The organism is Acidovorax sp. CF316 (assembly GCF_000276605.1).
In the GTDB taxonomy this organism is placed as follows: domain Bacteria; phylum Pseudomonadota; class Gammaproteobacteria; order Burkholderiales; family Burkholderiaceae_C; genus Acidovorax.
The window spans coordinates 1-54,464 of the sequence record NZ_AKJX01000097.1 but is presented as its reverse complement, the minus strand read 5'-3'; the positions used below and the strand labels follow the sequence as shown (position 1 = coordinate 54,464).

56 protein-coding genes are annotated in these 54,464 nt (G+C 68.2%); 37 read left to right on the top strand and 19 right to left on the bottom strand.

What is annotated here, in order from left to right; genetic code table 11:
* Window positions 1-173: 173 nt before the first annotated feature.
* From PMI14_RS09210 to PMI14_RS09200, 3 genes are all read left to right on the top strand, one after another.
* Complete coding sequence (locus PMI14_RS09210) at window positions 174-1,406, top strand: Yip1 family protein (protein ID WP_007853120.1); 1,233 nt, start codon at window positions 174-176, stop codon at window positions 1,404-1,406.
* A 105-nt stretch (window positions 1,407-1,511) separates the two neighbouring features.
* Window positions 1,512-2,081 (top strand): DUF4166 domain-containing protein, encoded by a 570-nt coding sequence (locus tag PMI14_RS09205; RefSeq protein WP_007853117.1) that lies wholly within the window; start codon window positions 1,512-1,514, stop codon window positions 2,079-2,081.
* A 25-nt stretch (window positions 2,082-2,106) separates the two neighbouring features.
* Window positions 2,107-2,508, top strand: a complete 402-nt coding sequence (locus PMI14_RS09200) for a thiol-disulfide oxidoreductase DCC family protein (protein WP_007853114.1) — start codon at window positions 2,107-2,109, stop codon at window positions 2,506-2,508.
* On the opposite strand, the gene PMI14_RS09195 is transcribed toward PMI14_RS09200, so the two are convergent.
* Window positions 2,505-3,119, bottom strand: a complete 615-nt coding sequence (locus PMI14_RS09195; RefSeq protein WP_007853113.1) for a SiaB family protein kinase — start codon at window positions 3,117-3,119, stop codon at window positions 2,505-2,507. The genes PMI14_RS09200 and PMI14_RS09195 overlap by 4 nt on opposite strands.
* A 163-nt stretch (window positions 3,120-3,282) precedes the next feature.
* On the bottom strand, window positions 3,283-4,365 hold the full coding sequence (locus tag PMI14_RS09190; protein ID WP_007853112.1) for an ABC transporter ATP-binding protein: 1,083 nt from the start codon (window positions 4,363-4,365) through the stop codon (window positions 3,283-3,285).
* A gap of 116 nt (window positions 4,366-4,481) precedes the next feature.
* On the opposite strand from PMI14_RS09190, the gene PMI14_RS09185 reads away from it, so the two are divergent.
* The 4 genes from PMI14_RS09185 (at window position 4,482) to PMI14_RS09170 (ending at window position 10,104) form a co-directional block, all read left to right on the top strand.
* Window positions 4,482-6,110 (top strand): iron ABC transporter permease, encoded by a 1,629-nt coding sequence (locus PMI14_RS09185; protein ID WP_007853111.1) that lies wholly within the window; start codon window positions 4,482-4,484, stop codon window positions 6,108-6,110.
* A 49-nt stretch (window positions 6,111-6,159) separates the two neighbouring features.
* Complete coding sequence (locus PMI14_RS09180) at window positions 6,160-7,068, top strand: LysR family transcriptional regulator (RefSeq protein WP_007853110.1); 909 nt, start codon at window positions 6,160-6,162, stop codon at window positions 7,066-7,068.
* 125 nt (window positions 7,069-7,193) lie between these two features.
* Window positions 7,194-8,603, top strand: coding sequence for an 8-oxoguanine deaminase (locus PMI14_RS09175; RefSeq protein WP_007853101.1), 1,410 nt, complete (start codon window positions 7,194-7,196; stop codon window positions 8,601-8,603).
* Window positions 8,604-8,793: 190 nt separating this feature from the next.
* Window positions 8,794-10,104 (top strand): uracil-xanthine permease family protein, encoded by a 1,311-nt coding sequence (locus PMI14_RS09170; RefSeq protein WP_007853098.1) that lies wholly within the window; start codon window positions 8,794-8,796, stop codon window positions 10,102-10,104.
* 67 nt (window positions 10,105-10,171) lie between these two features.
* Here the strand turns inward: PMI14_RS09170 and PMI14_RS09165 are convergent, their stop codons facing one another.
* The 7 genes from PMI14_RS09165 to PMI14_RS09135 form a co-directional block, all read right to left on the bottom strand.
* A complete protein-coding gene (locus PMI14_RS09165; RefSeq protein ID WP_007853096.1) occupies window positions 10,172-10,492 on the bottom strand; it encodes a hypothetical protein in 321 nt (106 codons plus the stop codon).
* Window positions 10,493-10,619: 127 nt separating this feature from the next.
* A complete protein-coding gene (locus tag PMI14_RS09160; RefSeq protein WP_007853093.1) occupies window positions 10,620-12,158 on the bottom strand; it encodes a PepSY-associated TM helix domain-containing protein in 1,539 nt (512 codons plus the stop codon).
* Between the two features lie 13 nt (window positions 12,159-12,171).
* Window positions 12,172-14,382: a TonB-dependent siderophore receptor gene (locus PMI14_RS09155; RefSeq protein ID WP_007853091.1), complete on the bottom strand. Its 2,211-nt coding sequence runs from the start codon at window positions 14,380-14,382 to the stop codon at window positions 12,172-12,174.
* 118 nt (window positions 14,383-14,500) lie between these two features.
* The gene (locus PMI14_RS09150; RefSeq protein WP_007853089.1) at window positions 14,501-14,860 is read right to left on the bottom strand and encodes a DUF2946 family protein; all 360 of its coding nucleotides are present in this window, start codon (window positions 14,858-14,860) and stop codon (window positions 14,501-14,503) included.
* Between the two features lie 81 nt (window positions 14,861-14,941).
* Window positions 14,942-16,381, bottom strand: coding sequence for an aldehyde dehydrogenase family protein (locus PMI14_RS09145; RefSeq protein ID WP_007853086.1), 1,440 nt, complete (start codon window positions 16,379-16,381; stop codon window positions 14,942-14,944).
* 157 nt (window positions 16,382-16,538) lie between these two features.
* Entirely contained in the window at window positions 16,539-17,639 is a 1,101-nt protein-coding gene (locus tag PMI14_RS09140) for a porin (RefSeq protein WP_007853082.1), read from the bottom strand.
* A gap of 497 nt (window positions 17,640-18,136) precedes the next feature.
* A complete protein-coding gene (locus tag PMI14_RS09135; protein WP_007853081.1) occupies window positions 18,137-18,862 on the bottom strand; it encodes a FadR/GntR family transcriptional regulator in 726 nt (241 codons plus the stop codon).
* Window positions 18,863-18,984: 122 nt separating this feature from the next.
* Between PMI14_RS09135 and PMI14_RS09130 the strand changes: the two genes are divergently transcribed.
* The 6 genes from PMI14_RS09130 to PMI14_RS09105 all read left to right on the top strand — a co-directional run bounded on the left by PMI14_RS09130 (window position 18,985) and on the right by PMI14_RS09105 (window position 24,704).
* Window positions 18,985-19,803, top strand: a complete 819-nt coding sequence (locus PMI14_RS09130; RefSeq protein ID WP_007853080.1) for an NAD(P)-dependent oxidoreductase — start codon at window positions 18,985-18,987, stop codon at window positions 19,801-19,803.
* An 11-nt stretch (window positions 19,804-19,814) separates the two neighbouring features.
* Window positions 19,815-20,696, top strand: coding sequence for an SMP-30/gluconolactonase/LRE family protein (locus PMI14_RS09125; RefSeq protein WP_007853078.1), 882 nt, complete (start codon window positions 19,815-19,817; stop codon window positions 20,694-20,696).
* Between the two features lie 46 nt (window positions 20,697-20,742).
* Window positions 20,743-21,720, top strand: a complete 978-nt coding sequence (locus PMI14_RS09120; protein WP_007853076.1) for a TRAP transporter substrate-binding protein — start codon at window positions 20,743-20,745, stop codon at window positions 21,718-21,720.
* Window positions 21,721-21,808: 88 nt separating this feature from the next.
* Window positions 21,809-22,297, top strand: coding sequence for a TRAP transporter small permease (locus PMI14_RS09115; protein WP_007853074.1), 489 nt, complete (start codon window positions 21,809-21,811; stop codon window positions 22,295-22,297).
* A 58-nt stretch (window positions 22,298-22,355) separates the two neighbouring features.
* Complete coding sequence (locus tag PMI14_RS09110) at window positions 22,356-23,648, top strand: TRAP transporter large permease (protein ID WP_007853071.1); 1,293 nt, start codon at window positions 22,356-22,358, stop codon at window positions 23,646-23,648.
* Between the two features lie 117 nt (window positions 23,649-23,765).
* The gene (locus tag PMI14_RS09105) at window positions 23,766-24,704 is read left to right on the top strand and encodes a DMT family transporter (RefSeq protein ID WP_007853069.1); all 939 of its coding nucleotides are present in this window, start codon (window positions 23,766-23,768) and stop codon (window positions 24,702-24,704) included.
* A gap of 76 nt (window positions 24,705-24,780) precedes the next feature.
* On the opposite strand, the gene PMI14_RS09100 is transcribed toward PMI14_RS09105, so the two are convergent.
* On the bottom strand, window positions 24,781-25,632 hold the full coding sequence (locus tag PMI14_RS09100) for a hypothetical protein (protein WP_199234324.1): 852 nt from the start codon (window positions 25,630-25,632) through the stop codon (window positions 24,781-24,783).
* Window positions 25,633-25,758: 126 nt separating this feature from the next.
* On the bottom strand, window positions 25,759-26,661 hold the full coding sequence (locus PMI14_RS09095) for a LysR family transcriptional regulator (RefSeq protein WP_007853065.1): 903 nt from the start codon (window positions 26,659-26,661) through the stop codon (window positions 25,759-25,761).
* 127 nt (window positions 26,662-26,788) lie between these two features.
* On the opposite strand from PMI14_RS09095, the gene PMI14_RS09090 reads away from it, so the two are divergent.
* Window positions 26,789-27,787 (top strand): tripartite tricarboxylate transporter substrate binding protein, encoded by a 999-nt coding sequence (locus tag PMI14_RS09090; RefSeq protein WP_007853063.1) that lies wholly within the window; start codon window positions 26,789-26,791, stop codon window positions 27,785-27,787.
* A 47-nt stretch (window positions 27,788-27,834) separates the two neighbouring features.
* Window positions 27,835-29,031 carry a serine hydrolase gene (locus tag PMI14_RS09085; protein ID WP_108016345.1) on the top strand — a complete coding sequence of 399 codons (1,197 nt, stop codon included), beginning with the start codon at window positions 27,835-27,837 and terminating at the stop codon, window positions 29,029-29,031.
* 48 nt (window positions 29,032-29,079) lie between these two features.
* On the opposite strand, the gene PMI14_RS09080 is transcribed toward PMI14_RS09085, so the two are convergent.
* On the bottom strand, window positions 29,080-29,784 hold the full coding sequence (locus tag PMI14_RS09080) for an HNH endonuclease (RefSeq protein ID WP_035202980.1): 705 nt from the start codon (window positions 29,782-29,784) through the stop codon (window positions 29,080-29,082).
* A 98-nt stretch (window positions 29,785-29,882) separates the two neighbouring features.
* Window positions 29,883-30,191: a hypothetical protein gene (locus PMI14_RS34810; protein WP_007853053.1), complete on the bottom strand. Its 309-nt coding sequence runs from the start codon at window positions 30,189-30,191 to the stop codon at window positions 29,883-29,885.
* 253 nt (window positions 30,192-30,444) lie between these two features.
* On the opposite strand from PMI14_RS34810, the gene PMI14_RS09070 reads away from it, so the two are divergent.
* The 7 genes from PMI14_RS09070 (at window position 30,445) to PMI14_RS09040 (ending at window position 37,602) form a co-directional block, all read left to right on the top strand.
* On the top strand, window positions 30,445-30,897 hold the full coding sequence (locus PMI14_RS09070; RefSeq protein ID WP_007853049.1) for a hypothetical protein: 453 nt from the start codon (window positions 30,445-30,447) through the stop codon (window positions 30,895-30,897).
* A gap of 12 nt (window positions 30,898-30,909) precedes the next feature.
* Window positions 30,910-32,043, top strand: a complete 1,134-nt coding sequence (locus PMI14_RS09065) for an aldose epimerase family protein (RefSeq protein ID WP_007853046.1) — start codon at window positions 30,910-30,912, stop codon at window positions 32,041-32,043.
* A 154-nt stretch (window positions 32,044-32,197) separates the two neighbouring features.
* Window positions 32,198-32,602 (top strand): SRPBCC family protein, encoded by a 405-nt coding sequence (locus PMI14_RS09060; RefSeq protein WP_007853045.1) that lies wholly within the window; start codon window positions 32,198-32,200, stop codon window positions 32,600-32,602.
* A 295-nt stretch (window positions 32,603-32,897) separates the two neighbouring features.
* Entirely contained in the window at window positions 32,898-34,430 is a 1,533-nt protein-coding gene (locus PMI14_RS09055) for a DegQ family serine endoprotease (protein ID WP_007853044.1), read from the top strand.
* A 75-nt stretch (window positions 34,431-34,505) separates the two neighbouring features.
* The gene (locus PMI14_RS09050; protein WP_007853042.1) at window positions 34,506-35,165 is read left to right on the top strand and encodes a response regulator transcription factor; all 660 of its coding nucleotides are present in this window, start codon (window positions 34,506-34,508) and stop codon (window positions 35,163-35,165) included.
* On the top strand, window positions 35,162-36,544 hold the full coding sequence (locus PMI14_RS09045; protein ID WP_007853040.1) for an ATP-binding protein: 1,383 nt from the start codon (window positions 35,162-35,164) through the stop codon (window positions 36,542-36,544). The genes PMI14_RS09050 and PMI14_RS09045 overlap by 4 nt, the downstream gene beginning before the upstream one ends.
* Window positions 36,545-36,606: 62 nt before the next feature.
* A complete protein-coding gene (locus PMI14_RS09040; RefSeq protein WP_007853038.1) occupies window positions 36,607-37,602 on the top strand; it encodes a 2-dehydropantoate 2-reductase in 996 nt (331 codons plus the stop codon).
* 21 nt (window positions 37,603-37,623) lie between these two features.
* Here PMI14_RS09040 and PMI14_RS09035 read toward each other — a convergent pair whose 3' ends face one another.
* The gene (locus PMI14_RS09035) at window positions 37,624-37,989 is read right to left on the bottom strand and encodes a hypothetical protein (RefSeq protein WP_007853036.1); all 366 of its coding nucleotides are present in this window, start codon (window positions 37,987-37,989) and stop codon (window positions 37,624-37,626) included.
* Window positions 37,990-38,249: 260 nt separating this feature from the next.
* Between PMI14_RS09035 and PMI14_RS33455 the strand changes: the two genes are divergently transcribed.
* The gene (locus tag PMI14_RS33455) at window positions 38,250-39,047 is read left to right on the top strand and encodes a hypothetical protein (RefSeq protein ID WP_007853034.1); all 798 of its coding nucleotides are present in this window, start codon (window positions 38,250-38,252) and stop codon (window positions 39,045-39,047) included.
* A 12-nt stretch (window positions 39,048-39,059) separates the two neighbouring features.
* Here PMI14_RS33455 and PMI14_RS09025 read toward each other — a convergent pair whose 3' ends face one another.
* Complete coding sequence (locus PMI14_RS09025) at window positions 39,060-40,169, bottom strand: hypothetical protein (RefSeq protein ID WP_007853032.1); 1,110 nt, start codon at window positions 40,167-40,169, stop codon at window positions 39,060-39,062.
* Between the two features lie 404 nt (window positions 40,170-40,573).
* Here PMI14_RS09025 and PMI14_RS09020 point away from each other — a divergent pair, with 404 nt between their 5' ends.
* The 6 genes from PMI14_RS09020 to PMI14_RS08995 all read left to right on the top strand — a co-directional run bounded on the left by PMI14_RS09020 (window position 40,574) and on the right by PMI14_RS08995 (window position 44,693).
* Window positions 40,574-40,807 carry a DUF4287 domain-containing protein gene (locus PMI14_RS09020; RefSeq protein ID WP_007853031.1) on the top strand — a complete coding sequence of 78 codons (234 nt, stop codon included), beginning with the start codon at window positions 40,574-40,576 and terminating at the stop codon, window positions 40,805-40,807.
* Between the two features lie 385 nt (window positions 40,808-41,192).
* Window positions 41,193-41,627: a DUF1810 domain-containing protein gene (locus PMI14_RS09015; RefSeq protein WP_007853028.1), complete on the top strand. Its 435-nt coding sequence runs from the start codon at window positions 41,193-41,195 to the stop codon at window positions 41,625-41,627.
* 141 nt (window positions 41,628-41,768) lie between these two features.
* Window positions 41,769-42,824 (top strand): hypothetical protein, encoded by a 1,056-nt coding sequence (locus PMI14_RS09010; protein WP_007853026.1) that lies wholly within the window; start codon window positions 41,769-41,771, stop codon window positions 42,822-42,824.
* 430 nt (window positions 42,825-43,254) lie between these two features.
* Entirely contained in the window at window positions 43,255-43,716 is a 462-nt protein-coding gene (locus tag PMI14_RS09005) for a DUF4262 domain-containing protein (RefSeq protein ID WP_007853024.1), read from the top strand.
* 364 nt (window positions 43,717-44,080) lie between these two features.
* Complete coding sequence (locus PMI14_RS35270; RefSeq protein WP_162137118.1) at window positions 44,081-44,284, top strand: hypothetical protein; 204 nt, start codon at window positions 44,081-44,083, stop codon at window positions 44,282-44,284.
* A gap of 34 nt (window positions 44,285-44,318) precedes the next feature.
* Entirely contained in the window at window positions 44,319-44,693 is a 375-nt protein-coding gene (locus PMI14_RS08995) for a DUF4440 domain-containing protein (protein WP_238541821.1), read from the top strand.
* Window positions 44,694-44,750: 57 nt separating this feature from the next.
* On the opposite strand, the gene PMI14_RS08990 is transcribed toward PMI14_RS08995, so the two are convergent.
* Window positions 44,751-45,239 (bottom strand): Lrp/AsnC family transcriptional regulator, encoded by a 489-nt coding sequence (locus PMI14_RS08990; protein WP_007853014.1) that lies wholly within the window; start codon window positions 45,237-45,239, stop codon window positions 44,751-44,753.
* Between the two features lie 119 nt (window positions 45,240-45,358).
* Here PMI14_RS08990 and PMI14_RS08985 point away from each other — a divergent pair, with 119 nt between their 5' ends.
* The gene (locus PMI14_RS08985) at window positions 45,359-46,264 is read left to right on the top strand and encodes a DMT family transporter (RefSeq protein WP_007852997.1); all 906 of its coding nucleotides are present in this window, start codon (window positions 45,359-45,361) and stop codon (window positions 46,262-46,264) included.
* Between the two features lie 171 nt (window positions 46,265-46,435).
* Window positions 46,436-47,395, top strand: coding sequence for a pilus assembly protein PilP (locus PMI14_RS34155; RefSeq protein WP_007852994.1), 960 nt, complete (start codon window positions 46,436-46,438; stop codon window positions 47,393-47,395).
* A 68-nt stretch (window positions 47,396-47,463) separates the two neighbouring features.
* On the opposite strand, the gene PMI14_RS08975 is transcribed toward PMI14_RS34155, so the two are convergent.
* Complete coding sequence (locus PMI14_RS08975) at window positions 47,464-48,453, bottom strand: quinone oxidoreductase (RefSeq protein ID WP_007852990.1); 990 nt, start codon at window positions 48,451-48,453, stop codon at window positions 47,464-47,466.
* 242 nt (window positions 48,454-48,695) lie between these two features.
* On the opposite strand from PMI14_RS08975, the gene PMI14_RS08970 reads away from it, so the two are divergent.
* The 3 genes from PMI14_RS08970 (at window position 48,696) to PMI14_RS08960 (ending at window position 50,061) form a co-directional block, all read left to right on the top strand.
* Window positions 48,696-49,061, top strand: a complete 366-nt coding sequence (locus PMI14_RS08970) for a helix-turn-helix transcriptional regulator (RefSeq protein WP_007852988.1) — start codon at window positions 48,696-48,698, stop codon at window positions 49,059-49,061.
* Window positions 49,039-49,554, top strand: coding sequence for an SRPBCC domain-containing protein (locus PMI14_RS08965; RefSeq protein WP_007852982.1), 516 nt, complete (start codon window positions 49,039-49,041; stop codon window positions 49,552-49,554). Before PMI14_RS08970 ends, PMI14_RS08965 begins: the two co-directional genes overlap by 23 nt.
* 249 nt (window positions 49,555-49,803) lie before the next feature.
* Window positions 49,804-50,061, top strand: a complete 258-nt coding sequence (locus tag PMI14_RS08960) for a hypothetical protein (protein ID WP_007852980.1) — start codon at window positions 49,804-49,806, stop codon at window positions 50,059-50,061.
* A 211-nt stretch (window positions 50,062-50,272) separates the two neighbouring features.
* Here PMI14_RS08960 and PMI14_RS08955 read toward each other — a convergent pair whose 3' ends face one another.
* Window positions 50,273-51,259 (bottom strand): tripartite tricarboxylate transporter substrate binding protein, encoded by a 987-nt coding sequence (locus PMI14_RS08955; RefSeq protein WP_007852979.1) that lies wholly within the window; start codon window positions 51,257-51,259, stop codon window positions 50,273-50,275.
* 39 nt (window positions 51,260-51,298) lie between these two features.
* Window positions 51,299-52,372 (bottom strand): adenosine deaminase, encoded by a 1,074-nt coding sequence (locus PMI14_RS08950; RefSeq protein ID WP_007852976.1) that lies wholly within the window; start codon window positions 52,370-52,372, stop codon window positions 51,299-51,301.
* Window positions 52,373-52,466: 94 nt separating this feature from the next.
* Here PMI14_RS08950 and PMI14_RS08945 point away from each other — a divergent pair, with 94 nt between their 5' ends.
* From PMI14_RS08945 to PMI14_RS08935, 3 genes are all read left to right on the top strand, one after another.
* Complete coding sequence (locus PMI14_RS08945; protein ID WP_007852973.1) at window positions 52,467-53,450, top strand: LysR family transcriptional regulator; 984 nt, start codon at window positions 52,467-52,469, stop codon at window positions 53,448-53,450.
* A gap of 209 nt (window positions 53,451-53,659) precedes the next feature.
* Window positions 53,660-54,028, top strand: a complete 369-nt coding sequence (locus PMI14_RS08940) for a DUF1428 domain-containing protein (protein ID WP_007852970.1) — start codon at window positions 53,660-53,662, stop codon at window positions 54,026-54,028.
* 65 nt (window positions 54,029-54,093) lie between these two features.
* Window positions 54,094-54,464: LysR family transcriptional regulator (locus tag PMI14_RS08935; protein ID WP_007852968.1), on the top strand; the 371-nt coding region annotated here is incomplete at its 3' end.

Sequence of the window (54,464 nt, the reverse complement as noted above, 5' to 3'; positions counted from 1 at the left end):
CGGAGTAGCCTGCCCGCCCGAAACCGTGCATATTCCACATTTGCGGCGCCACGGGTTTGTGCACCTGCGTGCAAGTGCTCCCAATTGCCTTATCGTCCGCACCAGTTGAAAGCCTGCCTGCATCCTATACCGGGGGCGCAAGGCTCCACTCACACTGCCGGGAGGGCACGACCATGAACCTGATCGAACGCGTCAAGAGCATTCTTCTCAAACCCCAGGAGGCCTGGGCCACCATCGATGCCGAGCCGGCCGATGTGGCGGGGCTGTACACCCAGTACCTGATGATCCTGGCGATCATCCCGGCCGTCTGCGGTTTCATCGGCATGTCGCTGGTGGGTTTTGGTGGCTTCGGCTTCACCGTGCGCGTGCCCATCCTGTCGGGTCTGGCCAACATGGTGATCTCGTACGTGCTGAGCCTGGTGGGCGTGTTCGTGCTGGGCCTCATCATCGATGCCCTGGCCCCCACCTTCGGCGGCCAGAAGAACTCCATCCAGGCGCTCAAGGTCGCGGTCTACGGCAGCACGGCGGCCTTGCTGGGCGGCATCTTCAGCCTGCTGCCGGCCCTGGCCATGCTGGGCTTTGTCGCGGCCCTGTACTCCATCTACCTGGTCTACCTGGGCCTGCCGGTGCTGATGCGCAGCAACCCTGACAAGTCGATCGCCTACACCGCCGTGGTGATCGTCGCGGGCATCGTAGTCGGCATCGTCATCGCGGCCGTCAGCTCGCTGTTCATGCCCCGCGGTGGCGCCATGTTCAGCGGTGCCGATGCGCCTGCGATCTCGGTGAACACGCCTGGCGGCAAGGTCACCATCGACACTGCCGGCCTCGAAGCCGCGAGCAAGAAGATGGAAGAGGCCGCACGCCAGATGGAAAAGGCCCAGAAGAGCCAGGACCCTGCCGCCATTGCAGCGGCCAACAGCGGTGCCGTGGCGGCTGCCGCCGGCATGATGGGTGGCGGCCAGGCCGTGGCGGCCCAGTCGCTCAAGGCCGCGCTGCCCGAGCAACTGCCTGGCTTGCCACGTACGGGTTTTGACGTGCAGGACGGCGCGGCCCTGGGCCTGCCCACCAGCCAGGCCAGTGCCTCCTATGGCAGCGGCGACAAGCGCGTGCGCATCGAGATCATCGACATCGGCGGCCTGGGCCAGATGGCGGCCCTGGCCATGGGCATGGGCCAAGGCGAGAAGGAAGACCAGAGCAGCGCCGAGAAGACCTGGCAGGAAAACGGCCGCACCCTGCACCAGAGCTACCAGAAGGACGGCAGCCGCGCCGAGTTCAAGACCGTGCTCAAGAACGGCCTGGTGGTCGGCATCGAGGGCGACCGCGTGGGCGTGCAGGACCTGCGCGGCATGCTCTCTCAGGTGGACCTCAATGCCCTGGAAGCCTTGCAGCGCAAGCCCAAGGGCTAAGGCCATCACTGGGGCATGCGCGGGCTACGGCCCGCATTTTTTTGCCTGTGCACCGGGGCGGGTAGACTGGACCAACCCAGGCCTTTGTCCTGGATGCAAGGTCCCATGAACGACACCATTGCCCCTGCCGCACCCGCCACGCTGTACCAGCGCGTGATGGGCGGCGACTTCGACCGGCTGTCCTCGCCGGTGGCGCGCTTTCACCGCCTGGCCGGCCCGCAGGTGCTGCATGGCCAGGTGCAGGTACAGGCCCCGGCATCGCTGCTGGGCCGTGTGCTGGCCTGGGGACTCGGGGCGCCGCTGCAGGCGGGGCGGGGCGCGATCCGCTTCGAGCTCGACGCCACGCCTGGCGCCGAGGTCTGGACGCGCATCTTCCCCACGCGCACCATGCGCTCCACCCTGCGCGAGGCGCCGGGCTTCGTCGAGGAGCACATGGGCGCGGCGCGGTTGCTGTTCGGCCTGTCGGCCGTGGAGGGCGGCCGGCTGGAGATGCGCCTGGTGCGCATGCGCTTTCTGGGCATACCCTGCCCGCGCTGGCTGCAGCCGGCCATCGTGGCGCGCGAGACGGGGCAGGGCGATGACGAACTGCACTTCGACGTGCAGGCCAACGTGCCCTGGATCGGCCGTGTCGTGGCCTACCAGGGGCATCTGCAGGTACCGGTTTCGCCACCATGATTGTCGTCTTCGACGCCCCAATGCCGTGATCGTCGTCTTCGACGCCAAGTGCCTGCTGTGCAATGGCTGGGTGCAGTTCCTGCTGCGCCACGACCGCGCGGGCCGCATCCGCTTTGCGTCCATCCAGGGGCAAGAGGGCCTGCGCCTGCTGCAGGCGGCCGGCTTGCAGGTCGATGGCCTGCAGACCCTGCTGGTGGTCGAGGAAAAGGAAGAAGGCGCTCGCACCTGGCAGCACACCGCAGCCATCCTGCGCATCCTGCACCGCCTGGGCTGGCCCTGGCGGCTGGCGTGGGTGGGCTGGCTGGTGCCTGCGCCGCTGCGCGATGCGCTGTACCGCTGGGTGGCGCGCAACCGCTACCGCATCTGGGGACGGTCTGAGGTGTGCATGGTGCCCGCCCCGGAGCATGCCGGGCGGTTTCTGGATTAGATTCGGGCCTTGACGTGGAACAGCGCGGTGCGGCCCTCGGTATCAGGGCTGGGCGCAAAGCTGTACTCCAGCGGCGCGCTCGCATCGCGGGCAATGGTCAGAAGGCCCAGGCCGGCGCCCTTGCTCAGGGTGTCATTCGCGTTGTGGTCGGGGTTGCGCAGCTGCTCGCGGTAGCTTTGCTTGATCTCTTCCAGGCTCATGGCGCGCAGGGCGTCGAGCTTGTCGGTCAACCGGGGCACATGCGCCACATCGACGGCATTGCTGCAGACGATCCAGTACTGGGGAGCGGCCTCGGCCTCCTGGCCGCCTTCGGGCAGGTCTTTGCCCACACCGATGGCACCCTTGGGTCCGGTGGCCGCATCAGCGGCCAGCGGCGCAACGCCGCCCTCTTCGGGCGGCACCGCGTAGTGCAGGATGTTGTGTGCCATCTCCACGAAGGTGGAGAACAGCTTGCGCTTGGCCGGGCCCGAAGCGTCCTCGGTGGCCAGGCGCTGCTTGAGCGAGTCGGCCGCCGCGGCCACCACGGCCGGGGTGAACTCACCGGCGTAGTAGAACAGCACGCCGCAGTCCTGCGCGTTGGCCTGGAAGCGTTCGAAATCGGGGCCGTTCATACGGCGGCTCCGCGCGTGGAAAAGGGGGCGGGGGCGGCGCAGACCCCTGTGGCCGGGCACCTGTCGAGGAAAGGCATGCGGGAAGAATCGGTGGTATTGCTACGAATTGCAACCGATTCTTGCCGCCTTGCATGACGGCGCCGTGACGCTTGCGTGAAGCGTTTCAGGCCACCCGGGCTTCGGCCTCGCGCGGGAAGGTCACCACATGGTTGGCCTCGGCGCGGATGCCGATCCATTCGCCCACCGCGTGGTCGTGGTGGCTGGGCACATGGGCCACAACGGTCTGTCCGCTCGCCAGGCGCAGGGTGTACAAAAACTCCGAGCCGCGGAACGACTTGCGCACGATCTGCGCCTGCACCGCCGAGGCGTCGTCGTGCACGATGTCGTCGGCGCGCAGCAGTACGTCGCACTCGCCGCCGGGGTAGCTCGCGGGCAGGGGGCACTCGGCCAGGTCGGTGAGCTCGCCCACGGGCGTCTGCGCCACCACGTTGCTGCCGCGCTGCACCAGCGTAGCGGGCGCGAACACGCCATGGCCGATGAAGTCCGCCACGAAGCGTGTGGCCGGGCGGTGGTACAGGGTATAGGCGTCGTCCCACTGGTGCAGCTGGCCCTCGTGCATCACGCCGATCACATCGCCGATGGCAAAGGCCTCGAGCTGGTCGTGCGTGACGAACAGGGCCGTGGCACCGGCCGCCTTGAGGATGCCGCGCACCTCGTGCGCCAGGCGCTCGCGCAAGTCCACGTCGAGGTTGGAAAACGGCTCGTCCAGCAGCATCAGTTGCGGACGCGGTGCCAGCGCGCGTGCCAGCGCCACGCGCTGCTGCTGCCCGCCCGAGAGTTCGTGCGGAAAGCGCTGCTCGCTGCCCGAAAGGCCCACCAGCGTGAGCACCTCGGCCACGCGCGCGGCCTGCTCGGCGCGCGGCAGGTGGTGGATGCCAAAGGCCACGTTGCGCCCCACCGAGAGGTGCGGAAACAGCGCATAGTCCTGGAACACCATGCCGATGCGCCGCTCTTCGGGCGGCACGCTCACGCTGGCGCTGCTGACCACCTGCTGGGTCAGGCTGATCTGCCCTCCCGACACGGGCTCGAGCCCGGCCACGGCGCGCAGCAGGGTCGTCTTGCCGCAGCCCGAGGGGCCGATCAGCACGCCGATATCGCCCGCGCGCAGGCCCAGGGACACGTTCTGCACGGCGGCGCGGGGGCGACCTGCATAACGCACTTCAAGTTGGGAGACCTCTAGGAACATGGCCCCATTTTAGGTGGGCGGAGGCAAATGCTTAAAATTCGCATTTGCATCTCCGATCTTCCCTGGTGTCTTGCCCGGGCCGGCGTGCGTTCTTTCTTCTGCCGAGCCCCCCTGCCTTGCGCCGCACACCCTTTCGCCTCCACACCCTTCCCCTGGTCCTGCTCGCCGGCATCCTGGTCCTGCCCGTTCTGGCGGTGCTGGCCTCGTGGCTGCCGATCGGGCAGGCCGATGCGCTGGCCGGGCCCATCCTGCGCGAGATGGCCTCCACCGTGCTGCCCGGCTATGTGGCCACCACGCTGTGGCTGAGCGTCCTGGTGGCGCTGGGCGCGGCCACCGTGGGCACGGCCGCGGCCGCGGCGGTGACGCTGTTCGACTTCCCGGGCCGGCGCACCTTCGAGTGGTTGCTGCTGCTGCCGCTGGCCATGCCGGCCTACGTCACGGCCTATGCGTACACCGACTTCCTGCAGTTCAGCGGCCCGCTGCAGGTGGGGCTGCGCGCCACCTTCGGTCTCGAAGGCCGGCTGCTGCCCGAGGTGCGCAGCCTGGGCGGCGCGGTCTGGGTGTTCATCTTCTCGCTCTACCCCTATGTCTACCTGCTGGCGCGCACCGCGCTGGGCGAGCGCGCCGCGCACCTGATGGAGGCCGCGCGCCTGCTCGGTGCGCCGCTGCCGCGCCGCATCCGCGCCGTGGCGCTGCCGCTGGCGCGCCCGGCCGTGGCCGCCGGCGTGGCCCTGGTGCTCATGGAGACGCTGGCCGACTTCGGCGTGGCCAGCTACTTCGGCATCCAGACCTTCACCACCGGCATCTACAAGGCCTGGCTGTCCATGGACAACCGGCTCGCCGCCGCGCAGCTGGCCACCATGCTGCTGGTGGTGGTGATGGCCCTGTTGCACCTGGAGCAGCGGGCGCAAAAGCGCATGCGCTTTGCGGGCGGCCTGGGCCGCGCCGGTTCGGCCGAGGCGCAGCCCCTGGCGCTGCGCGGCGGGCGCCGGCTGCTGGCCTGGGCCGTGTGTGGCCTGCCGGTGCTCATGGGCTTCGTGGCGCCCGTGGTTTTCATGCTGCGGCCGCTGGCGGCCGACTGGTCGGTGCTGCCCTGGGGGCGCTTCATCGAGTGGGCCGGCAACAGCGTGCGCCTGGGCGCCATCACCGCCGTACTGGCCGTCATCGTCGCGCTGGCCCTGGCCTTCGCGGTGCGCCGCAGCGCCGACCGCGTGACGCGCGGCGTGGTGCAGCTGGTGAGCCTGGGCTACGCCGTGCCCGGCGCCGTCATCGTGGTCGGGCTGCTGTTGCCCGTGGGCTGGCTGCAGGCGGCCATGCCGCAATGGGGCGTGGGCGCCCTGGTCACGGCCACGGCCGTGGGCATCGTCTGGGCCTATTTGGTGCGCTTTTGCGCCGTGGCGCTGCAGTCCATGCAAAGCGGCTATGCGCGCATCCCGCAAAGCCTGGACGACTCGGCGCGCATGCTGGGCACCGGCAGCGTCGGCCTGCTGGCGCGCGTGCACTGGCCCTTGCTCAAGCGCTCCACCGCCGCCGCCGCGCTGCTGGTCTTCGTGGACGTGATGAAGGAGCTGCCCGCCACCATGGTGCTGCGCCCCTTCAACAGCGACACCCTGGCCGTGGTGGCCTACCAGCTGGCGCGCGACGAGCGCCTGGGCGAGGCCGCGCTGCCCTCGCTGGCGCTGGTGGCCGTGGGGCTGGTGCCAGTGATCTTGCTCAGCCGCACGCTGAGGTCGAGCAAGCGCTAGTAGTCCGCTGGTCGCAGCACCTTGCGGCAAACCGGGTAACCTGCGCGCCATGCACGCCCGAGTTCTCCGCTACCTCGACGAAGTGGTCCGCCGCGGTTCCATCCGCAAGGCGGCCGAGCACCTGCACGTGGCGCCCACGGCGGTCAACCGGCAGATCCTGGACCTGGAGGCGGAGCTGGGCGCGCCGCTGTTCGACCGCATCCACAACCGGCTGCGCCTGACGCCACTGGGCGAGATGGTGCTGGCCCATGTGCGCAGCACCCTGCGCGAGCATGCCGCGCTGCGCGAGCGCATTGCCGAGTTCAAGGACGAGCGCCGCGGCGAGATCACCGTGGCCACCACGGCGGGTCTGGCGGGCTCGCTGCTGCCCTCGCTGGTGCATGCCTTCCGCCAGCGCTACCCGGGCATCGCGGTGCGCATCATCGACCTGCCGATTGCCGAGATACCGGCCGCCGTGGAGCGCGGCGATGCCGAGCTGGGCCTGGGTTACGACCTGTCGCTCAAACCCGCCGTGCGCACGCTGTCGGCCAGCGAATGGCCCATCGGCGCCGTGGTGCCGCCCAAGCACGCGCTGGCGCGCCATTCCTCCGTGTTGCTCAGCGACTGCGTCGGCCATGCGCTGATCCTGCCGGCGCCGCAACTGACCATCCGCACGCTGCTCGACGCGGCCTTCGAACGCAATGCCATCAAGGTCACGCCCGTGGCCGAGTCGACCTCGATGGCGCTGATCCTGCGTCTGGTGGTGCTGGGCGAGGGCATCGCCCTGCTCAACCCACTCGATGTGATGGAGGAGCGCGCGCGCAACGCCCTGGTCTTCGTGCCGCTGCGCGACCCCCACCTGGCGCGCCAGACCCTGGTGCTGGCGGCGCGCGCGAAGGGCCAGCTCAGCCCCGCGGCCGAGCTCATGGCGGCCAACATCGGCGACGCCCTGGCGCGGCTCTTCGCCACGGCACGGTAAGGCAGGGCAGGGCCTTGCGGGTGTCCACATTTTGTGGACACCATTGGCGCAAATCGGCGCTATCGCGGATGCAGCGGCGTTCCTAGACTGGCGCCATCGAATTGCGACCCAGAGAAGCCGCCCCCATGACCACACAGACCGCCACGACCCCCCTGATCGCCCTGAACGCCGATGTCCTCGTCACCATGGACGCGCAGCGCCGCGAGATCCGTGATGGCGCCCTGGTGGCCGATGGCCCCGCCTTGCAGTGGGTGGGCCCCACGGCCGAGCTGCCGCTGGAGTACCGCCGCATGGCCGACGAGGGCCGGGCCCGGGTGCTCGACATGCGCGGCCGGGTGCTGCTGCCCGGCCTGGTCAACACCCACCACCACATGTACCAGAGCCTCACGCGCGCCGTGCCCGCGGCGCAGGATGCCGAGCTGTTCTCCTGGCTCAACAACCTCTACATGCTGTGGTCGCACCTCACGCCCGAGATGGTGCATGTATCCACCCAGACGGCGATGGCCGAGCTCATGCTCTCGGGCTGCACCACCACCAGCGACCACCTGTACCTGTACCCCAACGGCGCGCGCCTGGACGATGCCATTGCCGCCGCTCAGCAGATGGGCATGCGCTTTCACGCCGCGCGCGGCTCCATGAGCCTGGGCCGCAGCAAGGGCGGCCTGCCGCCCGACGTGGTGGTGGAGGAGGAAGAGGCCATCCTGCGCGACAGCCTGCGGTTGATCGAGCAGTACCACGACGCCTCGCGCCACGCCATGCTGCGCGTGGTGCTGGCGCCGTGCTCGCCGTTCTCGGTGACGCGCGACCTGATGCGCGAGTCGGCCCTGCTGGCGCGTGCGCACGGCGTGTCGCTGCACACCCACCTGGCCGAGAACGACAACGACGTGGCCTTCTCGCGCGAGAAGTTCGACATGACCCCCGCGCAGTACGCCGAGAGCCTGGGCTGGGTGGGCCGCGACGTCTGGCATGCGCACTGCGTCAAGCTCGACCCCGAGGGCATCGCCCTGTTCGCGCGCACCGGCACGGGCGTGGCCCACTGCCCCTGCTCCAACATGCGCCTGGCCTCGGGCATTGCGCCCGTGCGCAGCATGCGCGATGCCGGCGTGCCCGTGGGCCTGGGGGTGGATGGCAGTGCATCCAACGACGGCGCCCACATGCTGGGCGAGGCGCGCCAGGCCCTGCTGCTGCAGCGCGTGGGCCACGGCCCCGCCGCCATGGGCGCGCGCGAGGCGCTGGAGATCGCCACCCTGGGCGGCGCGCGCGTGCTCAACCGCGACGACATCGGCGCGCTGGCGCCCGGCATGTCGGCCGATTTCGTAGCCTTCGACATGTCTTCGGTGGGCTTTGCCGGCGCGGGTCATGACCCGGTGGCGGCCCTGGTGTTCTGCACGCCGGCCAACGTGGACACCAGCGTCATCAACGGCCGCGTGGTGGTCGAACGCGGCCGCCTGCTCACGGCCGACCTGCCCGTGGTGCTGGGGCGCCACAACGCCCTGGCGCAAACACTGTTCGAGCGGGCCGCCGCCGGCCACTGATTCCCTTTCTTCACCCCACCACTCACCACCGGGCTGCCCCTTCGCGGGCGGGCCCGGTTCGACCTGGGCGCCTGCCGCCCACCACCGCACGCAAGGAGCCACGGCAACGCGCCCCACCAGAGACTGCATTCCTCACATGACGACAAGTGCCTTTGCATAAAAAAGGCCAACGGACAAGGAGACAAAGACAATGGATCAACAACTGCTTTACCAGGTGGAAGACCGGCCCCCGATGCTGGCCACCGCGGTGCTGCTGTCGCTGCAGCACCTGCTGGCGGCGCTCGGCGGCATCATCGCCGTGCCGCTGGTGGTGGGCGGCGCGCTCAAGCTGCCGGCCGACCAGATCGTGGCCCTGGTGAATGCCGCACTGCTGGGCTCGGGCATCGTCACCATCATCCAGTGCAAGGGCGTGGGTCCCGTGGGCATTCGCCTGCCCTGTGTCATGGGCACCAGCTTCGCCTTTGTCGGTGCGGGCATCAGCGTGGGCCTGGAGCATGGCGTGGCCGGCATCCTGGGCTCGTCGCTCGTGGGCTCGCTGGTGATGATCGTGGGCAGCTTCTTCATGCCGGTGATACGGCGCTTCTTTCCGCACACCGTGACCAGTGTGGTCGTGACCCTGATCGGCCTGTCGCTCACGCCCGTGGCGGTGGACTGGGCGGCCGGCGGCGTGGGCGCCAGCGACTACGGCGCCGTGGGCCACCTGGCGATTGCCGGATTCGTGCTGGCGCTGGTCATCGGCTTCGTGCAATGGGGCAAGGGCATCGTCTCGGCCAGCGCTGTGGTGCTGGGCATCGCCAGCGGCTATGTGCTGTGCCTCGGGCTGGGGCTCATCGACTTCACCCAGGTGCGCGAGGCGCCGGTGTTCGCCATCCCGCAGCCGCTGCACTTCGGCATGGCGTTCCCGGTCTCGGGCATCCTTGCCATGTCCATCGCCTTTTTGGTCACCATCGTCGAGACCACGGGCACCTTCATGGCCCTGGGCGCGGCCACGCGCACGCCCATCCCGGGCAAGCGCCTGGCCAGCGGCATCCTGTGCGACGGTGTGGGCTCGGCCTTCGCGGCGGTGATGTCCAGCCCGCCGCTGTCCACCTTTGCGCAGAACGTGGGCGTGGTCTCGCTCACCGGGGTGGCCAGCCGCCACGTGGTCACGCTCACGGGCGTCATGCTGCTGCTGGCCGGGCTGTTTCCGGTACTGGGTGCGCTGGTGGTGACCATTCCGCAGCCGGTGCTCGGCGGCGCGGGGCTCATGATGTTCGCGATGATCGTCTCGGCCGGCATCCGCATGCTGGCCAGCACTGCGCCCTCGCGCCGCAACACGCTGATCATCGCTGTCTCGCTGGGCTGCGGCCTGGCCGTCACGGTGCGGCCCGACCTGCTGGCGCGCATGCCGGCCTTCGTGCGCGAGGTCTTCGGCTCGGGCATCACCGTGGGCGCGCTGGTGGCCGTGGGCCTGAACCTGCTGCTGCCCGGGCGTGAGCGCGAGGAAGACGAGCCCGCCTGAGCCCGCCCATGAAAAAGCCGCCCGAAGGCGGCTTGCTGTGTGCTTGCCCAGTGGAGGGCGAAGCGGCTCACTCGTGCCAGTCGGCGTGCTTTTCGCAGAGCTTGTTGGTCTCCTTGCCCTTGCGCGTTTCGGCAAAGGTCACGAGGTTGCCCTTGAAGTCGTCGGGCGTCTCGTTCCACATGCAGGTGCACCAGGCCTGGGCCTTGGTCTGGCCGCGGACGGGGCTCTTTTCGTCACCGCCCTCGTAGAGCTTGGCGGCATGGCTCAGGCACTGGCGGTACTGGCCATCGCCTGCGGGTGGGCTGTTGTAGTCGGTTGCGGCCAGGGCGGACGTGCCTGCGGCCAGGACGAGGAGGGCGCCGGTGAGCGCGGTGCGGATCGATTGCATGAAAGACCTCTGCCAGGTGGTTTTTGGCGTTGAAGATGGCGGGGCCTGGGTGCGTGCGGCAAGGCTGCCCGCTGCGTGCCACCCAGGTGTTACGCAGTGTATCCTCATGAAACAAAAGGTTTCAATCTTATTTTGCATGTGATCTGGCTATCTGCACCGAGCCACGCCACGGCCGCACCAGCCGCCGCCAGCCCACCACCACGCCCGTGGCGCTCAGCACCAGACCGCCCAGGCTCAGCACGATGAGCAGCGCATCCCACAGCGGCCGGTGCGCCAGCAGCGGGCCCCAGTCCCAGCTGTGCAACAGCGCAAACAGCCAGCGGCTGGCGCGGCGGTGGTTGTCGCTCTTGTCGAGCACGGCGCCGGTGTGCGGGTCGATGTGCACCCAGGTGGCAGGGGCGTCGGCAAACACCACGCGCAGCACGGGCAGGGGCTTGTTGTCGCCGCCGCCGGTCATGGTGTGGGCGGCGCGGCTGTAGTAGTGCAGGTCGTAGCCGTGCAGCAGTTCGGTGTGCGCCACCGGGTCGGGCAGCAGGCGTGCGGCGGCGGCCTGCAGTTCGGCCGGATCTGGAGTGTGGGGCTGCGCCGTGGCGGCGTCGCGCACGGCCGGCGCGCCCGTGGGGCTGGCCGCCAGCACCAGTGTGTGGCCGGCGTGGCGCACCCAGCGCAGTTCGCGCGTGTTGGGCGATGCCGCCGCCAGCAGGGCCTGCACGCTGGCGGCCTGCGCGGGCAGCCGCAGCGGGCCGCCGTGCATGGCATGGCTGCGCAGGGCGGGGGCGCCGCTGTCGAAGACCTTCCAGGGGTTCATGGACATCAGGCCGCTGAAGATCCAGGTCAGCGTCGCGGCGGCGAACAGCAGGCCGAAGACATGGTGCCAGCGCATCATGAAGCCCCGGTAGGGTGAGCGTGAGCCGCTCTTGTAGCGCCGCGTGAAGCGCCAACGCAGCACGCCCACCACCGTGCCCGTGAGTGTGAGCACGATGCCCGCGATGGACAGCCAATTCACGATGTCGGCCCACCAGCCGTCGAAAACGTTGCCGCGAAACGGGTAAAGCCAGTGGATCCAGGCGCCCACGTAGTTCCAGCCGCGCTCGCTGCGCGTGGCGTCGCGCACCACTTCGCCCGTGGTGCCCGAGATATACACCTCGGTGCCCGCCGCGTCGCCCAGGGCCACGTGGTGCAGGGGGCGGTGTGCATCGAGTGCACGTGAGTGGGTGAAGGCGTCTTCGTCCAGCGTGCCCAGGTGGCGCAGGGCGTTCTCCGATGCGCCCGCGAAGGCCTGCGCCGTGGCCATGGCCCAGGCCGCATCCACACCGCGCAGCACCTCGCCGGTGGTTGCATCGACCACGGTGGCCGGCCGGCGCTTGGGCGCGCCCTCGGGCTGCACCAGGTACACGGCGCGCCCGCCGCTGGCTGCGGCCAGGCGCAGGTCGGCCAGGGGTTGGCCCTCCATTTCCGCGGCGCGCAGCGCGTCGGCGGGTTCCAGCGCGATGGATGCGCCGCGCAACGGCGCCAGGTGCTCCAGGCGCTCGGTGGCCGTGAGCTTGGGGTAGCCCACGTACATCATCACCACACCCGAAAAGAACCACATGGCGAAGAAGGCGCACAGCACCACGCCCGCCCAGCGGTGCACGAGGTAGAGCCAGCGCTTGGCGTGCTGCTGCATGCTGCGGCCCCCGTCAGAACGCAGTGTGCAGCGTGAGGTCCGCCGTGCGCGGCGCACCCAGGTAGACCTGGTCGCGCACTTCGGCCGCGTAGGTGCGGTCGGTGGCGTTGCGGATGCGCGCGGTGAGCGTGGTGGCGGGGCTGAGCTTCCAGCCCAGGCCCAGGTCGAGCAGGGTGTACGACGGCCAGTATTTCGTGTTGGCCGCGTTGCCATACACCTTGCCCACATGGCGCAGCCCCGCGCTGGCCGTGACGGTGGGCGTGATGGCGTACGACACCCAGAGGTTGGCCACGGCCTGCGGCACCAGGGCCGGCACCTTGCCCGCCATGGACACGCCGCCCTGCACAAAGTTCTCGTAGCGCGCACGCGTAAGCGCCAGGTTGCCCTGAAGCTGCCACTGCGCGCTGGGGCGCAGGCCGGCCGACAGTTCGATGCCGCGCGAGGACTGCTCGCCCACCAGCAGCGTGAGGTTGGGGTTGGCCGGGTCCTGCGAGGCGATGTTCTGACGCCGGATCTCGTACACCGCCACGGTGGCACTGCCCTTGCCGTTCCAGAAGTCGAACTTGCTGCCCAGCTCGACCTGGCGACCGGTGGTCAGCTCGCTGTTGTTGCGCACGTCGGCAAACGAGGCCGAGGCCAGCGAGCCCGAGGGCGGGTCGGCCGCGTTCGAGGCCTGGGCGTACAGATTGGCGCCGGGCGCGATGTCCCACACCACGCCCAGGCGGCCCGTGGTGGGGTGGTAGTCGCGGCTGAAGGTGGCGGGCGCGGTGGCCGTCACGGCGCGGCGGTTCACCAGGTCCAGGCCGATGCGCTCGTGGCGCAGCGCGGTGACCAGGTTCAGCCCGGGCACCAGCGCCGTGCGGTTCTCCAGGTACAGGGCGGTGGTCGTGGCCTTGTTGTCCTTGTCGGCGCTGTAGACCGGCGAGGTGCCCGGGATGTCGAAGAAGTTCTCGGTCGTGAACTGGGTGGGGTTCACTGTGCTGACGGTGGTGGAGAGGCTTTGCGGAAAGCGCGTCTGCCTGTTCACGCTCACGTCCAGGCCGAAGGCCCAGTCGCTTTTGCGGCCCGCCAGCTGGCCCTGGTACGTGCCTTCGATGCGGTTGCCTAGCAGCGTCTGGTCGTGGCGCTGCAGGAAGGGCGAGGTGCGCACCACGGCGGTGTTGGCGGCGTTGAAGGTGTAGATCTCCACGTTGCGGTAGTCGCGCAGCGCATCGTAGGCATAGAAGGTGTTGCGCAGCTGCAGCGCATCGGACACGCGCCACTGCGCCACCGAGCGCAGCCACTGCGCGCGGTGCTCGTACAGGCCGTCGGCGCTGTTGTAGTTGGCAAAGCGCGTGGCCGGGTCGATGCGCAGCGCGCCTACGGCCGGGTTGAGCACCGGCGTGCCCCAGTAGGGCCGGTCCACATGGTCCTTCTGGTATTCATAGGCCAGGGTGTGTGTGAAGCCACCGCCCAGGTCCGACAGCAGCGAGGTGGCCAACTGCGTGGCCTGCGTCTGGGTGCCCGTGGTCCAGCTGCCCACGTCGCGGTGGTTCAGGTCGATGCGTGCGAAGTGCGCGGGGCCGGCCCCTTCGCTGCTGCCGGCGCTACCTGCGATCTGCCGGTTCAGCCCCACCGAAGCCTCCTTGAGCCCGTAGGAGCCCAGCCGCAGCTGGCCTTCGGCGAAGTTGCCGCGCTCGGCCGTCTTGGTGAGGTAGTTGATCGAGCCGCCCACGCCGCCCGAGCCGTAGAGAAAGCTCGACGCCCCGCCGATGGCCTCCACGCGGTCGTAGATCCAGCTGTCCACCGCGCGCGTGGCGCTGCCGTACTGCGGGTTGATGCCGTTGTACAGCTGCGCCACCGAGTTGGCTGTGAAGCCGCGGTAGCTGGCGGCCATGGAGCCGGGCGCGTTGTGCGCGCTGACGCCGGGCACGGCGCGCAGGATCTCCTGCGTGTCCTGCGCGCCGCGCGCGTCGATGGTGGCGCGGTCCACCAGGGTCACCGAGGCCGGCGTCTCGCGCACCGTCAGGCCCAGGCGGCTGCCGGTGGCCACCGGCGCATCGAGCTGCAGCCGGCCGTTGGGCTGGGCCGCGGCGTCGATTACGTCGACCGCCTGCAGGGTCGGGGCGGCCTGCTGAGCGGCCGCGCACAGCGGCACCAGGGCGATGAGGAGGGCCGCATGCAGCGGCGACAAGGTGAACAGGGCGGCGGGTGCGGCAACACCAGTCGAAAGGGAACGGGACATGGCACAACTCTCTGGCGGACGGCGGCACCTGGCGACAGGTGCGTGCCGTCCGCAACACGGACAGGAACGAAGGCCGCGCAGCCCTGGCGTCCAGGGGCCTGCGCGAGCGGCGGTCGGGTCAGAGGGCGGTGGGGGGCCCGCGTGCGGGCAGGGGGGCCGCGGTGATGGCGGCGATGCGCGCCGCCTCCACGGGCTGCACGGCGTGCGCCAGCGGCTGCGGCATGGGGACAAAGGCCGTGGGCACCGAAGGCGGTGCGCCCACGGTGCTGGCGCACAGCGGGCAGTCCATGCCCATGCTGCCCATCTCCACGGTGCCATCGTCGGTCTGCACCAGCAGCTTGATGGTGCCCGCGCCCGAGCAGATCACCTCGATGGGCTGCGGGTTCACCAGCGGCGCGGCAATGGCTACGCCCATGGACGCCATGAACCAGGCCAGCACCAGGAGGCGCAGGGCGGCAAAGGTTCGAAGGGCGTGCATGGGGCGCAATTATGCAGGCAAGCCGCCAAAAGCAATCGGGCGCCCAAGGCGCCCGATTGCTGTGCGCCAAGCCAGGACGGATCAGGCCTGCGTGTACGCCGTCTTCACCGTGGTGTAGAACTCGGCGGCATAGCGGCCCTGCTCGCGCGGGCCGTAGCTGCTGCTCTTGCGGCCGCCGAACGGGACGTGGTAGTCCACGCCGGCCGTGGGCAGGTTCACCATCACCATGCCGGCCTGGGCGTGGCGCTTGAAGTGCGTGGCGTGCTTGAGGCTGGTGGTGGCGATGCCGCTGGCCAGGCCAAACGGGGTGTCGTTGGCCAGGGCCAGCGCTTCCTCGTAGTTCTTCACGCGCTGCACGCTCACCACGGGGCCGAAGATCTCTTCGCGGTTGATGCGCATGCCGGGCGTGGTCTCGGTGAACAGGGCCGGGCGCAGGTAGAAGCCGGGTGCGCCGTCGGCGTTCTTCTCCAGGGCTTCGCCGCCAAAGGCAAGCTTGGCGCCTTCCTGCTGGCCGATGCCGATGTACTCCAGGTCCTGCGCCAGCTGGCGGTCGTCCACCACGGGGCCGATGTCGGTGCCGGCCTTGCGTGCGTCGTCCACCTTCAGGGTCTTCATCTTCTCGATCACGGCGGCCACGAAGCGGTCGTGGATGCCTTCGGTCACGATCACGCGGCTGCTGGCCGTGCAGCGCTGGCCGGTGGAGAAGAAGCCGCTGTTGACGGCAGCGCCCACAGCCACGGCCAGGTCGGCGTCGTCGAGCACCACGAAGGGGTTCTTGCCGCCCATTTCGAGCTGCACCTTGGCGCCGCGCGGCACGCAGGCCGCCGCCACGCGCTGGCCCGTGCCCACCGAACCGGTGAAGCTCACGCCGGCGATGCGCTCGTCTTCCAGCAGCACCTGGCCCACGTCCGAGCCGCGGCCCATCACCAGGTTGAACACGCCGGCCGGCAGGCCCGCGCGGTGCAGGATGTCGGCCAGCGCCCAGGCGGAGCCTGGCACCACCTCGGCGGGCTTGAACACCACGCAGTTGCCGTAGGCCAGGGCCGGGGCGATCTTCCAGGCCGGGATGGCGATGGGGAAGTTCCACGGCGTGATGATGCCGATCACGCCCAGGGGCTCGCGCGTGATCTCGATGCCCACGCCGGGGCGCACCGAGGGCAGCACCTCGCCGCCGGGGCGCAGCGCCTCGCCGGCGAAGAACTTGAAGATGGCGGCCGCACGGCCCACTTCGCCAATCGCCTCGGGCAGGGTCTTGCCCTCTTCGCGGGCCAGCAGGTCACCGAGCTCGGCCTTGCGCGCGATGATCTCGTTGCCCACGGCATCGAGCACGTCGAAGCGCTGCTGCGGGGTTGACAGGCTCCACGCCGGGAAGGCCGCGTGCGCTGCCGACACGGCCTCCAGCGCCTGCTCGCGGCTGGCCACGGCGTAGTCGCCGATCACGTCGCGGGTGTCCGAGGGGTTGGTGTTGCGGTAGCCGCGGACGCCTTCGGTCCAGGTTCCGCCAATCAGGTTTGCATGCATGGTGTGGTGCAGGTAGTGGGAAAGTGGTGGCAACGGTGCCGAACAGGCCGCCGGCCCGCCGCACGGGCCTGGCCGCAGCAACAAGGCGCCTGCGCGGAGCAGTGCATTGTGCAGCGGTTGCCGGTGTGCGGTGGCAGGGGACCCATTCTGGCGTGCCTTAGAAAGCCGTGCGCACGCCGACCTGCGTGACGCTCTTCTGGCTGATGAAATCCTTGAGTCCGCCGGTCGATTGCGAGGCCGACGCATACAGGAAGGTGTTCTTGGACAGCGCGTAGCGCGCACCCACGGCGACCTTGCCCAGGGTGTCGTTCTGGCCGGCCGCGTTGGCGTACTTCACACGCGTGTAGTTGGCGCCCAGCAGCACGAAGGAGCCCACGGGCACCTCCACGCCGATGGTGGTGCCGTCGCTGCGGTCCATGGCGAAGGTGTTGGTGCCGGTCACGGTCAGGTTGTTGCCCGTGAAGGCGCCGTTCACCGAGGTGGTGGCCAGGTCGCGGTTGCGCTGCACGCCGCCCAGCACCTTGACCACGCCGAAGTTGTAGTTGGCCGCCACCGTGAGCGACTTGTTCACGTTGTCGCCCGTGGTGCGCGAGCGGTTCCACTCGTACGACAGCGCGCTGTTGAACGGGCCCTGGGCGTAGCTGAGCTTGACGCCGTAGAAGCGGTCGGCCGTGCCCTCGCCGGGCGCCACCTGGGCCGCTGCCTGGAAGCCGCTGTAGTTGACGGTCTGCACCTGCAGCACATTGTCGGCGCGCGGCGCGTTGAGCCACAGCGGCAAGGCCTTGCCGGCGTTGGTCACGCCGGTGCCGGGATTCAGCGTCAGGGCGTTGGTGAAGGGGTTGCTCAGGCCCATGACCGAATCTTCCAGGATGTACTGGCGGCCCAGGCGCAACTCGCCCACCGTGGACGAGGACAGCCACACGAAGCCCTGGCGACCGAAGGCGCGGCCGCCCTGGCCGAAGGTGCCGTTGTCGGCATTGAAGCCGTTTTCCAGCAGCACGCCGGCCTTCAGGCCGCCGCCCAGGTCCTCCACGGTGCGGATGCCCCAGCGCGAACCGTTCAGGCCGTTGGTCGTGCCGTCGTTCATGGCCGTCACGCTGCCGCCGCCCGAGCGCGAGCCCGCGCTGTAGTGGCTGACGTTGAGGTCGACCAGGGTGAACAGCGTCACGCTCGACTGGGCCTGGGCGGCCGGCGCAGCGGCCAGCAGCGCAGCGCAGGCGGCCAGGGACAGGTGGGAAATTTGCGTCTTCTTCGTCATGGTTTTGTCTCTCTCTCGTTCTCGTCTCTTGTTTTCTTCAGGGTTGATGAAAGCGGGGATGGAATGGATGGGGCGGGCGGGCTCCTCGGGTGAATGGGCAGGGCACTGCGCCGGTACGGCGCAGCGCGGTATCGGGTGTTGGCGGTGGTGCGGGGTCGACCCGCGGGCGGTGGGGCTCCGCGGCGCTCAGCCGGCCGCGGCTACCGGGGCCGCCGGGGAGTCCGGCAGATGTCTGACCTCACAAGGTCCCATGCCGGTCGGCGGCGCGCATTTCGGTGGGGTCATTGGACAAAAACTCCCAGGCAATAAGGCGTGCGCTGGGGCGCGCCAGGGCTTCGGGGCCGGGGCAGCGGACACAACGCGGTGATTTGTTGTATGTCATCGTACAACAAAATGCGAAGTCATGGCTTCGGGTTAGTACGGACACGGCCCGAGGGGCCGCGCTCCGGGGAAGCAGTGGAGCAGGGTGAGGGGGGCGGGGGCCAGGCCCCCGGGGGTCAGCCGGCCTCGGCCTGGGCGCGGCGACGCCGCTCGCGGCTGTTGGCCAGGTGGGTGCGCATGGCCGCGCGCGCGCCATCGGGGTCCTGGCCGACGATGGCGTCGTAGATGCTCTCGTGCTCGCCGTTCACGCGGCGCAGGTACTGGCGCAGGTCGCTCTGGCTGTCGCCGGCCTCGAGCCGCGCGCGCGGGATGATCATGCTGCCCAGCGTGCCCATCAGCTCGGCGAAATGGCTGTTCTGCGTGGCGCGCGCGATCTCCAGGTGGAACTGGAAGTCCGACGCCACGGCGTCGCGCCCTTCGTCCACGGCCTTGGTCACGGCATCCAGCGCCACGCGCATGGCGGCGATGTTGGCGTCGGTGCGGCGCTGCGCGGCCAGCGCGGCGGCCTCGGTCTCGACGCCTATGCGCAGCTCCAGCACGGCGATCACGTCGCGCAGCGTGCTGAACTGGTCGGGGGTGATCTTGAAGCCCGGCGCCTGCCCCAGGCCCAGCACGAAGGTGCCGATGCCGTGGCGCGTTTCCACCAGACCCGAGGCCTGCAGCTTGGAGATCGCCTCGCGCACCACGGTGCGGCTGACCTCGAACTCGGCCATGATCGCCGCCTCCGTGGGCAGCTTGTCGCCCAGCGCCAGGCGCCCGTCGCGGATGCGGTCGCCCAGGGATTCAACCAGCTCCAGGGCCAGGGTGCGGGGCTTGCGGCGAAGGGCGATGGCGGTGTTCATTTCTCGGTGTTATCCCTATGTGATCGGGGGGCGCTTGGGAGTACATTGCATTCGCGTTGTACGACAACTGATGACGTGCAACGAAGCATACCGCCACTGTACCAAGAACATTCCGAATTTCCATGCCTTGTCACCCGACACCGATCCGATTCAACCGCCTGCTGCTCACCGGTGCCGCCGGCGGTCTGGGCCGTGAACTGCGCACCCGTCTGAAGGCCTACTGCACCACTTTGCGCCTGTCCGACATCGCCGAACTGGGTGCCGAGGCCGCTGGCGAGGAAGTGCACCCCGCCAAGCTGGAAGACGCCGCCGCCATCCACGAACTGCTGGCCGGCGTGGACGCCGTGGTGCACCTGGGTGGCGTGTCCACCGAACAACCCTGGGACGCCATCCTGCCGGCCAACATCGTCGGCGCGTACAACCTGTACGAAGCCGCGCGCAAGCAGGGCGTCAAGCGCGTGATTTTTGCCAGCAGCAACCACGTCACCGGCTTCTACCGCCAGGACGAGGTCGTGGGCCTCAAGGACCCGGCCCGGCCGGACGGCCTGTACGGCCTGTCCAAGGCCTTCGGCGAAGACCTGTCGCGCTTTTACTTCGACCGCTACGGCATCGAGACCGTGTGCCTGCGCATCGGCTCCTCCTTCCCCGAGCCGCGCAACCGCCGCATGCTCGCCACCTGGATGAGCTACGACGACCTGGAACGCCTGGTCGTCGCCAGCCTCACCGCGCCCGTGGTGGGCCACAGCACCATCTACGGCATGGGCGACAACACCACCACCTGGTGGGACAACACCCTGGCGCGCCACATCGGCTACCGGCCACAGGACAGCTCCGAGCCCTTCCGCGCCAAGGTGGAGGCGGCCGACCCGTCGCCCGACCTCTCCGACCCGGCCGTCATCTACCAGGGTGGCCCCTTCGTGCGCACCGGTCCCTTCGAGTGAGTACCCCCGCCATGGAACTGCTGCTGCCCGACCACCGCGACCAGGTGGGCGAGAGCCCGCTGTGGTCTGTCACCGAACAGGCGCTGTACTGGGTGGACATCGAAGGCCGCGCGCTGCGCCGCCTGCGCTGGGCCGACCGCCAGCTGACCAGCTGGGCCACGCCCGAGCGCCTGGCCTGCATCGCCCTGCATGCCGACGGCGGCCTCATCGCCGGCATGGACACCGGCCTCTTTCACCTGCGCCCGGCCGATGACGGCACGCTGGCCTGCACCCTCATCTCGGCCGTGCAGCACCCGCAGGACGGCATGCGCTTCAACGATGGCCGCTGCGACCGCCAGGGGCGCTTCTGGGCCGGCACCATGGTGCGCGACATGGCGCTCGCCCAGCCCGCCGGCGGCCTGTACCGCCAGGATGTGCGCGGCCTGTCTGTGCCCCAGGTCGAAGGCCTGGTCACGCAGAACGGCCTGGCCTTCAGCCCCGACGGCGCCACCATGTACCTGAGCGACAGCCACCCCAGTGTGCAGAAGGTCTGGACGCTGGACCTGCACGACGATGGCAGCCTGGGCCCCCGGCGCCTGTTCGTGGACATGCGCGAGCTGCCCGGCCGGCCCGATGGCGGCGCCATCGACGCCGATGGCTGCTACTGGATCTGCGGCAACGATGCCGGCGTGGTGCACCGCTTCACGCCCGAGGGCGTGCTTGACCGCTCGCTCAGCGTGCCGGTCAGCAAGCCCTCGATGTGCAGCTTCGGCGGGCCCGACCTGGACCTGCTGTTCATCACCTCCATCCGCCCCGGCCAGCCGCAGGGCAACGACATTGCCCACGGCGGCGCGGTCTTCGTGGCCCGCCCCGGCGTGCGCGGGCTCGCAGAAGCCCCGTACCGCGCTGCCTGAGCAGCGCAGCACCGCACACCCCTTTTCAACCCAGGAGACAACCACCATGAACGTTCCCCACCTCTTTGGCCGCGTGGCGCTGGCCGCCGGCATGCTGCTGGGCAGCCTGGCCGCGCAGGCCACCGAATTCCGCTCGTCGGACATCCACCCCGAGGACTACCCCACCGTGCTGGCCGTGCGCCACATGGGCGAGACGCTGTCCAAGGCCACGGGCGGCAAGCACAGCATCAAGGTCTACGCCAAGGGGTCCCTGGGCATCGAGAAGGACACCATCGAGCAGACCAAGCTGGGCGCCATCGCCATGACGCGCGTGAACGTCGCGCCCATGAACAACATCTGCCCCGCCACCATGGTGCCCACCATGCCCTTCCTGTTCCGCGACAAGGAACACATGCGCAAGGTGCTCGACGGCGCCATCGGCGACGAGATCCTGAAGGACTGCGAATCGCAGGGCTTCGTGGGCCTGGCTTTCTACGACAGCGGCGCACGCTCGATCTACACCGTCAAGAAGCCCGTCAAGACCCTGGCCGACGTCAAGGGCCTGAAGGTGCGCGTGCAGCAGAGCGACCTGTGGGTCTCGCTGCTCGAGGCCATGGGCGCCAATGCCACCCCCATGCCCTTCGGCGAGGTCTACACCGCGCTCAAGACCGGCCTGGTGGATGCTGCCGAGAACAACTACCCCAGCTACGAGAGCTCGCGCCACTTCGAAGTCGCCAAGTACTTCAACAAGACCGAGCACTCGATGGCGCCCGAGATCCTGCTGTTTTCCAAGCGCGTCTGGGACACCCTGAGCGCCGATGACCAGAAGGCCATCCGCGCCGCCGCCAAGGAGTCGGTGGGCTTCATGCGCAAGATCTGGGACGAACGCGAAGAGAAATCCCTGGCCACCGTGAAGGCCGGCGGCGCGCAGATCGTGGAAATCGACAAGGTCGCCTTCAAGACCGCCATGAAGCCGGTGTACGACAAGTTCCTCAAGGACCCCAAGCTGCAGGACATGGTCAAGCGCATCGACGCCGTGCAGTAAGAAAAAGCAGAGCCCTGAGGGCAGGCGGTACCGGGACGCAAGCGCCCGCCGCCTGCCCCTTTCCAGTTGTTGTTATTGAATGTCCACTATGTACACGCGACTCTGCGCTTTCATCGCGCGCACCTGCCTTCAACTCGGGGTGGGAGGGCTCGTCCTGCTGGTTTGCGCCGTGCTCTACCAGGTCATCGGCCGCTATGTGTTCAACGACACGCCCACCTGGGCCGAGAGCGGCGCCGTGCTGCTCGTGCTCTACGTGACCATGCTCGGCATGGCCGTGGGGGTGCGCGATGCGGGCCACATCGGCCTCGAATCCTTTCTGGTGCTGGCGCCCGACTGGCTGCGCACCAAGCTCGAATTGCTGATCCACGCGCTGGTGCTGCTGTTCGGCGTCGTCATGGCCTGGAACTGCGGCGTACTGGCCGAGTCGGTCGCGCCCTACAAGATCCCCACGCTCGGTATCTCCGAAGCCTTCAAGTACGTGCCGCCCGCCATGGCCGGCGTGCTGGTGGCCATGTTCTCGCTGGAGCACATCATCGCCATCCTGCGCGGCGTGGAAGTCGAGCCGGCCTGGCATTGATTCCCCGCCCCCGAGCCGTTCTTTCGCACCCTCACGTCCCTACAAAGATTCCACCACCATGGCGTTGACCATCCTCTGCGTGACCTTCACGCTTCTGCTGCTGCTGGGCGTGCCCGTGGCCTTCTCGATCGGCCTGTCCTCGCTGGCCACCATCCTCTACGAAGGCCTGCCGCTGGCCGTGGGCTTCCAGCAGATGATTTCGGGCATGAACCCGTTCTCGTTCCTGGCCATCCCGTTCTTCATCTTTGCCGGTGAGATCATGATGTACGGCGGCATCGCCGACCGCATCGTCAACTTCGCCAAGAGCGTGGCCGGCCACGTGCGCGGCGGCCTGGGCATGAGCAACGTGCTCGCCTGCACGCTGTTCGGCGGCGTCTCGGGCTCGCCCGTGGCCGACGTCTCGGCCATGGGGGCCGTGCTCATCCCGCAGATGAAGAAAGAGGGCTACCACACCGACTACGCGGTGAACGTGACCACGCACGCTTCGCTGGTGGGCGCGCTCATGCCCACCTCGCACAACCTCATCATCTTCACGCTGGCCGCCGGCGGCAAGGTGAGCATCGCTGCGCTGATCCTCGCCGGCATCGTGCCCGCGCTGCTGCTGACCATCTGCAACCTGGCAGCCGCCTACCTCGTGGCCGTCAAGCGCGGTTACCCCGCCGGCACCTTCCCCGGCTGGGAGATCGTGTGGATCTCGTTCCGCGCCTCCGTCCCCGGCCTGGCCGTGGTGGTGATCATCATCGCGGGCATCCTGTCGGGGGCCTTCACGGCCACCGAGTCGGCGTCGGTGGCGGTGCTGTGGGCGCTGGTGCTCTCGGTCTTCGTCTACAAGAAGCTCACGCGCGAGCAGTTCCTCAAGGCCGCGTCCAAGGCCGTCAAGACCACGGGCACCGTGCTGCTGCTGATCGGCATCTCGTCCATGTTCGGCTACCTCATCGGCCTGTACGGCGTGGCCGAGCTCACGGGCGATGCGCTCAAGTCCATGAGCACCTCGCCCTGGGTCATCTTCCTGTGCGTGAACATCATCCTGTTCATCCTGGGCACCTTCCTCGACATGGCGGCCACCATCCTGATCTGCACGCCGATCTTCCTGCCCATCTGCCAGCAGTTCGGCATGAGCACCGAGCAGTTCGGCATCGTGATCCTGATCAACTGCGCGCTGGGCCTGAACACGCCGCCCGTGGGCACCACGCAGTTCATCGGCTGCACCATCGGCGGCATCTCCGTGGGTGAGGTGATGAAGACCATCTGGCCGTTCTACAGCGCGCTCATCGTGGCGCTGATGCTCGTGACCTACGTGCCGCAGTTCTCCATGTGGCTGCCGGACCTGGTCCTCAAGGGTGGTGGGTGAAGCGCAGGGGGCCTGGCGGCGAGGCCGGCCCCCTGCGTCTTTTTTTCTGCACTGAGCGATAGCATTCATGAGGCGCCCTCGGGCGCCTCGTTTTACTTTTGACTGAAAGATTTCCGCATGGGGGCTGTTTCCCGTTTCGCCGACCGCAAGGTCCTCGTCGCCGTGGCACTGCTGTGCTGCCTGCTCTGGGGCAGCTCCTACCCCGCCATCAAGACCGGCTACGCCTGGTTCGGCATCGCCAAGGGCGACATCCCCACCCAGCTCGTCTTCGCCGGTTGGCGCTTCGTGGGCGCCGGCTTGATCCTGCTCGCGTGGGCCGTCGCCAGCGGCCGCAGCATCGTGGCCCTGGGCACTGGCGCACCGCGCCAGCTGGTGGTGCTGGGCCTGGCGCAGACCGCGCTGCAGTACGTGTTCTTCTATGTGGGCGTGGCGCATACCACGGGGGTCAAGGCCTCCATCATGAACGCCACCGGCACCTTCTTCAGCGTGCTGCTGGCGCACTGGGTCTACCACAACGATCGGCTCAGCCACGCCAAGCTGTGGGGCTGCGTGGTGGGTTTTGCGGGCGTCATGGTGGTCAACCTGGGCCGGGGCAGCCTGGACCTCGATTTCACCCTGCTCGGCGAAGGCTTCGTGGTGCTGGCCGCCCTGGTGCTGGCCGCCGCCAGCATTTACGGCAAGCAGGTCTCGCAGCGCATGGATTCGGTCGTCATGACCGGCTGGCAACTGGCCATCGGCGGCGTGGCCCTGCTGGCCATGGGCTGGGGCGCGGGCGGCTCGCTCACCGGCTTCACCCCCGCATCCACCGCCTTGCTGGTGTACCTGGCCCTGCTGTCCTCGGCCGCCTTCTCGCTGTGGAGCCTGCTGCTCAAGCACAACCGCGTGAGCCAGGTCACGGTGTTCAACTTCACCGTGCCGGTGTTCGGCGCCGGCCTGTCGGCCATCTTCCTGGGCGAGGCCCTGCTGGAGTGGAAGAACCTGGTCGCGCTGGTGCTGGTGTGCGCAGGCATCTGGCTGGTGACGCGCGATGCGGGGCCGGGTGGGGCAGGGAAGTGAGGGCGGCCAAGGGCGTGGCCTTGGGTCCGCGAGCGCTCCCATGCGCAGTGCTGCGCCTCGCCGCCCCCGGTGGGCGCTATCGGGGCAGGCGGACTATCCCATAGGGGTTGAACTTGAAATCGTCCTCCTCATACGTGGAGGCGAGCGTGTGGGCAGCACGACGCTGCTGGAGCACCTGCGCCAGCCCGTGCTGTGCCATCTCATCCGCTACGGCATCCATCAGCGCCACCACCTGCAGCTCCGATCCAAGCGATTGCGGCGCATACACCTCCGGCAAGCCGACCAGGTGAAAGCCCACGCTTTGCAGGTAGCCCTTGTCCGATATCGGGCGCCGGGCGAAGGCCAGGCGGCCCACCCGTTGCTGCGCCAGCAGGTCGCCCGACTGCTGGGCCTGGGCACCCTGGCGCACCAGTTCCCGCCACCGGTCGATCCCGTGCGCGACGCCTGCGCTTTCGCCCTTGGCGGCCACCGCCCCGGCATCGAGCACGCGGCCCACCAGCTGCAGTGCGGCCATCGAGACCTTGACCGTGTCTTTGCGGTCCATGGGCGGTCCCAGCACGTAGAGGACGGAGCGGTGGCTGGCGACCGCCTTTTCGTCCGCCGCGGTCCACGCATTGGGTACCACCCGGTCGCGGTTCACCTCGAAAGACCGCTGCATGCGCCCGTCGGGCTCGGAGAGGGAGTAGTCCTCGTCCGCACTGAACCCGGTCGCGAAATCACGCACCGCGCCCGCCACTGCGGCCTTCAATGGCGCCAGGTTGCTGCTTTTTCCGAGGAAGCACAGCACGTGGCGGGGCTGTACTGACGATGGTGGTTCAGGCGTCGGGGCCGTGGCCTTGCCGCTGGGCGGGCGCTCTTCGGGCTTCTGGCCCCAAGCCCCTTTCCAGCCCACGGTGGCTGCAATGCCTGCTGCAATAAGGCGGCGCATGGTGTTCATTTGTCTGTACCTGCAGGTTGATGATGGCGGCGCTGTACGCGTTGCGCCCGGTTTCGCAGCGCATCTTACGGCCGCCACGCCGTGAACAACGTTGCGGCAAAAGGCGCACTAAGCGCCTCACCCGCCCCCCATCCGCTGCGCACAGAAATCCCGCACCACTTTCAGCGCTGGCGCCTGCGATATGCCCTCCAGCGTGACAAAGGCGAACTGCGAGGTCAGCCGCAGCGGGCGGGTCAGCCGCAGCTCGGCCAGTTCGCCCTGGTCGATGAGCGCGCGGGCGGCTTCGATGGTGCCCAGGAACACGGCGTCGGTGGTGCGCACCACGTCGAGCAGGCAGGCCACCTCGTCCGACTGGATCTGCAAGGCTTCGCTGAAGTGCGCGGTGCGCCCGAAGTGGGCGTTCAGGCTGTGCACGGCCTCGTCGCTCAGGCCCGTGCCGGCCAGCGGGTACTGGCGCAACTGGGCAAACGCCACCTGGGCCGCGCCGTGCAAGGGGTGGCCGCTGCGGCAGACAAAGCCCAGGCGCATGTCGGGGAACAGCTCCACGTCCAGGTCGTCGGCCGGGGGCAGGGTGCGTCGGTGGATTACCAGCGCATCCAGCGTGCGCGCGCGCAGGCTCTGCAGCTGCAGCTCGGCCGGCCCGCTGGAGAGCTGGATGTGGATGCGCGGGTGCTGCGCCAGCATGTGCTGCAGCAGCGGCACGGCCAGCATCGCCGTGGGCGCGGGGCCCAGGCCGAGCTTGGCGCTGCCGATCTCCAGCCCCGCCAGCAGGCTGGCGCTGCGCTTGAGCTCCGACACCTCCAGCCCGATGCGCCGGGCCCGCGCCGCCACCAGCACGCCCAGCGGCGTGAGCGCCTTGCGCTTGCCCGCGCGCTCGATGAGCGGGGCGCCCAGCTCGTCTTCCATGGCCAGGATGCTGCGGCTCAGCGCAGGCTGCGTCAGGTACAGCTGCTCGGCCGCGCGGCTGAAGGAGCCGGTTTCGGCCACGGCGAGCAAATGCTCGAACTGCTGCAGGTTCATGGCGGGGCTCCGATGGGAATTGTCATGAGTAGCGGTAATGCGTTTTCAAATAATTATGCATTGGACGTACTGCCGTCCGGTGCCTAGCATGGCCTGGCATCCACTCATTGCGAAGGCAGCACGCACCATGGCTTCATCGACACATCCTCGCTTCTTTTCTGGGCTGGCTCTGGCGCTGGCCGGCCTTGCGGCACTGGTGGCCACGCCCTTGCAGGCGCAGCAGGCCTACCCCACGCGCGCCATCACCGTGGTGGTGCCGGTGGCCGCCGGCGGAGCCGCCGATGGGCTGGCGCGCGCCTGGGCCGACCACATGGGCCGCTCGCTCGGGCAGCCCGTGGTGGTGGACAACAAGCCCGGCGCCAACGGCGGCATTGCGGCCAGCTACGTGGCCAAGCAGCCGGCCAACGGCTACACGCTGCTGTTCGGCAGCACGTCGAACATGTCGCTCAACCGCTTTTCGTACAAGACGCTGGCCTACGACCCGGTGAAGGATTTCGACCCCGTGCTCATGCTCGCAGGCACCTCGCAGGTGCTGGTGGCCAGCCCGGCCTCGGGGATCAAGTCGCTGGACGACCTGGTCAAGCTGGCCCGCGCCAAGCCCGACACGCTCAACTACGGCTCGGCCGGCAAGGGCAACTCCACGCACCTGAACGTCGAGTTCCTGCTGCAGCACTTCGGCCTGCAGATGACCCACGTGCCCTACAAGGGCGCGGCCCCGGCCATGGTGGGCCTGATCGGGGGCGAAACCCAGCTCACGGCCGATGCCATCACCAGCGTGGTGCCCCAGGCCAAGGGCGGCAAGGTGGTGCCGCTGCTGGTGTTCGGCAGCCAGCGCTCGCCCGCGCTGCCCAATGTGCCCACCGTCTACGAAGCCGGGCTCAGGGACTTCCCCGCCGGCGGCTGGTACGGCGTGATGGTGCCCAAGGGCACGCCCCGGGAAGTGGTGGACCGGCTCAATGCCGAGACGAAGAAGTTCTGGGCCGACCCCGTCGTCAAGGCCCGCATGGACACCCTGTTCATGGACCCGCCCACCGCCCTGGGCCCGCAGGCCGTGGCCAAGACCATGCAGGACGAGGCCGCCGTGTGGGGCCCCATCATCGCCCGCCTGGGCATCCAGAACGAATGAGTGAATGGGCGAACGGCCAGCAAGCACCATCCATGCAGCGCGACACCATGACCTCCAACCCACCCCCTGACTCACTGCCCATCGCACCCACCCGCACCGCCGAGCCCCGCGTGCATCTGCCGCGCAGCGAAGACTTCCTGCTGTGGTCACCCCCCTTGCAAGCCTACGGCTACCGCATCGTCGACCAGCTCTTTGCCACGCGCACCATCCGCCGTGGCAGCGCGCCCCGGCCCGTGGTGCGCGGGCCCGAGCTGCAACTGCCGCACTACACCCATGGCGGCGAGCCGCGCACGGTCGAAGACTTCATGGACCGCAACGCCGTGGCCGGCCTGCTCGTGGTGCGCGATGGCCAAGTGGTGCTGGAGCGCTACGGCCTGGGCCTGCAACCCGGCGAGCGCTGGAGCACCATGTCCACCGTGAAATCCATGACCGCACTGCTGGTGGGCGCGGCCGTGCGCGACGGCGCCATCGCCAGCGTGGACGACCCCGTGGTGCGCTACCTGCCGCAACTGCAGGGCAGCGGCTACGCCGGCGTCACCGTGCGGCAGCTCATGACCATGTGCTCCGGCGTCGCCTGGTCCGAGGTTTACACCGACAAGCAATCCGACGTGAACCGCTACAGCAAGTCGCTGGCCGACAAGGTGCCCGGCGGCGTGCTCGCCATGCTGCAGGCACTGCCCTCCGAGCACCGCCCCGGCAGCCACTGGCACTACAACACCGGCGACACCTATTTGCTGGGCTGCGTGCTGTGCGCCGCCACGGGGCAGACGCTGGCCGACTACATGGCCGCCAAGGTGTGGCAGCCCTGCGGCATGGAAGACGACGCCTACTACACCCTCGAATCCGACGGCGGCCAGGAGATCGCCGGCAGCCGCGCCGGCATGTCGCTTCGCGACATGGGCCGCCTGGCCGCCCTGGTGGCCGCCGATGGCGTGGTGGACGGTCAGGCCATCCTGCCCCCTGGCTGGGTCAATGCCATGGCCACGCGCGCTTTCGACATCCCCGAAGACTTTCACCCCGCGCGCCGCTCGCTGGGCATCACCGGCTACGGCTACGGCTGGTGGCTCACCGACGACGGCGCCATGCTGGCCATGGGCCACTCGGGCCAGCGCATTTACATCCACCGCGCAGAGCAGCTGGTGGTGGTGAATTTGGCGGTGTATCCCGAGCCGCGCTATGTGGGGGCGCATGAGCATGATCGGGATGGGGAGTTGAACAGCTTCATCCAGGCGTGCAGGGGTTAGGGGGCGGTGCGATCGGCTTCGTTGATGGCCGCATCTCCCACCCGAGAATCATTTCGACAAGTAGACGACGTCTCGGTGGTGTTCCATGTACGGCTGGTGTTTCGGCTGAAGTGCAACACGCATACCTGGCACGATGCCGATTTTTTGGGGCTCGCTTAGGAGTGGCGAGACTTCCATGGCTCCGTCCTTATCGAAAGTGATGAAACCTCTGTCGAACGCTCGGTCCAGGTTTGGACTCAGGAGCAGTCCATTGAACGGGTCCAGCCTTTCAGCGTTGGACGATGCACTCCAGGCCTTGACGTGCGAGGCCACCAGCATCGTCAGTTCCTTGTACCCGGTGACTGCACATCCGTCCCAGTGCAAGAGAAGCTTTTGTCGGAATGCGCCCTGGCCGATACGGGCCTTCACCAATTCGACTTTCTCTGTCGCCCCGACGGCCGGATCGTTCATGATGATCTCGATATCTTGTCCAACGTCACCATGAATGCCTTCATCGAGATAGCTTGCAAATCTCGCGAGGGCATTGCTGTACATGTTGTGGCCGCGTGCATTGCGTTCGATGAAGATGGGCAGCTCTGCCAACTGAGAGCGGACTACTGCATAGCTTGCAGGGGAGTCCATGGCTACAAGTGGGCCCGAAAGAACGCCTGCAGCGCTGCCCCATTGCGTGAGAGGTCCGTTAATGGCCCCCGCATATTTTTCTGCACTGGACTTCGACAGCCCACGGTGCAACATACAGTCTTTGAAGTTCATGTCAAAAGTCGAGTGGGCATGGCACAGCTGTGCCACCTAGCAACCTGCCTTGCGTTCCCGCCTCCCTGGGCACCCAGGGTCCGAAGCGAGCATCTGCGCTACGCCTGCGAATAGCGCAGTTCACCACAAACAAATACTTTGGCTTCGTGGTACGGAAGCACGTGGTGCTCACAATGCTCGGTGAAGATGGCGATGGCGCGCTTCGCCTCGCTCACCACGAACAAAGCGTTCCTGAACTCGACTACCGACTGATCCATCAGTTCGACGCGAACGGTGTCATGCGGGAAGGGGATCGACTCTGTATTCCGATGGAGGTCGTCGGCGCTTTTGCCAATCTGGGCTGCAAGTTCGGGCGCCCATTCGATAACAGTTGCTTGTGCGTTCCGCGGAACAGGGAATTTTTGCATTGGGGGATGCTAGTGTCAGACCGGTAGCCACCATCGTAGCAGCGCATGTTTCGGAGCCCAGGCCTTTCCAAACTGACCAGAAGCAAGCTGCCGCCCCGCATAAACTCCCCCATGTCCCACGCATCCACCGCGAGGCATTCCAGCAGATCTGGCACGGCCAGTGCACCGACTTGTTCACCCTTCGGGGCGAAGGCGGGCTAGTAGACGTGGCGCTGGGCGCCGACAGCCTGCAGGACTATTGACGGGAGATGACATGCATGAATTTGACCTGAAGCAGAAGATAGTGAACTCCTCCTGCATCTTTGAAGAAAGCGGTGGCCTTCAAAGTTTCAGTGAATCGCGCGTCATTTCACTGGGGTTCAAGCGGGGTAACTACAGCCCGGACATGGGTGGCTTTGAAGATCCTGTCATAGAGGCTTCTCTGGAGTTTTCGCACGAGGACCCACCTTACGTACTGGACATGGTATTTTTTGAATGCTCCTCCATTGATATGAGTTACTTCAACCATGACAACGTGATTGAAGCGTTGTCTTTCGATGTGGAGGCAAGGGGTTTCTATGCCGATGGAACAACCCCTTTGCCACCTTTCATTTGCGTGGAAATCGGCACCCGTGGACAGACGGTCCACGCTTCGTTCAAGTGTTTCACTATTGAGGTGCTGGGGAAAAGAGAGATCTTGAAGCCGCCGGAAATCGCCCCCGCATAAACTCCCCCCCCCATGCCCCACACCCTCCACCGCGAAGCATTCCAGCAAACCCTGCACGGCCAGCGCACCGACCTCTACACCCTGCGGGGCGAGGGCGGGATGCAGGTGGCTGTGAGCAACTACGGTGCGCGGCTGGTGCAGATTGCGGTGCCCGATGGGCAGGGCGGCCTGGTGGATGTGGCGCTGGGGTACGACAGCCTGCAGGGCTACCTGGATGGGCAGCTTTCCATGGGCGCCCTCATAGGCCGCTGGGCCGGGCGGGTGCGCAGCGGGCAACTGGCGCTGCCCGGCGGCACGCTGACGCTGCAGCTTCCCACCAACAGCGGCCCGCACCACCACCATGGCGGGCCGCGCGGCAGCCGCTTTCAGGTGTTTGCGGTGGACGAGGTGCAGGCCGATGCCCTGGTGCTGAGCCATGTGTTCCGCACCGAGGACGATGGCGTGCCCGGCACGGTGCGGCTCACGGTGCGCATTGCCGTCACGCCCGACAACGCGCTGCAGATGGCCTGGACGGCCGAGGCTGGGGGCGATGCGCCCACCATCGCCAACATCACGGGCCATGCCTTCTTCAACCTGGCGGGCCATGGCAGCACGCACCGCCACCAGTTGCAGGTGCCGGCCAGCCACTATGTGCCGCTGGCGCTGGACCTGTGCCCGCTGGGCCAGGTCGAGGAGGTGCAGGGCACGGTCTTCGATTTTCGCGAGCTGCGCACGGTGGGCGAGGCCATTGCCCAGCCGGCCAACCCCTCCAGCGACCGGTTGGCCCTGGCCGGCGGGCTGGACCACTACCTGGTGCTCGACAGCGGCGTCTCGGCCCGCGCACCCTTTGCCCTGCCGGCTGGCACCCCGGGCCTGCGCCTGGCCGCGCGCCTGCGCGAGCCCGTGAGCGGCCGCAGCATGCAGGTGTGGAGCACCGCGCCCGGCGTGCAGGTGTACGCGGGCCACGGCCTCAAGGCCGACCCGGCGCGCGACCGGGGGCGGGGCGGCAATGCCGAGGGCACGGACGGCTGGCTGTGGCAGCCCGGCGACGGCATCTGCCTTGAGCCCATGGAGTACCCCGACGCACCCAATCACCCGGCGTTTCCCAAGCGCTGGCTGGCGCCGGGCGAGCTGGAGCACGGGGCCATCGTGTACCGGTTCATGTAGTGATCCGCGGGCCTGGCGGCCAGCCATCGCGCTTGCGTTGGCATGGCCCCCGGCGCGGAGATAGCAAGGGCGTGGATGAAGATGTCCGAATTCGGCGAGTCAAACCGCCAGCTTTTGCGCACACTTCGCCTGTCCAATCAAAGCGGAGGCAGTCGTGGCGTACTTCTCTCACAGCATTTTGCTCAATGTCGGAGCTGACAAGGCCTGGGATGCACTTCGTGACGTAGGCAACCTGCACACTCGCCTGGTGCGAGGCTTCGTGGTCGAGTGCGAGTTCGATGGCAGTGCCCGCCTCCTGACGTTCGCCAATGGGGTCAGAACAACCGAGCGAATCGTCGCCATCAGCGAGTCGAACCGGCGCGTCTCCTGGTCGGCGATCAGTGAGCGCATTGCACACCACAATGCCTCTGCCCAAGTGGTGCCGGAAGGTCCGGGGTCTTGCCGGTTCATTTGGTCCGTGGATGTGCTGCCCGATTCAATAGCTCCAAGCATCGAGGCAATGGTGCAGGCGGGCCTCCAGTCCATCAAGCTGACTCTTGAGCAAGAAGGTGCCGTCTGACCCCGTCGCTGTGGTGACTCCCATCCTGGCCGATTGCGAAAGTCTGGCTGGTCGTTCATGGCTCTGGATCACCCCCAAAAGCCGACCTACTGAGCTTGAGAAATGACCTGTCCGCAGCAGGCCTTGGCTTGGTTGCCTGCGCGCCTCGCGCACCCACCGTGCCAGCGTGCACAGGTCCAGCAGCTGGCCAGCGCCGATGGGCCGGTTGGGGTCAACCGCCTAAGTTTCGCCTAAGTGTCCGCCGGGAAACTGCCTTCCATCACAGCAAATCTCTTGCTAGGAAAGGCAGACCACCATGAACACCTCCAGCTTTGTCGCATCCACCCCCCGCCGCCTGATCGCCGCGCTGGTGGCCGCAGGGGCCCTGGGCGCCGCGAGCGTCGGGCTCATCAGCGGGCACCAGGCGCGGGCCTCGGCTCCGGTGCCGGCACCCGTGGTGGCGCAACAGGCCGCCTTGCCTTCGGGCGCGGCGCTGCCCAGCTTTGCGCAGATCACCGCGCAGAACGGCCCGGCCGTGGTCAACATCAGCGTGACGGGCAGCACCCGCACCTCCATGAACGGGGACGACGATGACGAGCAGCCCACCGCGCGCCAGCAGCAAAAGCGCCAGGCCCCTGGCCTGGACCCCGATGACCCCTTCTACGAGTTCTTCCGCCGCTTCGGCGTTCCCGGTGCCGGTGGTGGCGCGCAGCCCAATGTGCCCACGCACGGCCAGGGCTCGGGCTTCATCGTCAGCGCCGACGGGCTGGTGCTGACCAATGCCCACGTGGTCAAGGGCGCGAGCGAGGTGATGGTCAAGCTCACGGACCGGCGCGAGTTCCGCGCCAAGGTGCTGGGCGCCGACCCCAAGACCGATGTGGCCGTGCTCAAGATCGACGCCAAGAACCTGCCCACGGTGCGCCTGGGCAGCACGCGTGACCTGCAGGTCGGCGAATGGGTGCTGGCCATCGGCTCGCCGTTTGGCTTCGAGAACAGCGTGACCGCCGGCGTGGTCAGCGCCAAGGGCCGCTCGCTGCCCGACGACAGCCTGGTGCCCTTCATCCAGACCGACGTGGCGGTGAACCCCGGCAACTCCGGTGGCCCGCTGTTCAACGGGCGTGGCGAGGTGGTGGGCATCAACTCGCAGATCTACAGCCGCTCGGGTGGCTACCAGGGCGTGTCGTTCGCCATCCCTATCGAGCTGGCCGACAAGATCAAGTCGCAGATCGTGGCCACCGGCAAGGTGCGCCATGCGCAGCTCGGTGTGGCCGTGCAGGAGGTGAACCAGGCGTTTGCCGAGTCCTTCCAGCTCGACAAGCCCGAGGGCGCGCTGGTGGCCAGCGTCACCAAGGACAGCCCGGCCGACAAGGCCGGCCTGCAGGCGGGCGACGTGATCCGCCAGGTGGACGGCCAGCCCATCGTGGCCTCGGGCGACCTGCCGGCCTGGGTGGGCCAGGCCCAGCCCGGGCAGAAGGCGCGCCTGTCGGTGTGGCGCCATGGCAAGCCCGTGGAGCTGACCGCCACCCTGGGCGATGCCAGCGACAAGGGCAAGGCCGTGGCCAAGGCCGACGATGCCGTGGGCAAGGGCCAACTGGGCCTGTCGCTGCGCCCGCTGGACGCCGATGAGCGCCGCGAGACGGGCCTGGGCGCGGGCCTGGTGATCGAGCAGGCGCGCGGCCCGGCCGCCGCCGCCGGCGTGCAGCCCGGCGACGTGCTGCTGGCCATCAACGGCGCGCCGGCCAAGGACATCGAGCAGGTGCGTGCGGCCATGGCCAAGGCGGGCAAGTCGGTGGCGCTCTTGATCGAGCGCAACGGCGACAAGATCTTTGTCCCTGTGCGCCTGGGCTGATCGTTCCCGCATGAAAGGGGCTGCTTCGGCAGCCCCTTTTTCCATCCATCTTTCTTTCGCTATGCTTGCCGCACCATGCGCCTGCTCCTCGTAGAAGACGACCCCATGATCGGCGAGGCCGTGCAGGACCTGCTGCGCGCCGAGGGCTATGCCGTGGACTGGGTGCGCGATGGCGATGCCGCCGACACGGCCCTGCGCGCCAACGCCTATGACCTGGTGATGCTGGACCTGGGCCTGCCCAAGCGCGACGGCATCGCCGTGCTGCGCGACCTGCGCACGCGCAAGGACCGCACCCCCGTGCTGGTGGCCACCGCGCGCGACGCCGTGGCCCAGCGCATCGAGGGGCTCGACGCCGGGGCCGATGACTACGTGCTCAAGCCCTATGACCTCGATGAGCTGCTGGCCCGCATCCGCGCACTGCTGCGCCGCGCTGCCGGCCGGGCCGAGCCGGTGTACGAGCACAAGGGCGTGAGCATCAACCCCAGCACCCGCGAGGCCAGCGTCAACGGCGTTCCCGTGGTCCTCTCGGGCCGCGAATGGGCCGTGCTGGAGCCCCTGCTCGCGCGCCCGGGCCTGGTGCTGTCGCGCCAGCAGCTCGAAGACAAGCTCTACGGCTGGGGCGACGAGGTCAGCAGCAACGCGGTGGAGGTGTACATCCACGGCCTGCGCAAGAAGCTGGGGGCGGACATCCTGTTGAACGTGCGCGGGGTCGGCTACCTCGTCCCGAAAGCATGACGATGACCACAACGCAGCCCAGGTCCTGGCGCACGGCGCTGCTGCCACGCTCCCTGCGCGCGCAGCTGCTGGTCTTTCTGCTCGCGGCCATCCTGCTTGCGGGCGCGGTGCAGGGCGTGCTGGCCTACCGCAGCGCGCTGGACGAGGCCGACTCGCTGTTCGACTACCACATGCAGCAGACCGCACTGGCCCTGCGCGCCGGCCTGCCGCCCGATGCGCGTGAGCTGGGGCAGGGCCTCTCGGGCGAGGACGAGAACCACGAATTCATCGTGCAGGTGTGGACCAACGAGGGCCTGCGCATCTTTGAATCCGCCGTGGGCGCGGCGCTACCGCAGATCGCGGTGCTGGGCTTCACCAATGTGCAGGCGCGTGGCGGCACTTACCGCGTGTTCTCGTTGCAGACGCGCGCGCAGGTCATCCAGGTGGCGCAGAACATGGCAGTGCGCAGCGGTATGGCGCGCGCGCTGGCCCTGCGCACGCTGGCGCCGTTGGCGGTGATGGCGCCGCTCTTGGTGCTGGCCGTGTGGTGGGGCGTGAGCCGATCCCTCGCGCCGGTGGAGGGCGTGCGCCGCCAGCTCGCGCGCCGCCAGGCGGACGACCTCTCCCCCGTGAGCGACGAGGAACTGCCCGACGAGGTGCAGCCCCTGGTGACCGAGCTCAACCTGCTGTTCGAGCGCGTGCAGGGCGCCTTTGCCGCGCAGCAGCACTTCGTGGCCGACGCCGCGCACGAACTGCGCTCGCCCCTGGCCGCGCTGCGGCTGCAGTTGCAAGGGCTGCAGCGCGCGGGCAACGACGATGCAGCGCGCGCCGTGGCCGTGGAGCGCCTGTCCGCCGGCATCGACCGCGCCACGCGCCTGGTGGAGCAACTGCTTACCCTGGCCCGGCAAGAGGCCGCTGCCGCCAGCCCGACCGAAACAGTGGACCTGCGCGCCGTGGCCCAGCTCGCCCTGGCCGATGTGGCCCCTGCCGCGCAGGCCCGCAGCATGGACATGGGCCTGCTCGAATCCGACCCCGCCCCCGTGCCCGGCCGCCCCGAGGCCCTGCGCATGCTGGTGCGCAACCTGCTCGACAACGCCGTCAAGTACACGCCCCCCGGCGGCCAGGTGGACCTGCAGATCCAGCGCGCTGCTGATGGGGCGGTGGAGCTGGTGGTGGAAGACAGCGGCCCGGGTATCCCCCCCGAGCACCGCGAGCGCGTGATGCAGCGCTTCGTGCGCGAAACCGCCGACAGCGCCCCCGGCAGCGGCCTGGGCCTGGCCATAGTGCAGGCCATCGCCCAGGCGCATGGCGCCACCGTGGCGCTCGATGCATCGCCCCGGCTCGGCGGGTTGCGGGTGGTGGTGCGGTTTCCTGTCACCGCCACGACTCCGGTCGCATAGGCAGCACACGCGGCGGCTGCATGGCCGCACAATGCGCCTCAACATCAAGGGGGCTGCATCGTATGAACTTCATCGTGTTGGGCGCGGGCGCCATTGGCTGCTACGTCGGGGGGCGCCTTGCGGCGCAGGGCCAAAGCGTCTGCCTGGTCGGCCGCCCCCACGCCATGGAGCCCCTGGCGCGTGAAGGACTCACCGTCACCGATCTCGACGGCTACCGCGCCCATGTGCCAGCCGCGCAACTGCGTGTGGCCGGCACGTTGGCCGAGGCCGCGCCGGGCCCCGACTCCGTGATTTTGCTCTGCGTGAAAAGCGGCGCCACCGAGAGCGCCGCGCGCGAGCTGGCTGCGGCGTGCGCGCCCGGCACACCCGTCATCTCGCTGCAGAACGGCGTGGACAACGTGGCCCGCATCGCAGCGCAGGCCCCCGCCTTGAAAGCCCTGGCCGGCATGGTGCCCTACAACGTGGTGCTGCGCGGCGCCCAGGTGCACCGCGCCACGGCCGGCGCCATCCAGCTGCAGCGCGATGGCGCCACCGAGCCCGTGGCCGCAGTCTTCAACGCCGCCGGCCTGGCCACCGTGCTGCCCGATGACATCCGCGCCGTGCAATGGGGCAAGCTGCTGCTCAACCTCAACAACCCGGTCAATGCCCTGTCCAACCTGCCCCTGCGCGAGGAACTGCTCGACCGCGATTGCCGATACGTCTTCGCCGCCCTGCAGGCCGAGGCCCTGGGCGTAATGGCGCGCGCCGGTATCACCCCCGCGCAGGTCACCGCCGTGTCGCCCCAGATGCTGCCCAAGGTCATGCGCCTGCCCAACTGGCTGTTCACCCGCCTTGCCAAGCGCATGCTGCAGATCGACGCGAGCGCCCGATCCTCCATGTGGGACGACCTGGAGGCCGGGCGCGTGACCGAGATCGATGCGATCTGCGGCGCCGTGGTGCGGCTGGCTGCGCAGCATGGGGCGCAGGCGCCGCTCAGTGCGCGGATGTGTGAACTGCTCAGCGGGCCGAGGCTGCGGCTGACGGGGGTGGAGATGAAGCGGGCGGTGGGGCTGGGGTGATGCGCCCCCAGTGAGGCGGCGCTATGGCGGCGTGCCACCATCTGCCGCTGCAATCTCTTCAGCCTGCTTGCGCAGCGTATCCAGCATGCTGAAACCCATCAGCCCGCAGAACAGGGTGAAGGCCCAGAAGCCATTCATGCCCGCCTGCCGCACGCGCTCGCGCACGAGCTTGTCGGCGCGGGAATTGCTTTTAATCTTGTGCAAAAACCAATCGAGATCGGCCAATTCCTGGGCGGTGAACCTTCCTCGGTCGATGTAGTGGTGTTCAATGGCCTCCAGCGTCACTTCCGTGCTGCTCTTGTAGAGGGGTACCTGCACAAAACAGTAGGCGCTGAGGCACAGCGCCACGATAGCGAGAAATAGGTATCCAAAGGCGAATCTGCGCATCGAGAAATGGTGTGAAGAGGGTTCAGGAAGAAGACTGCGATGGACTCAAAGCAGGCCCCAGTATGCCGGCTGGATCACCTCCAAAAATCACGGTGCCGACCAGCAAGATCATCCATCCAGATTGGTTGTCGCGTACTTGACGTGGCTGTTGCGCCAGCGCCTACCTCGGTGCGGCGAGTAGCACGTGCTTGCCTGTCACGTTCCACGCCAGTTCAACGTTGTGCTGAAATCCATGGTGCCAGCCCACCCAACTTTTGACCATGCGCCCATCCCTGCTCCTTGCCGCCACGCTGCTGGCGCCATCGCTGCCCGCCCTCGCCGCGCCACCGCGCATGGACACGCTGGTTGTCGTCAGCCAGTCCGACAACGGCGTGGCGCGCGCGTGTGCGCCCGACCAGCTGTGTGTCGACATCGCTCCCTCCCAACCCGGCTGCGAAGGCCAGGCCTGCACCATCGACGTGGGGCTCCTGCAGCTGCCTGGCGGCCCGCGTGATGCGGCCCCTGCGGCCTATCGGATGGCGGGACTTGCATCCGCTGGCGACGGTGCGTCGATGGAGCTGTGGCCCAGGCTCATCCGCTTCGAGGGCGGTGTCCTGGTCGGGGTGCAAACGCGCGAGAGCACCATGTATTCCGGCGGCGGGGCCAGTGCCACCACGCTGCACCTCATCGCCTTTGTGCCGGGCCAGCCACCGGTGGAGGTGCTGAGCGTGCCCCAAAACGGCAGCGCGACGATCCGGGCGTGCTTCAGCGAGCGCCACATGAAGCAGCGCGCCGGCGCCTGCCACGACGAATACACCTTCGAGGCCACCGTGGCCCTGGCGGGCGCATCCGCCGCGGGCATGCCGGTGCTGCGCTACCGCAGCAAGGCCACCTCGTTTCCGGGGCGTGTGTCGCGGTCCAGGGACTCGCTGGCCGCGCGGCCCCTTCGCCAACGCGACCTAGTGACCGTGACCGACCCCCAATGCAGCTACCAGCGGCTGTACCGCTTCACCCCGCAGGCCGGCACCTATGTGCCCGATGCGCCGGTGCCCGACTGCTCGAACTACACCGTGCCCTGAGCGTCGGGAGGCTCATCGGGGGGTGTAGCACTTGCCCCCCGCAATCGCCGCGGTGACGGCCAGCCCCAGGCTGGTCACATCGGGGTAGGACGATGCGGCCGCACTGTCCTCCAGCAGGCACAGGTGGTTGGCCTTGCGCACCAGCACCACCGGGCGCGGCATGCTGACGGCCCTGGAGCTGTAGGTTCCCCAGTAGCCCACCAGCTCGCGGCTGGCGCTGGCTGCGCTGCGCAGGTCGGTGATCGAGAAGGCGCCGGCCAGGGGGCCCGTCATGGGGGTGCCCGGGCCGCTGCACTGTGCATTGCGGTAGCTGACCCCGCCAGCGCCTATCGACAGCGATGTCGGGGTGGCGTGGGAGACGCGCCACATGTCCGTGAGGGCGGTCCCGTCCGGCGTCACGCCGCATTGGTCGCGCTCCCATCCCCCGTCGGCCAGGGCGCCCTCGGGCACGCAGCGCACGGCCACGGTGTCCACCACGGCTCCGGTGACCGTGCCCGCGCCATTGCGCACCACACAGCCCAGCCCATCGGGCCGGGTCTTCACCGTGATGGCATAGGCCGCGCCGGCTGCCAGCGGTGTGGCAAAGGTGAAGCTGCCATCGGCCTGGACGGCCAAGTCCTCGCTGCCGTTGCGCAGCACCACCGCCTGGCCTGCGGGCACACCGCTGATGGTGCCGCCGAGCGTGTTGCGCTCGCCCGGCAGCACCACACAATCGACCAGCACCGAGGCGTTGGCCGTGGCCAGCGTGCCCGTGTTGCGCGCCGCCGTGCAGCGCTGGCCCGTGGGCTGGGTCTTGACCGTGACCGCGTAGGTGCTGCCCAGCGGCCAGCTCGCCGCCGTCTGCACGAAACCGTTGGTGCTGACGATGAAGTCGTCCGACCCATTGTTTTGCAGCACCAGGCTCTGGCCCGTGGCCAGCCCGGTCACCGAGACGCCCAGGGTCCGATAGTTCTCGCCGGGCACTGGCGGCATGGTGGTGTCGGGTCCGTCACTGCCGCCGCAGCCAGCCAGGGCCAGGGCCGCCGCCAACCCCAGCGGCGCAAGGCGCCAGGTCGTGGGGGCGGCGGGGATGGGTAAACGGCGGGCAGCGCGGGGCATGCGGCAAGCAGCAACAACGGGCATGGAAGGCTCCTCTCGAAGTGGTGGACATGTCGAATAGCGCATGGCACCTGGTTGGTATGCTTTCAGTGTGTCGCTGAATGGCCGTGCAGGCTTGTGATGGGTGTCACCGGGTCTGCCCCGGGGCGCCACCTTCAAGGTATCGAGATGTGTGCGGCGCGGCAGCGGGGGGTGGCCGCCCGAACGCGTGCATGCACCACCTCACGGCTTGTGCACCCGCGCCACCCGCAGTCGCCTGGTCCTGGCCCAATGCGATGGCGGCGAGCAGCCACGGACATCCCGCCCGCTCAGAAAATATTTGCCGGCAGCATGTCGAAGTCCGGCCCTTTCGCTCGTCGTAGAAAGGGCAGGCAGCCGCAGGGGCGCCCCACCTGCCCCCAAAATGCCATCCACCAAGGAGTCCATCCATGCCAGAGTCCAGCGCCAGCAAGAACGCCGCCCCCGCCGTCAAGGGCCCCGCCTCGTACTTCCCGTCCATCGAGGCCAAGTACGGCCAGCCCATCAGCCACTGGATGGAGGTGCTGCGCGCGGCAGGCGCGCGCAAGCACATGGAGTACGTCGCCTTGCTCAAGACCGACCACGGCATGGGCCACGGGCATGCCAATGCGCTGGTGGCGGTGTTCCTGGCGCAGGGCAGGTAGCGGGTCGGTAGGGGGCGGGCTGCCGTCGTACTCCACGATGGCATGGGTGCCCCTGCCGCTCACGTTGCACCTGCCGCCCAGTTAGGGCCTGATGCCGTCCATCTGTGCCAGGCTTCGCTCGGCAGGACAGGCACCCATTTGGGTGAGGCATGCGCATACCCGGTGGGCTGTGGCACAGTGGAAAGGCCCCTCACCACCTTTTTTGCCTGCCCATGTCGCTGGTATCCGCCCTCGCTGTGCGCACCGTTGCCTGCAGCGACAGCCGACGTCACCATCTTCCGCACCAGCCGCGCGTCGGTCGACTGTCCCGTTGCCGTGGAGTCGGGGTGGGTGCGGGCGCCAGCGTGCCCCGGCCTGCCGGCCATCACCTGGGATGAAGACTTGAATGCCACTGCCCCCTGTCCTCGACCGATTCCTCGCGGCCCAGGAGCCTGTGTACGAGCGACGCGTGCTCGCCGAACTCACGGCCGGCAAGAAGCGCTCGCACTGGATGTGGTTCGTGTTCCCCCAGTACAAGGGCCTGGGGCACAGCGAGATGGCCGCTCGCTACGCCATCCAGTCGCGCGCGGAGGCCACGTCCTACCTCGCGCACCCCGTGCTGGGCAGCCGGCTGCGCGAGTGCTGCCAACTGCTGCTGGGGCTCAGCACCAGCGCGGCCACCGAGGTTCTGGGCAGCCCCGACGACCTCAAGCTGCGCTCCAGCATGACCCTGTTCAGCGCGGTGGCGCAGGCCGGGGCGGACCCGGTGTTCGATGCCGTCCTGGCCAAGTACTTCGCCGGCGAGAAGGATGCGCGCACGCTCGAACTGCTGGACGCCTAGGCTTTTTCAGTCCCGTGCGCATGCGCGCCGTGGCGCGGCCGCCGCTGGTGGGCTGAACGGGGCCGTTGGTCAGGCGCGTGCGCGCAGCCCCCGGCCCTGCGCAGACAATGCCGACCCATCGCTACTGCATGGAGACTTTCGATGAGCTACGTGGTCCATATCTGGGAGCACCCCCAGCCCGCCAGCCTCACGGCAGCGGAGCGCGTGCACCAGTACCTCAGCGACCGGGCTTCGCCGCCGTACGCGAAGTGGCAGCAACTGCGCGAGCAGATCGAGGCGCGCATGGTGGCGCAGGGCACGCCCAGTGAGTGGATCGAGTACCCCATCGACCCCGGGCACTGCGAGCGCAGCTACGGCCTGGATTTCCACGGTCCCGAGAACTACCAGGAGGTGGTGGTGCAAAGCGCCACCGAACTCGGCTTCAGCGTCTACGACGACCAGGCGGCGCGGCTGTACCTGCCCTTCGGCTATGTGCTCACCTTCGACGGCCTCACGCGCTTTGACCGGGGCGACCGGGGCCTTGCGCCGCCCCGCATCGGCGCCGCAGACCGCGACGCCGTGATGGCGCGGTGCGAGGCGGCGTGGCGGCCGCGCTTCGAGGCCCTGGGGTTCAGTTTTCACCGCGGCGAGCCCGTTCACTCTGAAATCCCGCTGCTGGCCGAGCGCGTGGTGCCGATCGGCAAGCAGACCATCGCCATCAGCTTCCTGGACTTCAAGGAAGGCCTGTCGTTCGAGGTGATCGCGGCCATCGTGCCCGACCTGCCCCCGGCCGCGTTCGAGACCTGCGGCGGCGCCCGGCGCATGCAGGTGCGCGGCCGCGAGTACCGCGGCATCGCCGCCTTCATGGTCGACCATGGGCGCGGTCCGGAGTGGACGAGCATGGGCGGCTCCCTGCGCAGTGCCGAGTACGTGGACCGGCTGATCCCGGGGCTGTTCGAATACCTGGACAACGAGATCCTGCCCACGCTGCAGGCCTGCACCACGGTCGAAAGCATCTTGCACGCCGCCACCCACTCCGACGAAGGGCCCGGCGAACTGCTGCCCAGCCGGCTGCCCCTGGCCCTGGCCTGGCTGCAGGGCGACAGCGCGCTGGAAAATTTCTACGCGCAGTACGAGCAGGTGCTTTCGCACTGGGACAAGGACTGGGCGCGCGAGGCCTGCGATGCCCTGCGCGCTTTGCCGCGCGGCGCGGGGTAGATGGCCGGCGAACTGCGCCCAATCGAACTTGTGCGGGCCAGGAATCCCATCGTTCGCCTTGGCGGACTTGGTGTCCACCCATGCCTCCAATTCCTTGTGCGCCCGCTCTGCGCTCCGGTAGTTGGACTTGCATGCATGGAGCCATTGCGGCGTCACGTCAACGCCCGAGCCCCAGGCAGCGCTGATGAATCTGAAGAATCCCTGCAGCGAGGCTTCACTGGCCTTGCCGCGAAGAAGGGTGCTCGCCTCGATGTTCGCGGAGAAGGCCGACCTGCGAGAGGTCCGCCCGTGGAACCTCTTCAGGCTTCACCAGGTGCCGCCGTTGCATGAAGCAGGGAGTGCGCGGCGAGGCAGCCAGGGTGAGGATCGATAGCGCTCACCAAGCGGCTAGACTGTCGCGGCCGGCCAGCACGGGCCCCGGGATAGCACCATGGAAAAGTTCATCAAAAGGGTTCGCAAGGACATCGCCGCCTTTGGCTGCTCCGTTATCGCCGTTGGGGACGAAGACCCGCCTTTCGCCTATACCGTGGGGCTGTGGTCGCGCTTCAAGCACCCTGAACTCATTTTGTTCGGTTTGCCCACAGAGCTCACTGCGGACATTCTGAACGCCATCGCCGCGAAAATTGAGGCGGGAGCCGAGTTCAAGGTGTTCAGCCAGCTTCACGACGTGGGCGGAAAGTTCGGGCTGCACGTCAAACCCCTGCATGGCGTGCACCTGGACCGCTACTTCGGCTTTGGGCTGAGGTTCCACGGGCAGGAGTTCCCCATTGCCCAGGTGGTCTGGCCCGATCGGGCGGGGCGGTTTCCCGAAGAGCCTGGCCATGACCGGTCCTACGCGGCCCTGCAGCCCGTGCTGTCGGGCGCGCCCCATGTCCCTGACCAGGACGCATGATTCAGCAGGGCATGGCTTGCGGCTGGAGCAGCGCGATGTCCGATATCGGGTTTGCTTTCGCGCACGATGCGGCCTGCGAGCAACGGGTGCGGCGCACGCGCCCCCTGGAAAACTGGATAGAGGGCGTATCACCTCCGGTTCTGCGCGATGCGATGCGATGCCATGCGATGCCGCGCCATCGCCGTGACATTCCCCCATGTACACGCGGCACACCAGAAACGCACCCGGCGACTTCTACGTGGAGGATGGCTGTTGCACCAGTTGCGAGATACCATTCGCAGAGGCGCCTGGGCACTTCGAATACGCTGCAGATGGGCACTGCTTTGTCTGCAAGCAGCCCTCCACACCCGAAGAAGCAGACCTCATGGTCAGCGCGGCCTGGGCGTCTGAGGTGAGCTGTATTCGCTATGCAGGCAATGACCCGGAAATTCTGAAGAAATTCATCGCCGTGAAGGAGCAAGGTCTGTGCGACGTACTGCAACAAAAGACGGAGCCCGAAGCGCCACAGGACATGCCGGAGCGCAAGGCGGGCCCCCGCAAGGTGTGGTGGGCGGTGTGGCGCCGCTGATGCGGCAGGCCGCATGCAGCGGTCCGCGCCGATGATGAACGCACTCCTTGCCACCCTCCAGGCGCTCGAGGTGGAACTGCACCACCCCGGCGTGCGCTGCGATGCCCAGCGCCTGGCGCAACTGCTGCACACCGATTTCCATGAAGTGGGTCGCTCGGGCCGGCAGTATGACCGGGCCACCGTCGTGCGCTTTCTGGGCGAGCAGGTGGCGCCTCCCCCGGTCCTCTCGGACCACTTCGCGGTGCAAGCACTGGGGCCGGGCATCGCCTTGCTGACCTACCGCTCGGCGCTTCGTCGGCCAGATGCCACGCTCGAAAACCATACCCTGCGCTCTTCGGTCTGGGTGCAGCAGGATGCCCTGTGGCAGCTCCTCTACCACCAGGGCACGCCCGCTGCCGAGCTCTGGTAGGCGACCAGCCGGCACGCCGTGGCGACCCGCTGATGCGCTGAACGCCGAGCGCGCCGCCTACGCCGGCCCACCATCCCCCAACGGCACCTGCAAGCCCGCCTTCAAGCACCCCAGCGACACCGACGTGCGAAACCGCCGCACGTTGTCATCGCCCTCGAACAGGCGGCGCGTGAGGGCCTCGTAGTCGGCCATCGACGCCACCGTCACCACCAGCAGGTAATCGGCCTCGCCGGTCACGCAGTAGCACTGCTGCACGGCAGCCTCGGTGGCGATGCGCGCGCGCAGCGGGGCGGTGCGGTCGGGGCGCTCGTTCTCCAGGTGCACCTCGACCATGATGGTCAGGGGCAGGCCCACCTTCTCGGGGTCGATCACGGCCACGTTGGCGCGGATCACGCCGGTCTGCTCCAGCCGCTGGATGCGCCGCTGCACCGCCGGCGCCGACAGGTGCACGGCCTGAGCGATGGCGCGTTGGGGCGTGGTGTTGTCGCGCTGCAGGATGTCGAGGATGGCCAGGTCGAAGGCGTCGAGGGCAGGGGCTGCGGGCATGGCGGTCTGATCCTCGGTAAGGGCAGGCGGGGGTTTTTGGTATGCGGGCGAGCGAAAATTGCGTGGCGCGGACGAATTTCGAGCCAAAAGCACGCCACACTCGCACTATATTTTCAGCCATGTTCTCCTCCCTGTTGCACCGCTACCAGCGCTTCGTTCCCTTCCTGGCCGTGCTCGGCGCCGTCACGGCCCTTGGCATCGGCACCTCGTGGGCCAAGCACTACCTGTTTCCGCTGGTGGGCGCGCAGGGCACCACGGCCGTGCGCGTGGGCTTCTCGGCGCTGCTCTTGCTGCTGCTGTGGCGGCCCTGGCGTTGGCAGCTGTCGCGCACCGACCTGCGCGCCACCATGCTCTACGGCGCCATGCTGGGCGCCACCAACCTCACCTTCTACATGTCGCTGCGCACGCTGCCCTTCGGGCTGGCCGTGGCCATCGAGTTCTCGGGCCCGCTGCTCATGGCCGTGCTGTCCTCGCGCCGCGCCATCGATTTTGTCTGGGTGGCCCTGGCCGTGGTGGGCCTGGGCATGCTGCTGCCGCTGGGCATGAACGGCAGCACCCTCGACCCCACGGGCGTGGCCTACGCAATGGCGGCCGCCACCTTCTGGGCGCTGTACATCGTGTTCGGCAAGCGCGTGGGGCATCTGCACGCGGGGCATTCCGTCTCGCTGGGCCTGTTGGCCGCGGCCGTGGTGGTGGTGCCCGTGGGCGTGGTGCATGCCGGCACCGCGCTGCTGTCGCCGTATGTGCTGCTGGTGGGCCTGGGGGTGGCGGCGGTCTCCAGCGCCATCCCCATCTCGCTGGAGATGATGGCCCTCAAGCGCCTGCCCAAGGAGGCCTTCGGCATCATGATCAGCATGGAGCCCGCCGTGGCCGCTCTGCTGGCCCTGCTGCTGCTGGGCGAGGTGCTCACGTTCAACCAGTGGCTGGCCATCGCGCTGATCATGTCGGCGTCGATGGGGACGGCGATGACGGCGCGAAGGCCCGCGCAGAGCAAGGCGGGGGCGCAGGAAGCCGTTGCCACCTGAGGCGCGAGCGGCCAACCATGCAAGGCCTCATGGCTTTGCATCACGCCCCCGGCCGTGGGCCGCGACAATGGTGCAATGATCTCCCATGTGCTCCTGATCCTGGGCCTGCTGTTCCCGCTTCTCAGCTGGCTCAGCCTGGCATCCGGCAACTGAACAGGCCTGGAGGGCAAGATGAAGCTCCATCAATATTTTGTCTGGCTGTTGCTGCTTTTCCCGGTGCAAGCATTTGCTACGCGGGAGCGCCAGTCTTTGGAGGCATTTGATAGGGAGTCCTTGGTAGTTAAGGCGATCTATTTCAATAAATCCAGGGGATATTCATATGCCGTAGTAAGGGATCCTGGTGGCTATATCCATCGGGCTTATAGAGGGGACTACCTCGGAAAAGATTTCGGCCGGATCGTTGAAATCTCCAGGAAAAAAGGGGTTCGCGCCCTGGAGGCTGTGCAGGACGCAGATGGCGAGTGGGTGCAGCGCGAAGTCTGGATTCCTTTTGAGAAGCGGTTAGGTAGCGCTCATGATGTCGCCGGCCGCGACCATGCTGCAATGATCTCCCACGCGCTCCTGATCCTGGGCCTGCTGTTCCCGCTGATCAGCTGGCTCACCCTGGCGGGCAGTTGGTGGACGGCGCGGCGCTCCGGTGGCCATTCCTCGCCGGTGTTGGTGCCCTTCGTCGGCCCGCTGGTGCTGACCTGGTGGCTTTGGCAGCAGGGGGCCCAGGGATGGGTGTTTGCCCTGCCGTGGGTGCTCGATATCGGAACCGTGATGTTCCTTTGCGTGCTGCCCCGGCTGGTGGCCGCGGAATGGCGAACGAGCCGTTTTACGTGCGTCTTGGCATTGACGGGATCGCAGGTCGTGGCGCAGGTCCGCATCTCGCTGCACTCCGGCGGGCACTACCACTTGAAAAAGCGGTGGACCCGGGCCCCAGGTGAACTGGGGACGATCGCGCTGAGTGAGTCAGGGACCTATGTCCAAGGTGCGGCGGGCTCGCTGGAGTTGCGCTGCCATGCGGGCAAGGTCAGGCGGTTGGCGCTGGACGCAGACCACGGGTACCTGGTGTCCGACCCGGGCGATCCAGGTGATTGGAGCCTGGACGGCTGGCGGCTGCAGGCCAGCGAAGCGCGCAGCCTGTGAGCACTGCCGGCGGCGCTTGGGGGCGGGGATGGCGGCAACGCTGGGCAGGCGTCCATAGCGCCCCCGCATCACTCCACCACCAGCAACACCTTGCCAATGGCCTGCCGGCCCTCCAGCGCGCGGTGGGCCTGTGCGCCGTCGCGCAGGGCAAAGCGCTGGGCGATGTGCAACTGCAGCTCGCCCGCCCCGATGGCCTCGAAGAGCTGCGCCGCGCGCGAACGGCGCTCCTGCGCGCTGGTGAGAACGTTCCACAGGTCGCCGCCCACCAGCGCCAGCGAGCGGTCCATCAGCAGGCGCGGGTCCACCGGCGCCGGGTCGCCCGCCGCCATGCCGTAGAACACGATGGTGCCGCCGGTGCGCGCAGCGGCCAGGCTGTCGGGCAGCGTGGTGCCCACCGAGTCGTACACCACGTCCGCCCCGCGCCCGCCAGTGATCGCCTGCACCGCCTGCAGCCAGCCCTCGGTGGGTATGACGGCCACTGCATCCACGCTGCCGCCGGCGTCCGCGCCCAGCACCTCGCGCACCGCCTGGCGCTTGGCCTCGGTCGATGCGATGGCGACAACCCGCGCGCCCAGGCCGCGCAGCATCTGCGCGAGCAGCAGCCCTACGCCGCCCGCCGCTGCATGCACCACGGCCCAGTCCCCTGGGCGAACCGCATAGCTGTCACGGCACAGGTACTGCGCCGTCAGGCCCTGCAGCAGGCTGCCCGCGGCCGTCTCGAACGAGATCGCGTCGGGCAGGGGTATCAACCGGTCGACATCCACCGCGCACAGCTCGGCATTGGCGAACGGGCTGTCGGCAAAGCCCACCCGCTGCCCGGGCTGCAAGCCGCTGCCCGGCGGCGCGCTGATCACCTCGCCCGCGCCCTCGTAGCCCAGCACCCATGGCGGCGACCCGGCGAGGTGGTAATTGCCCTTGCGCCGGTACACATCGGCAAAGTTCAGCCCCACGGCCCGCATGCGCACCAGCGCCTGGCCGGGCGCCGGGGTCGGCTCGGGCACCACTTCATGGCGCAGGACGTCGGCATCGCCGAACTGGTGGAAGACGAGTGCGTACATGGCGGGGCCTTTCTGTGGCGGGCGGACGGGGGAATGGCAACGAAGCGAATTTTTCTCCTGCCATGGGCTGGGGGCAGCCCACCGGGCACCGCTGTGGCATGGCGGGCCGTGGCATGTGAAGGCAGTCAGGTTAGCACCGGCAGGCCGGTGCAGCGAGGAGCTTGGGCTGCATTCAGTCGGTAGAAAAACTGCTGGCTTGGCGGGGGTGGCGCCAGCAATAAGATGGGTATATATTGAACTTAATGGTTCAGTATTCGGATGCCCACCTCGATGCCGCCTTTGCTGCGCTGGCCGACTCCACCCGGCGTGGCGTGCTGCAGCAGCTCGGGCGCGCCGATGCGTCCATCACCGAGCTGGCCGCCAAGTTCGGCATGACCCTCACGGGGATGAAAAAGCACATCGGCGTGCTGGAGCAGGCCGGGCTGGTCACCACGCAGAAGCTCGGGCGTGTGCGCCACTGCCAGTTGGGCCCGCACCCGCTGGAGGCGCAGGCGCTGTGGATCGAGCAGCACCGCCAGCTCTGGCATGCCCGCTTCGACGCGCTGGACCAGGTGGTCGAGGAATTGCAACACCAGGAGAAAACCGATGGACGCAGGAAACACAACTAGCCAGCCCGCCTCTCCGCAGCACCGCCTGTCGGTGGAGCGCAAGTCCGAGCGTGAACTGGTCGTCACGCGCACCATCCAGGCCCCGCCGCGCACAGTGTTCAAGGCCTGGACCGATGCCACGCTGTTCCAGCGCTGGTGGGTGCCCCAATCCTTTGGCCTGGTGCTGCTGTCCTGCGAGCTTGACGTTCGTGTGGGCGGCAGCTACCGCCTGGTGTTCAGCCACCCCGACGCGCCGCAGGGCATGGCCTTCCACGGCCGCTACCTGAAAGTGGCACCGCCCTCGCGCCTGGCCTGGACCAATGACGAAGCCGGCGGCAGCGGCCAGGTCACCACCGTCACCTTCGAGGAACAGCCAGCGGGGCACACGCTGCTCGTCGTGCACGACCTCTACCCTTCCAAGGAAGCGCTCGACGCCGAGATCGCCGCCGGCAGCACGGGCTGGAACGACGAGACATTCGACCAGCTTGACGCGCTGGTGGGCAGCATGGGGTGAGGTCGAAAGGCCGGCAGGGCAGGCAGGTCCTGCGGGGTGCTTGCCGAAGGCAGAACCCTGCCGCTTCACCAGCCGCTGCCGGAAAAGCGAACAGCAAGGCCAGCAAGCGGCGCGGCAGGCCGACAGCCAGGCGGTGAAATCCACAGGCCAAAAAGACCTGGGCCGGCAATGCGCAATGTGCAAATATCCGCTCGGGCAAAGACGGCAGGGATCCTTGTCCAGACCAACAAGCCTGTAGAGTCAATATCCATGAAATCTCTCTCGTCAGTGCTTGAGCTTCAGTTCTATATCGGATTCTTTGGAACGCTGGCACTGATGCCGGTGTTGTATGGTGTGCAAGCCATCTGGGGTGTCTTCGATGATTCGGGATCTCCTGTCTGGGTGGACCTGATCATGGTTCTTGTGGCACCACTGATATGTGGTATCTCATCTTCCTTGACGGGTATGGCCGCCTATCCGGTGCTGCAGCAGCTGCAGCGCCGAGGCATCGTCAAAGACATTCTGTAGGCGTGCCCCATCAGCGGCAAAGTGCCGGCATGCCGAATGCGACTTCGGCGTGGTCGAGCCCCGGCGCTTGTACATTGGCCCGTCCAACGAGTCTGGTCGCAGCCCCCTCCCTACCTAGGTCTGCAACGGCGAAGGCATCAGGCTGTGGCTGAACGCCAATCCGTATTGGCTGAAAGCCGACGCCTCTTCACCGCCCTCCACCCGCCCCTGTTCATTCCTTGATATTGACGCTCTGCACCACCTTCTGGTTGCGGGCGTACTCGGCCTGCACGAAGCGGGCAAGGTCCTGGGCCGAGCCGCTGCCCGGCAGCGCGCCCTGTTCCTGCAGCTTGGTGCGGACTTCGGGCGTGTTGAGCACCGCGTTGAGCTCCTGGTTCAGGCGCGCGACGATGGGCGCGGGCGTTTGCGCGGGGGCGAACAGGCCGGTCCAGGCCACCGGGGCGTAGCCTTTGAGGCCGGGCATTTCGTCGAAGGTGGGCACGTTGGGCAGCGATTCGAGGCGCTTGGTGCCGGTCACGCCCAGGGCCTTGAGCTTGCCGCTTTGCACATAGCCGGGCATCGCGCCGGCGCTGATGAGCATGGCGGTGTCGACCTGCTCGCCGATCACGTCGGTGGCGATCTGCGCCGCGCCGCGGTAGGGAATGTGGGTGACGAAGATCCCGCTGCGCTGCTTGAGCAGTTCCATGGACAGGTGCAGCACCGTGCCCACACCCGAGGTGGCATAGCTGGTCTTGCCGGGCGAGGCCTTGGCGAGCTTGACGAAGTCGGCATAGCTCGCCACGCCCAGGCCGGGCCGCGCCACCAGCACCATGGGGGCCGTGTTCACCATGCCCACGGCCACCAGGTCCTTGAGCGGATCGAACTTGTACGCGGCGGGGTTGACCAGCTTGCCGATCGCAATCGTGCTGTCGGGCGCGGCCACGATGGTGTAGCCGTCGGGCGACGCCGCCGCCGCCTTGGCCACTCCGATCGCGCCGCCGGCACCGCTCACGTTCTCGATCACCACCGACTGCTTCAGGCGCTCCGCCAGCCGCGTGGCCACCAGGCGCGCCACAAAATCAACGCTGCCGCCGGCGGAGTACGGAACGATCAGCGTGATGGGCTTGGCGGCAGGCCAGGCCGGTGCCTGGGCTTGCGCATGCGCCGTGCCCATGGCAAGCAGGGGCAGGGTGGCGAGCAAAGGGGCAAGGTATCGCATGGTGTTGGTCTTTCGGGGTCGGGTGGCTGTGCGGGGTCGTCAGGCCAGGCCGTGCGCGGCACGCAGCGCATCGAACTGTGCGCTCCATTCGCTCGCCCAGCGGCGGCGCTGCGTGTCGTCGATCCAGGCGCCGTCCAGGCCGTTGTGCATGAAGCCGCGCAAGTCGTCCAGGCCAAAGCCGAAGTCGCGCGCCATCTTCAGCCAGGCCCCGGTCGGCGTGACCTGGTGCAGGGTCGGGTCGTCGGTGTTGGGGTGGATGCGCAGGCCCAGTGCCGGCATGTGCCGGATGGGGTGGTCCAGTGCCCAGCGCTCGGGCGCCAGCGTGCGCAGGTAGTAGGAGTTGGTGGGCACCACGGTGAAGACCACGCCGCGCTCGGCGCACTCACGTGCGAACGCCGGGTTGTCGACGACCGTGTAGCCGTGGTCGATGCGGTCGACCTGGAGCACGTCGAGCGCGGTGCGCACATTGGTCCAGGGCATGCCGAACTCGCCGGCGTGGGCGGTGGTCTTGAGGCCCGCGCGCTGTGCGTCGCGGTAGGCCTGCAGAAACAGCTCGGGCGGCCGGTCGTTCTCGCGGTAGTCGATGCCGATGCCGATCACCTCGTCGCAGCGGTGCGCCGCCACCCACTGCACCATCTCCACCGCGGCCTCGGGCGAGGCCTCGCGGTCCACCGCCGCAATCAGCCTGCCGGCGATGCCGAACTGCTGCTCGGCATCGCGAATGGCGCGCACGATGGCGCCTTGCGCCAGCGGGTAGGCGATGCCCGAGGCGTGCACGGTGCCGGTCGGGTTCCAGAAGAACTCGGCATGGCGCACCGCGTGGGCCGCCGCGTCCTCCAGGTATTCGATGGTCAGCTGGTACAGGTCATCGGCCGTGCGCACCAGGCGCGCGTCAAGCGCGCGCAGCACGCGCAGCACGCCCACGGGCTTGTCGCCGCGCGTGTAGAAGCTCTCGACCTCCTCATCGGCCAGCGGCGAGCCGGCCCGGCGGTTCAGCGCGGCAAAGGTCGCATGGCGCACCGTGCCGAACAGGTGGCAGTGCAGTTCCACCTTCGGCATGGCGCGCAGGAAGGCCTCCAGGGGCGCATCGGCGGGGGCGGGGTTCGGGCTCATGCGGAAAGTTTAGGCAAGCCCCGCAGATAAGGAAAATTTCAAATATCTATATATTCATTCATCGGATCTATAACCGTCGAGGGAGAACCAGGCCATGGGCACCACCGCACTCCATGCGCTCACGCTGCGGCAACTGCGCTTTTTTTCCGTGCTGGTCGAAGAGGGGCAGTTCGGCCGGGCGGCGCGCCGGCTGTCCATCACCCAGCCGGCCCTGAGCAATGCCATCAAGCAGATGGAGCGGCTGGTGGGCGCCGAGCTGCTCACGCGCTCCACGCACCAGCTACAGCTCACGCCGCTGGGCGCCGAAATCCTGGCGCGCACCGACTTCGTGGTGCACACGGTGGACAGCGCCCTGAAGGACATCGACAACACCGTGCAGCGCGGGCGGGCGCTGGTGCGCATTGGCGTCATTCCGTCGGCCAGCGCGCGCGTGGTGGCAGCGGTGGGTGAGTTCCTGCAAGAAGAAGACCAACAACAAAGAGCTGGGGCGCCGGCGCAGCGCAGCCGCATGGACCTGGCCTGGCGCGACGCCCCCTCCACCACGCTGCTGGCCGAGGTGCGCAGCGGGCAGCTCGACCTGGCCATCGCCGCCATCACCGAGCCCCCGGGCAGCCTGGTGTGCACCGACCTGTTCCGCGACCCGCTGGTGCTGGTGCTGCGCCGCGACCATGCGCTGGCCCAGGCCAACAAGCCGGTCGCCTGGCAGGACATCGGGCACGAGCGGCTGGCGCTGTTTGAAAGCGGCAGCATGCCGGCGCTGGGCGAATCGGCCCGCGCGCAGTTCGCGCAGCATGCCGAGCCCCACCGCGTGAGCTATGCCGAAACGCTGTACGCCCTGGCCCGCGGCGGCATGGCGCTGGGCCTGATGCCGCGGCTGTACACCGCCGCGCTGCGCGACCCGGATCTGGTCGTGCTGCCGCTGGTCACGCCACACATCGAGCGGCGCGTGGTGCTGGTGTACCAGCCGGGCCCCATGCGCAGCGAGGTGGTGCAGGCGCTGCGGGCGTTCTTGCAGCAGCGCTTTGCCGCCGCTCCTGCGCCCAACAAGCCGGCGCGCCGGGCGAAGCGCACGCAGTGACTGCGGTGGCCCCGCGCCGCTGGAGGAAGAAGAAAGAAAAAAAGTGTTTCTTTCCGGGCGCTTCCTGTCGATCTGGCGGATCCTCGTTCGTCGAATGCTTAGAACGTGTTTGCGATCTTTTCAGGGCCCCGAAAAGATCGCAAACACGTTCTTACGGGGTGCCCATGGCGGGTACGCCGCATGGTCGTCAACCCAACAGGAGTCAAGACATGTCCTACATCGATGGTTTCGTGATCGCCGTCCCCACCGCCAACAAGCAGAAGTTCATCGAGCACGCGCGCCAGCTCGACCCGATCTTCATCGAACTGGGCGCCATCCGCGTGATCGAGGGCTGGGGCGATGACGTCCCCGACGGCAAGGTCACCGACTTCCGCCGCGCAGTGCAGGCCACGGCCGAGGAGACGGTGGCCTTCTCATGGGTCGAGTGGCCGGACAAGGCCACGCGCGACGCGGGCATGAAGAAGATGATGGAAGACCCGCGCATGGACCCTTCCACCCCCAGCAACCCGCCCATGCCCTTCGACGGCAAGCGCATGATCTTCGGCGGTTTTGAGCCGGTGGTGGAAGTGAAGGCTTGACCAGGGTGTGGGATAGTCTGTCGCCGGGACCGTTGCGCACCCCGCCGCCCCGAGATCCGAAGCCCATGACCGCCGACTCCCACGCCAGCAGCAATACCCCCACCGCCCCGCCCCTACAGGGCCTGCCCTCCCTGAAGGCGCTGCACGCCTTCGAGGCCGCTGCGCGGCACCTGAACTTTCGGCTGGCGGCTGAGGAGCTCGATGTGACGCAAGGCGCCGTGGCGCAGCAGGTGCGCGCGCTGGAGGCCGAGCTCGGTATTCGCCTGTTCGAGCGGCGCGCGCGCGGCCTGGCACCCACCGAGGCGGGTGCCACCTACGCGCTGCGCGTACGCCGCGCGCTCGAAGAGATCGCCGACGCCACGCGCCAGCTGCGCCCGGGCGAGCGGCAGGTCACCATCAGCGTGGCGCCCACGCTGGCCGCCAAGTGGCTGCTGCC

What these genes read in the sequence shown, in the direction of transcription:
- PMI14_RS09210 (WP_007853120.1), top strand. Translation starts at nt 174, where the DNA reads ATGAACCTGATCGAACGCGTCAAGAGCATTCTTCTCAAACCCCAGGAG.
- PMI14_RS09205 (WP_007853117.1), top strand. Translation starts at nt 1,512, where the DNA reads ATGAACGACACCATTGCCCCTGCCGCACCCGCCACGCTGTACCAGCGC.
- PMI14_RS09195 (WP_007853113.1), bottom strand. Translation starts at nt 3,119, where the DNA reads ATGAACGGCCCCGATTTCGAACGCTTCCAGGCCAACGCGCAGGACTGC.
- PMI14_RS09190 (WP_007853112.1), bottom strand. Translation starts at nt 4,365, where the DNA reads ATGTTCCTAGAGGTCTCCCAACTTGAAGTGCGTTATGCAGGTCGCCCC.
- PMI14_RS09180 (WP_007853110.1), top strand. Translation starts at nt 6,160, where the DNA reads ATGCACGCCCGAGTTCTCCGCTACCTCGACGAAGTGGTCCGCCGCGGT.
- PMI14_RS09175 (WP_007853101.1), top strand. Translation starts at nt 7,194, where the DNA reads ATGACCACACAGACCGCCACGACCCCCCTGATCGCCCTGAACGCCGAT.
- PMI14_RS09170 (WP_007853098.1), top strand. Translation starts at nt 8,794, where the DNA reads ATGGATCAACAACTGCTTTACCAGGTGGAAGACCGGCCCCCGATGCTG.
- PMI14_RS09165 (WP_007853096.1), bottom strand. Translation starts at nt 10,492, where the DNA reads ATGCAATCGATCCGCACCGCGCTCACCGGCGCCCTCCTCGTCCTGGCC.
- PMI14_RS09160 (WP_007853093.1), bottom strand. Translation starts at nt 12,158, where the DNA reads ATGCAGCAGCACGCCAAGCGCTGGCTCTACCTCGTGCACCGCTGGGCG.
- PMI14_RS09155 (WP_007853091.1), bottom strand. Translation starts at nt 14,382, where the DNA reads ATGTCCCGTTCCCTTTCGACTGGTGTTGCCGCACCCGCCGCCCTGTTC.
- PMI14_RS09150 (WP_007853089.1), bottom strand. Translation starts at nt 14,860, where the DNA reads ATGCACGCCCTTCGAACCTTTGCCGCCCTGCGCCTCCTGGTGCTGGCC.
- PMI14_RS09145 (WP_007853086.1), bottom strand. Translation starts at nt 16,381, where the DNA reads ATGCATGCAAACCTGATTGGCGGAACCTGGACCGAAGGCGTCCGCGGC.
- PMI14_RS09140 (WP_007853082.1), bottom strand. Translation starts at nt 17,639, where the DNA reads ATGACGAAGAAGACGCAAATTTCCCACCTGTCCCTGGCCGCCTGCGCT.
- PMI14_RS09135 (WP_007853081.1), bottom strand. Translation starts at nt 18,862, where the DNA reads ATGAACACCGCCATCGCCCTTCGCCGCAAGCCCCGCACCCTGGCCCTG.
- PMI14_RS09130 (WP_007853080.1), top strand. Translation starts at nt 18,985, where the DNA reads ATGCCTTGTCACCCGACACCGATCCGATTCAACCGCCTGCTGCTCACC.
- PMI14_RS09125 (WP_007853078.1), top strand. Translation starts at nt 19,815, where the DNA reads ATGGAACTGCTGCTGCCCGACCACCGCGACCAGGTGGGCGAGAGCCCG.
- PMI14_RS09120 (WP_007853076.1), top strand. Translation starts at nt 20,743, where the DNA reads ATGAACGTTCCCCACCTCTTTGGCCGCGTGGCGCTGGCCGCCGGCATG.
- PMI14_RS09115 (WP_007853074.1), top strand. Translation starts at nt 21,809, where the DNA reads ATGTACACGCGACTCTGCGCTTTCATCGCGCGCACCTGCCTTCAACTC.
- PMI14_RS09110 (WP_007853071.1), top strand. Translation starts at nt 22,356, where the DNA reads ATGGCGTTGACCATCCTCTGCGTGACCTTCACGCTTCTGCTGCTGCTG.
- PMI14_RS09105 (WP_007853069.1), top strand. Translation starts at nt 23,766, where the DNA reads ATGGGGGCTGTTTCCCGTTTCGCCGACCGCAAGGTCCTCGTCGCCGTG.
- PMI14_RS09100 (WP_199234324.1), bottom strand. Translation starts at nt 25,632, where the DNA reads ATGCGCCGCCTTATTGCAGCAGGCATTGCAGCCACCGTGGGCTGGAAA.
- PMI14_RS09095 (WP_007853065.1), bottom strand. Translation starts at nt 26,661, where the DNA reads ATGAACCTGCAGCAGTTCGAGCATTTGCTCGCCGTGGCCGAAACCGGC.
- PMI14_RS09090 (WP_007853063.1), top strand. Translation starts at nt 26,789, where the DNA reads ATGGCTTCATCGACACATCCTCGCTTCTTTTCTGGGCTGGCTCTGGCG.
- PMI14_RS09085 (WP_108016345.1), top strand. Translation starts at nt 27,835, where the DNA reads ATGACCTCCAACCCACCCCCTGACTCACTGCCCATCGCACCCACCCGC.
- PMI14_RS09080 (WP_035202980.1), bottom strand. Translation starts at nt 29,784, where the DNA reads ATGAACTTCAAAGACTGTATGTTGCACCGTGGGCTGTCGAAGTCCAGT.
- PMI14_RS34810 (WP_007853053.1), bottom strand. Translation starts at nt 30,191, where the DNA reads ATGCAAAAATTCCCTGTTCCGCGGAACGCACAAGCAACTGTTATCGAA.
- PMI14_RS09070 (WP_007853049.1), top strand. Translation starts at nt 30,445, where the DNA reads ATGCATGAATTTGACCTGAAGCAGAAGATAGTGAACTCCTCCTGCATC.
- PMI14_RS09065 (WP_007853046.1), top strand. Translation starts at nt 30,910, where the DNA reads ATGCCCCACACCCTCCACCGCGAAGCATTCCAGCAAACCCTGCACGGC.
- PMI14_RS09055 (WP_007853044.1), top strand. Translation starts at nt 32,898, where the DNA reads ATGAACACCTCCAGCTTTGTCGCATCCACCCCCCGCCGCCTGATCGCC.
- PMI14_RS09050 (WP_007853042.1), top strand. Translation starts at nt 34,506, where the DNA reads ATGCGCCTGCTCCTCGTAGAAGACGACCCCATGATCGGCGAGGCCGTG.
- PMI14_RS09045 (WP_007853040.1), top strand. Translation starts at nt 35,162, where the DNA reads ATGACGATGACCACAACGCAGCCCAGGTCCTGGCGCACGGCGCTGCTG.
- PMI14_RS09040 (WP_007853038.1), top strand. Translation starts at nt 36,607, where the DNA reads ATGAACTTCATCGTGTTGGGCGCGGGCGCCATTGGCTGCTACGTCGGG.
- PMI14_RS09035 (WP_007853036.1), bottom strand. Translation starts at nt 37,989, where the DNA reads ATGCGCAGATTCGCCTTTGGATACCTATTTCTCGCTATCGTGGCGCTG.
- PMI14_RS33455 (WP_007853034.1), top strand. Translation starts at nt 38,250, where the DNA reads ATGCGCCCATCCCTGCTCCTTGCCGCCACGCTGCTGGCGCCATCGCTG.
- PMI14_RS09025 (WP_007853032.1), bottom strand. Translation starts at nt 40,169, where the DNA reads ATGCCCGTTGTTGCTGCTTGCCGCATGCCCCGCGCTGCCCGCCGTTTA.
- PMI14_RS09020 (WP_007853031.1), top strand. Translation starts at nt 40,574, where the DNA reads ATGCCAGAGTCCAGCGCCAGCAAGAACGCCGCCCCCGCCGTCAAGGGC.
- PMI14_RS09015 (WP_007853028.1), top strand. Translation starts at nt 41,193, where the DNA reads ATGCCACTGCCCCCTGTCCTCGACCGATTCCTCGCGGCCCAGGAGCCT.
- PMI14_RS09010 (WP_007853026.1), top strand. Translation starts at nt 41,769, where the DNA reads ATGAGCTACGTGGTCCATATCTGGGAGCACCCCCAGCCCGCCAGCCTC.
- PMI14_RS09005 (WP_007853024.1), top strand. Translation starts at nt 43,255, where the DNA reads ATGGAAAAGTTCATCAAAAGGGTTCGCAAGGACATCGCCGCCTTTGGC.
- PMI14_RS35270 (WP_162137118.1), top strand. Translation starts at nt 44,081, where the DNA reads ATGGTCAGCGCGGCCTGGGCGTCTGAGGTGAGCTGTATTCGCTATGCA.
- PMI14_RS08995 (WP_238541821.1), top strand. Translation starts at nt 44,319, where the DNA reads ATGAACGCACTCCTTGCCACCCTCCAGGCGCTCGAGGTGGAACTGCAC.
- PMI14_RS08990 (WP_007853014.1), bottom strand. Translation starts at nt 45,239, where the DNA reads ATGCCCGCAGCCCCTGCCCTCGACGCCTTCGACCTGGCCATCCTCGAC.
- PMI14_RS08985 (WP_007852997.1), top strand. Translation starts at nt 45,359, where the DNA reads ATGTTCTCCTCCCTGTTGCACCGCTACCAGCGCTTCGTTCCCTTCCTG.
- PMI14_RS34155 (WP_007852994.1), top strand. Translation starts at nt 46,436, where the DNA reads ATGAAGCTCCATCAATATTTTGTCTGGCTGTTGCTGCTTTTCCCGGTG.
- PMI14_RS08975 (WP_007852990.1), bottom strand. Translation starts at nt 48,453, where the DNA reads ATGTACGCACTCGTCTTCCACCAGTTCGGCGATGCCGACGTCCTGCGC.
- PMI14_RS08970 (WP_007852988.1), top strand. Translation starts at nt 48,696, where the DNA reads ATGGTTCAGTATTCGGATGCCCACCTCGATGCCGCCTTTGCTGCGCTG.
- PMI14_RS08965 (WP_007852982.1), top strand. Translation starts at nt 49,039, where the DNA reads ATGGACGCAGGAAACACAACTAGCCAGCCCGCCTCTCCGCAGCACCGC.
- PMI14_RS08960 (WP_007852980.1), top strand. Translation starts at nt 49,804, where the DNA reads ATGAAATCTCTCTCGTCAGTGCTTGAGCTTCAGTTCTATATCGGATTC.
- PMI14_RS08955 (WP_007852979.1), bottom strand. Translation starts at nt 51,259, where the DNA reads ATGCGATACCTTGCCCCTTTGCTCGCCACCCTGCCCCTGCTTGCCATG.
- PMI14_RS08950 (WP_007852976.1), bottom strand. Translation starts at nt 52,372, where the DNA reads ATGAGCCCGAACCCCGCCCCCGCCGATGCGCCCCTGGAGGCCTTCCTG.
- PMI14_RS08945 (WP_007852973.1), top strand. Translation starts at nt 52,467, where the DNA reads ATGGGCACCACCGCACTCCATGCGCTCACGCTGCGGCAACTGCGCTTT.
- PMI14_RS08940 (WP_007852970.1), top strand. Translation starts at nt 53,660, where the DNA reads ATGTCCTACATCGATGGTTTCGTGATCGCCGTCCCCACCGCCAACAAG.